Here is a 55924-nt window from a genome sequence, read left to right on the forward strand (position 1 = left end):
TAAACGACGCATTGCGTAACGCAGAATCGAAAGAGTCATATTTCACATTCACCAGACGGCGAACTTTGGGCAGTGGGGTGATATCCAGACGCGCTTCGGTGATGAAGGCAAGCGTTCCTTCAGAGCCGGTCAGGACGCGCGTTAAATCAAACTCCGTCATCTCATCATTAAAGACATGACGTAAATCGTAGCCCGTTAAAAAACGGTTCAGCTTCGGGAATTTATCGATAATCAACTGACGGTTTTCACGGCAGCGCTGATAGACCGTATGGTAAATACGCCCTATCGTCGTATTGTTTTTACCTAACGCCTCAGCAAGCTCGACGGGAAGCGCCTGAGTGTCGAGAATATCGCCCCCCAGTAGCACCGCCCGCACGCCAAGGACATGGTCAGAGGTTTTGCCATACACCAGCGATCCCTGGCCGGACGCATCGGTATTAATCATCCCCCCCAATGTCGCCCGGTTACTGGTCGACAACTCCGGAGCAAAGAAATAGCCATACGGTTTCAGATACTGGTTCAGTTGATCTTTGATCACACCGGCTTCTACCCGTACCCACCCTTCTTCCGGGTTAATCTCAATGATACGGCTCATGTAGCGCGACATATCAACGATAATGCCCTGATTCAGCGCCTGACCGTTGGTGCCGGTGCCGCCGCCGCGGGGAGTAAAGACAAGAGAGGTGAATCGAGGTTCTGCCGCCAGACGGGCGATCAGCGCCACATCTGCCGTTGAACGGGGGAAAAGGACAGCATCCGGCAGAAGTTGATAGATACTGTTATCTGTCGACATTGTGAGGCGATCGGCGTAGCTGGTCGCCGTATCCCCCGTAAACCCTTGCTGTTCCAGTGCCTGCAAAAAGTTGAGCACCAGCTGAACGACGCCAGGTGCCTGAGAAATTTGTGGAATCATTATTGACCCTTTCCTGCGGTCTGTGTTGTGGACTCTGGGCCTGTCCCGGTAATGGCTATTTTACAGCCAGTGAGAGACTGTTCAGCTTCACAACGGTAAATAAAATAGCCTTACAGGGCGGCACCTAATCGTTTGCGTGTTGCACTATTTGTTGTATCACATTTTTTTCATATGCGCTCAGCAGAATTACAGGCAGAATCACCCTGTCAAAAACCGCTGAAATTGCTCATTATTGTATACGAGTGATTCGCGTGTTCAGATCGCGTCAACGTTCTGACGTACAGAAAAGGTGAAAAGTATTTATGGAAAACATTCGTCAGCCCAAGGATATTGCGCAAGTGCTGCTATCGGTGCTGTTTTTAGCCATCATGATTGTGGCATGTCTATGGATTGTACAACCCTTTATCCTTGGCTTTGCCTGGGCAGGCACCGTGGTGATTGCGACCTGGCCTGTTTTACTTCTGCTGCAAAAACTGCTCTGGGGCCGCCGTTCTCTCGCCGTTCTGGTGATGACGCTCCTGTTGGTATTGCTGTTTGTGATCCCCATTGCGCTGTTGGTGAACAGCATCGTCGACGGCAGCGGTCCGCTGATCCACGCCATGAGCGCTGGCGACATGACGTTACCCGAGCTTGCCTGGCTGAACAGCATTCCGCTGATCGGGAGCAAATTGTATGCCGCCTGGCACAATCTGTTGGATATGGGCGGCACGGCGATTATGGCCAAAATCCGGCCCTATATCGGCACCACAACCACCTGGTTTGTCGGTCAGGCAGCACATATTGGCCGTTTTATGATGCATTGTGGCCTGATGCTGCTGTTTAGCGCCCTGCTGTTCTGGCGGGGGGAGCAGGTTGCTTTAGGGGTTCGCCATTTCGCAAGCCGACTGGCGGCGAAACGTGGAGATGCGGCCGTTGTGCTGGCAGCGCAAGCGATTCGCGCTGTAGCGCTTGGCGTCGTTGTCACCGCGCTGGTGCAGGCGGTTCTCGGTGGCGTTGGTCTGGCGATCTCCGGCGTGCCTTATGCCACGCTGCTGAGCGTGCTGATGATCCTCTCCTGCCTGGTGCAATTGGGGCCTCTGCCGGTACTGATTCCATCCATCATCTGGCTCTACTGGACAGGCGACAACACCTGGGGCACCGTGCTGCTGGTGTGGAGCTGTGTGGTCGGTACGCTGGATAACGTGATTCGCCCAATGCTCATTCGCATGGGGGCTGATTTGCCGTTGATTCTGATCCTTTCCGGGGTTATCGGTGGATTAATTGCGTTTGGCATGATCGGTCTGTTTATTGGTCCGGTGCTGCTGGCCGTCTCCTGGCGTTTGTTCTCCGCGTGGGTGAATGAAGCTCCGCTTCCCGATGATACGTCAGACAGTGTTCTGGAAGCGCTGGCTGAACCTACAGAACCCCGCAAGTAGATCGTAAAAGTGTGGTGTTGCCGAAGCTTTTTTTCTGGTAACGCCATACGGCAGAACTGCCCGTTTAATCACGCGCCGACGGGCAGTTCAGATATTCCAAAACGCCAAACACTTTAGATTTATTAATCATTTAACCCCCTCATTAGCCAATATTGTTGCTGAACCTTTCTGATTCCCCTTCTTTGTGTCGCAAATTCTTTACAGCTTTTAAACTATTGAGACGAATCTGATCGACGCAAAAAATCCCCATGCCTACTATTAGCTCACGGTTATAGATCAACACATTGATTTATAAGCATGGACATCCCCTGAGTGAAACAACGAATTGCTGTGTGTAGTCTTTGCCCATCTCCCACGATGGGCTTTTTTTTATTCCCCTGAAGATGAACACCGGGTCTCTTTATTTCTCGATTGTGCTGAAAATTCCCTGGGCTATGGTTGCAAAATAATGCCGTGTTGCGGCATGTTGTAACGCAGACCAGGTATGTGAAGGGTAATAATGAATACGTTAACAATAAAAAATCTCGTCATTGGCGAAGGCATGCCGAAAGTGATTGTCTCTCTGATGGGCAAGGACATCGCCACCATAAAGACCGAAGCACAAGCCTATCTCGATGCTGATTTCGACATTCTGGAATGGCGTGCCGACCATTATAGGGATGTGGGTTCTGCGCAATCAGTGCTGGACGCACTGGGTCATCTTCGCCAGATAATGGGCGATGTCCCCTTACTGTTTACCTTCCGTAGCGCTCAGGAAGGAGGAGAACACGCGCTTTCCGTTGAAGAGTACACCGCGCTCAATCTGGCGGTAATAGACAGCGGGCTTGCTGACATCATCGATATTGAACTGTACACCGGTGATACACACGTCAAAAACCTCGTTGCCAGGGCGCATGAAAAAGGTGTTTATGTCGTCATGTCTAACCATGATTTTCACCAGACGCCAGCAGCAGACGAAATCGTCAATCGGCTACGCAAAATGCAGGCTTTGGGGGCGGATATCCCCAAAATTGCCGTCATGCCTCAGTCAAAGCGCGATGTATTGACACTGCTAACTGCCACGCTGGATATGCATGAAAAATATGCGGATCGTCCAATCATCACCATGTCGATGGCTAAAACAGGGGTCATTTCTCGCCTTGCGGGTGAGGTGTTTGGATCTGCCGCCACCTTTGGTGCGGTAAAAAAAGCGTCAGCTCCGGGACAAATTTCTGTGAATGACTTGCGCGCTATCCTGGCCCTCCTGCACTAACAAAGCATAAAAAAACGGCTCCTTTTTACGGGAGCCGTTATCGATTTAGTGACGTAATTTATCTTACTTCTTCAGTTCCGCCAGGCTCAGCCAGGTTTGCACGACGGTGTCCGGGTTCAACGAAAGACTGTCGATCCCCTCTTCCATCAGCCACGCGGCAAAGTCTTCGTGGTCGGACGGACCCTGACCGCAAATGCCTACGTATTTCCCTTGTTTCTTCGCTGCACGAATCGCCATCGACAGCAGTGCTTTGACCGCATCGTTACGTTCATCGAACAGCGCTGAAACCACACCGGAATCACGATCCAGACCCAGCGTCAGCTGCGTCATGTCGTTGGAGCCGATTGAGAAGCCGTCAAAGTACTCGAGGAACTGCTCCGCCAGCAAGGCGTTGGACGGGATCTCACACATCATGATGAGCTTCAGTCCGTTTTCACCACGTTTCAGCCCCTGACGTTCCAGCTCTTCTACCACCGCTTTCGCCTGATCAACCGTACGTACAAACGGGATCATGATTTCAACGTTGGTCAGCCCCATGTCATTGCGCACGCGTTTAACCGCTTCACACTCGAGCGCAAAACAGTCACGGAAGCTATCCGAAACATAGCGGCCAGCGCCACGGAAGCCCAGCATCGGGTTCTCTTCTTCTGGCTCATAACGTTCGCCGCCCACCAGGTTGGCGTATTCGTTCGATTTAAAATCAGAGAGACGGACGATGACGCGTTTCGGGAAAAATGCGGCGCCCAGCGTCGCGATGCCTTCCGTCAAACGACCAACGTAGAACTCGCGCGGCGAATCGAAACCTTTCATCATTCCGCGGATTTCGTTTTGCAGTTTCACGTCCTGGTCATCAAACTCCAGCAGCGCACGAGGGTGCACGCCGATCATACGGTTGATGATAAATTCGAGACGCGCCAGGCCAACACCTTCGTTCGGCAAACAGGCAAAGTCAAACGCGCGATCCGGGTTGCCGACGTTCATCATGATCTTCAACGGCAGGTCCGGCATGGTGTCAACGCTGGAACTTTTCACGCTAAAGTCGAGCAAATCGGCATACACGTAACCGGTATCGCCTTCAGCGCAGGAGACGGTCACTTTATCGTCATCCTTCATGCGTTCGGTCGCATCGCCACAGCCAACCACTGCCGGGATCCCCAGCTCACGCGCGATGATCGCCGCATGACAGGTACGACCGCCACGGTTAGTCACAATTGCTGCAGCTTTTTTCATGATCGGTTCCCAGTCCGGGTCGGTCATGTCAGTCACCAGCACGTCGCCGGGTTCAATACGGTTCATCTCGCTAATGTCATGAATGACCTTCACGGAGCCCGCGCCGATACGGTGGCCAATAGCACGACCTTCCGCCACAATTTTGCCCTGCGCATGCAGCGTGTAACGCTCCATCACCTGACCGCGTGAGCGGACGGTTTCCGGGCGAGCCTGGACAATGAACAATTTACCGGTGTGACCGTCTTTGGCCCATTCGATGTCCATCGGGCGACCATAATGTTTCTCGATCTGCACCGCTTGTTTCGCCAGCTCCTGAACTTCCTCGTTGGTCAGCGAGAAAATGTCGCGTTGTTCCTGCGGCACATCTTCAATTTTGACCTGTTTTCCGTGCTCCTGGGTCGGCGCATAGACCATACGGATTTTTTTCGAACCCATGGTGCGACGAACAATGGAAGGACGGTTTGCCGCCAACGTCGGTTTGTGCACGTAGAACTCATCCGGATTCACCGCGCCCTGCACCACCATCTCGCCCAGACCCCAGGCTGAAGTAATGAACACGACCTGGTCGAAACCCGACTCAGTATCAATGGAGAACATCACGCCGGACGAGGCGAGATCTGAACGCACCATACGCTGAACGCCCGCAGAGAGCGCAACGCCACGGTGGTCATAGCCCTGATGCACACGGTAAGAGATCGCACGATCGTTAAACAACGACGCGAAGACATGTTTCACCGCCACCAGCACAGCATCAAACCCCTGCACGTTGAGGAAAGTCTCTTGCTGGCCCGCAAATGAAGCGTCTGGCATATCTTCTGCCGTTGCGGAAGAACGCACCGCAAACGAGGCATGAGCATCATCCGCAGAAAGCTGCGCGTACGCATCGCGGATGGCATTTTCCAGCTCAGGCTGGAAAGGAGTGTCGATAATCCACTGGCGGATCTGCGCACCGGCTTTCGCCAGCGCAGTGACATCGTCAATATCCGTTTCATCCAGCAGTTCATAAATGCGCTGGTTTACGCCGCTTTGGTCCAGAAACTGGTTAAACGCATCGGCGCTTGTCGCAAACCCATTCGGTACTGAAACACCCATACCGGAAAGGTTAGTAATCATTTCACCCAGGGAGGCATTTTTGCCCCCAACTCTGTCTACATCATTCATGCCGAGTTGGTTATACCAAAGCACCAGCGGTGACGAGCCATTGTTGGACATCGAACAATCCTTTTGTGATAAATGAACGAGTTTAGGAAACACATTATTGCGTATTTATCTTTGCATATTTAACCCGCCGAAAAAAACGGTGAATCGTTCAAGCAAATATATTTTTTCTTTTTTCAGATTGTTTACGCATTTGCGCAAAGCCACGGACTGCGGGCGATCCCCCTAAAAACAGTCGGTATAAACATCGGTTCCAAAAAATGAAATGTACTTTTCATTAAATATAAAAATAGTGTTTCACTTTATAAAATAAGCAGTGAGTTATACGCTTCTGTCTTTTTTTAATTTATGCTTTCAGAGAATTATGTGTGCCCTTCAGGATGAACAAAATGGATAATGTTGTTGATCGTCATGTTTTTTATATTTCTGATGGTACGGCCATCACTGCCGAAGTGCTGGGACATGCCGTCATGTCGCAGTTTCCCGTGACGATCAGTAGCATCACGCTGCCGTTTGTCGAAAATGAGAGCCGCGCCAGGGCTGTCAAAGACCAGATCGACGCCATATACCAGCAAACTGGCGTGCGCCCGCTGGTGTTCTACTCCATTGTGCTGCCTGAAATCCGCGCGATCATTTTGCAAAGCGAAGGTTTCTGTCAGGACATTGTGCAGGCGCTGGTCGCGCCGCTGCAGCAAGAAATGAAGCTTGACCCAACCCCGATTGCGCATCGCACGCACGGCCTAAATCCCGGCAATCTCAATAAGTATGATGCGCGCATCGCCGCCATTGACTACACCCTCGCGCATGATGACGGCATTTCGTTGCGCAACCTCGATCAGGCACAGGTGATCCTGTTGGGCGTCTCACGTTGTGGAAAAACGCCGACCAGCCTTTATCTGGCAATGCAGTTTGGCATCCGGGCGGCAAACTACCCTTTTATTGCTGATGATATGGATAATCTGGTGTTACCCGCGTCTCTGAAGCCACTCCAGCACAAGCTTTTTGGTCTGACGATTGAGGCGGAACGTCTGGCGGCCATTCGCGAAGAACGCCGTGAAAACAGCCGTTATGCCTCCCTGCGTCAGTGCCGGATGGAAGTGGCGGAAGTTGAAGCGCTGTATCGTAAAAACCAGATCCCATGGTTGAACAGCACCAATTATTCAGTAGAAGAAATTGCGACTAAAATTCTCGACATTATGGGATTGAATCGCCGAATGTACTAACACACTAGTGCAATGATTTAATTTTCGTTATCATCTCTGATAGCTTGCGAGGTGTGACACGCCTCGCACTTGAAATCAGCAGGGATTGGTTTATCGTGATGCCCATCACTTCCCGGTAGTCCTGCCGTTGAAGCAACAAATTTCTGAGAGATGTAATGAACAGAACCGACGAACTCCGTACCGCGCGGATAGACAGTCTTGTCACCCCCGCCGAATTGGCGCTACGACACCCCGTATCGTCCGCTGTTGCAAGCCACGTTACCGACTCGCGACGCCGGATTGAAAAAATATTGAATGGTGAAGATCCCCGCCTGCTGGTGATCATCGGCCCTTGCTCGATTCACGATCTTGACGCGGCGATGGATTACGCCAGTCGTTTACAAACGCTACGTGCAAAACATCAGGCGCGCCTGGAAATCGTCATGCGCACCTATTTTGAAAAGCCGCGTACCGTCGTTGGCTGGAAAGGCTTCATCTCCGATCCTGATTTAAACGGCAGTTATCGTGTCAATCACGGCATTGAGCTGGCGCGCAAATTATTACTGAAAGTCAATGAATTAGGCGTGCCTACGGCGACTGAATTTCTCGATATGGTGACGGGTCAGTTTATCGCCGATCTGATCAGCTGGGGAGCCATTGGCGCGCGGACCACAGAAAGCCAAATCCACCGTGAAATGGCTTCCGCGCTCTCCTGCCCGGTCGGATTTAAAAACGGTACCGATGGCAACACCCGCATTGCCGTCGATGCAATTCGCGCCTCTCGCGCCAGTCATATGTTCCTTTCACCGGATAAATCCGGGCAGATGACCATTTATCAGACCAGCGGCAACCCCTATGGGCATATCATTATGCGTGGCGGTAAAAAGCCCAATTACCACGCTGAAGATATTGCCGCTGCCTGCGATACCTTGCACGAGTTTGATCTCCCGGAACATCTGGTGGTGGACTTTAGTCACGGCAACTGCCAGAAGCAGCACCGCCGCCAGCTGGACGTGTGTGATGACGTTTGCCAGCAAATTCGTAACGGTTCCACCGCGATTGCCGGGATCATGGCCGAAAGTTTCTTGCGTGAAGGCACGCAGAAAATCGTTAGCGGTCAGCCGCTGGTGTACGGCCAGTCAATTACCGACCCCTGCCTGAACTGGGAAGACACCGAACTGTTGCTGGAAAAATTAGCCTCCGCCGTGGAGTGCCGTTTTTGATGTATGGCCCATTCCTTCGGGGATGGGCGCTTCCTTTCTCATCTCGCTCATCGTCATCTTCGTTCTGCATCAACACGCAACGACCCCATTTAACACTTGCCGTTACTGTCCATATTATTGATAATAATAATCATTGTTAAATTGATTATTATTAATGAACGCTATGTCACGTATGGATCGCACAGAATCACCTCATTCTAAGGAACAGAGCAGCGTCCCTCCCTCCAACGATACCGAACGGCGGATCAGCAGTCAGACGTTATTAGGCCAACAAGGAAAAGTGATCATTGATCATGATGGTCAGGAGTACCTGCTGCGTAAAACCAACGCCGGTAAGCTTCTCCTGACCAAATAAACCGTTCTAGCTTGAGCAACTGACTTCCAGCCGTTTTCCCCAGTCGGGAGGACGGCTGACGTAGTCATCATCTCTGTCGGCAAACGGTGTGCGCAGTACCTGATGCAGTCGGTGCAATTCGCGCGTGTCCCCCCGTTCCGCATCCTCGATAGCACGCTGGGCCAACCAGTTACGCAGTACCACCGCAGGGTTGGCGCGCTGCATGTGTTGCTGACGCAATGCATCATCAACCTGTTCCAGTTGCAAGCGAGCACGATACTGTGTGAACCATTCGTCAAAGGCGGCGAGGTCGATAAACTCATCCCGTAGCGGAGATGCAGAGCTTTGCTGCTCTGTCTGGCTCAACATTCTGAATGTTCGGGTATAGTCGCTTCCCTCACGCGCCATCAGGCTGAACAAAGCATTGAGTAACGCATTGTCGTCTTTCTGTTCGCTAAAGAATCCCAGCTTTTGCCGCATCCGTTGGCCGTAACGTGTCAACAGGGCCAGTTGATAGCCATCCAGCGCATCATTGAGCGTCTCAACCGACATAAAAGGAGAAAGCGTCTGTGCCAGTCGTTGTAAATTCCAGAGCCCCACAGCGGGTTGGTTATCAAAGCTGTAGCGCCCCTGATGGTCGGAATGATTGCAAATCAGCCCTGGCTGATAATCATCAAGAAAACCAAACGGTCCATAATCTATCGTTAAGCCCAGGATAGACATGTTATCGGTATTCATCACGCCGTGGGCAAATCCCACGGTTTGCCAGTCAGCAATCAGCGTAGCCGTGCGTGAGACCACATCCCGAAACCAGAGCGTGTATTTATCTTCTTCATCCTGTAAATGAGGCCAATAGTGACGAATCGCAAAGTCGGCCAACTGACGCACTTTTTCGGGCTCACGGCGATAATAGAAGTGTTCAAAATGGCCGAAACGCATGTGGCTTTGCGCCAGGCGCATCAACATTGCACCGGTTTCCGGCGTTTCCCGGTAAACCGGAGAATCGCTGGTCACAATCGACAGCGCCCGGGTCGTTGGGATCCTCAGATAATGCATCGCCTCACTGGCCAGGCTCTCTCTGATTGTCGAGCGCAATACCGCTCGCCCATCGCCCATACGCGAATACGGGGTTAACCCCGCACCTTTCAGATGCCAGTCAAGTGTCGTGCCATCAGGCAGGAGTTGTTCTCCCAACAGAATGCCGCGTCCGTCGCCAAGCTGTCCCGCCCAGACACCAAACTGATGTCCGCTGTAGACCTGGGCCAGAGGCGACATACCGGGAAGTAAAGATTCACCACCCCAGACACCCGATCCACTTTCAACATTAAAAAGCGTAGCTGGAATATCAAGCTGTTGTGCCAAAACATCATTGTGCCAAATCACACGGGCATTGCTCAGGGGAGTTGGGGAAAGAGCGGTATACGTTGCCGGCAACTCATCGCGCCAGCGGGCGGTAAAAGACAGGGTCATAGGGCCTCCTGTTTGTAGTGTAGTCGGTTACTACCGTCTTAAACACCAGCAAATAGGAGGGTTATCCCTGTACCAGGGACGTTAGCTGACCCACCGCTACGGCTGGCCACAAACATCCCTGCAATGCGCTGAAACCTAATGAGGTTACGCGGGTTCTCATCTCTTCAGTATCGATACCCGCAATCATCACTGAATCACAGCAGGATGATATTTGTGAAACAATAGCCTGCATAAACGGTTCAAATGAAACGCTCATTGCTCTGTGCTGAACAAAACTTTTATCCAGCACGACGCGTTTGAAAAGACCGTCAAAAATGGCTTTCATTGAAGAATCACCGGCACCAAAATTAGCCAGTATGAGTGGAAACTGCGCCGCTAATTTCGCCAGTTGTGGATTTTCTTTTCCACGATTTAATTCAGGGTAATTTTCATTAATCATTAACTCAATAAATGAAAATCGCTTAACACGAGAGGTAAACTCGTCGTCATAAAATAATGCTTCAACCACTGCCGGCGTTAATTTAATCCAGGCGTTCAATTTTTGTTGAATAAAAAAATGTTGGCACGCTTCAATAAGTGAGAGTTTTTCTTCGAATAAACGGCACTGCTCTTCTGGCGACAGTCGGGGTATGACCAGCTCTGTCGGCATGCGTACAGAGCCATCGTCACTGACAAAGTTTGCAATGATCTCTACACCAACAAGGTCCCCTTTCTCACTCCGCGCGGGCAGAAACCAGAGATCGGAATGATAAGGATTATCCAGTGAAACAATCATTTTGCCAGCCCCGCAGTTTGGGTGTAATCCGGCATCCTGTAACAAAGGATGGAAAACGGCATCATTTCAGAGACTAATGGGGGTGCTTTCATTTTTTCCTTTTTATCCGGTAAACCGGGTCCTTTATTTAGCTTATCCTGATTATAAACCAATATCCAGTTTTGCACTTTTTCATGAGGTACGCGCGAATTTACGCTAACCACATTACTTTCATGAATAGTATGGTTATCAGGAAGCCCTCCTTATGTCGTTAACCGCAAAAATCCATTTTTAAATACGGATGACAAGGTAGGTAAACCTTGTCATCCGCATGATTAAATTCTTCGGGCCTGCCAAAAATTTTTACGCCAGTAGACATTGTCGAGAGACGAACGCATCACCCCTCTACTGGTCGACGCGTGGATAAATTGATTATTGGTGTCATAAATGCCGACATGCAGACCACTCTCCCCTGAACCGGTTTTAAAAAAGACCAGATCGCCGGGCAGGAGGTCATCTTTGTCGATTTCCGTACCAATTTTGGACTGTTGTCGGGTGTCTCGTGGCAGTTGCAGAGAGAACTGATCACGCATCGTCATCAGAACAAACCCTGAACAATCCACGCCGCTACGGCTCATTCCGCCATAACGGTACGGTGTTCCGCGCCAGTTCTGTAGCTGATCATTGAGACCCGCGATAACCGTAATGGAATCCGAAAGTCTGGCATTTGGCGCAGGAGCGCGATGGCTACTACACCCAGCTAACACCAGTGCTGCGATAAGAAGGAACCAAAAACGCATTCAGGACGAATCCTCTTTTTTATTTTTATATCTATATAGCGTGGAAAGCGCCTTATTTTCAAGAAGCCATTTAACTTAAGTGGTTGATATGAGCATTCTGTGGCCTTCCACATCAAGCCGACGGAAGTTTAACCCATACGCACGGGCTAAATTGGGCGGTGTCAGCACTTCCTCACGCGGACCACAGGCGAGCAACGCCCCACGTTTCAACAGCCACGCCTGATGCGCGTGGCGTAGCGTGTGGTTAAGATCATGGCTACTCATCACGACAGCAATTCCCTGCTGGCAAAGCCGACTGAGCAATCGGTCCAGTGCGTTTTGTTGCGCAACATCCAGACTGTTCATCGGTTCGTCCAGAAGCAACAGTTGCCCGTGAGGATTAGAATCCGGCGAAATTTGCAGCATCACCGCCGCAAGACGAACACGTTGCCACTCGCCGCCGGAGAGTTGATTCGTGCCCCGCTCCAGTTTATCGCCCAATCCGAGCGCGTCTGCCACTTCTTTCAGCAGATCGGTTCGTGTTTTATCGGGCTGATGAAGCGTCAGGTAATGCCAGACAGGCATGGCAAAAGGGGGATTTTGCTGTTGCGCAAGGTAAGCGCGATGTTGGGCAAGCTTTGCGGCAGGCCAGGATTCCAGAGCAGTACCGTCAAATACAATCGTTCCGTCACCGCTGGTCAAGCCCGCCATCCGCGCCAGAAGTGTGCTTTTCCCCGCCCCGTTAGGCCCGACAAGGTGCAAGATTTCCCCGGCTCTGATCGAACCTGAAAGTGGACCAAGCCGGGTGCTTTCAGCCACGTCCTGTAACTGCATCAACGGAGACATTATTTCTCCAACGCCAGTTTGATACTTTCCATGACAATGGGATCGTCAGGCGTCATATCGGGTGAAAAACGCTGCACGACGTGTCCATCCCGGCCCACTAAAAACTTCTCAAAGTTCCACAAAATATCGTCAGGATACAGCGGCGCACGACCTTTGCTTGCCATCCGCGCGTAAAAACCACTTGCCTGTGGGGCAACGGCCGCAGGCGCGGCAGCGATCAATTTTTGGTACAACGGGTGGCGCGCATCGCCATTGACATCAATTTTGCTGAACATCGGGAACGTCACGCCCCAGGTCGTGGCGCAGTACGTTTTAATCTCATCTTCGCTGCCCGGCTCTTGTCCAAGGAACTGGTTGCACGGAAAACCCAACACGGCAAATCCGCGCTCGCCCCAGGTTTTTTGCAGGTTTTCCAGTTGTTCATACTGCGGCGTTAAACCACATTTTGACGCAACGTTAACGATCAGCAGTACATTTCCGGCATATTTCTCCAGCGAGATGTCCTCGCCGTCGATGTTTGTCACTTGAGTGTTGAGAATGGTCTTTTGCATAGCGTCTCCCGGGTCACAGACGAATGAGTATTGAACAACATCAGTTTCTAATCATAGACCGAACAGCGATGATCTTTGTATTTAACGTCCTGCTTTTAATAGCAACCAGATGAAGACAGGCGCCCCCAATGTGGCCGTTACCACACCGATGGGAAGTTCTGCGGAGGCGAGCGCCAGTCGGGCAACCACGTCCGCCGTCAACAGCGCAATCGCGCCCGCCAGCGCACAAGCAGGCAATAAGACACGATGGTCGGTTAACCCGCATAAACGCAATATATGGGGAATAACTAAACCGATAAAGCCGATTGCCCCGGCCAACGCCACGCTCACGCCAACCATCCATCCTGTCGCCACCACCAGAAGATTACGCCAGAACCATAAAGGCAACCCAAGCTGGCGGGCTGAGGTTTCGCCCAATGCCAGCATATTCATAGGCTGCGACTGGCAGCAAATCCAGAGCAGAACCGGAATCAATGCGATCATCAACCAGCTCTGTTGCCAGTCAACGCCGCCGAACCCGCCCATCATCCAGTACATCAACTGGCGCAGGTCAAAAGAGGTGGAAAAATAGATCGCCCACGTCATCAGTGCACTACAAATAATGCCTAACGCCACACCGGCAAGCAGTAAGCGACTGGTCGAAAGATGACGACGGGCGAAACGCAGAAGAATTAGCGTGATAATGAGCGCACCTGCAATCGCGCACAGTCCTAACGCCCAACCCGGAAGCTTACCCTGCCCTAACAGCACGGCCGCAATAAGCCCCACGCCAGCGCCGTTGGAGACGCCAAGCAGTCCCGGCTCTGCAAGTGGGTTTTCAAACAGTGCCTGCATCACCGCACCGGAGAGCGCCAGCGCGGCCCCGACCAGCAAAACAGCCAGCGTCCGTGGCAGTCGAATTTGCCAGACAAACAGGTCCCCACGGGTACCAAACCACTCACCTGGACCTATCCACTGTTCTCCAGCACATAAGCTTACAACGGCTGCCAGCAGCGTTAGCGCCGTCAGACTCAGTATCCAGCGCACATGACGTCGCTGTTGTTGGCGGGCAAAAGTCAGCATATTTTCCATTCTGCTGAAAAGGGATGATATTGATTTTACGGTGCTTATACGGCAGTGAAAAGAAAAAAGGCCGCAAAAGCGGCCTTTTTAGTTAGTTAAAATTACTCTTCTTTGGGCGTTGCGTTTTCGACCCGACTTTTTAACTTCTGTCCGGGTCTGAAGGTCACCACGCGCCGTGCTGTAATGGGAATATCTTCGCCCGTTTTCGGGTTACGTCCCGGACGTTGATTCTTATCACGCAGATCGAAGTTACCAAAACCAGAGAGTTTTACCTGCTCACCGTTTTCCAGAGCACGACGGATCTCTTCGAAAAACAGCTCGACCAGTTCTTTGGCATCCCGCTTGCTAAGCCCAAGCTTATCAAACAGATATTCTGACATTTCAGCTTTTGTAAGCGCCATAGGTTCAATCCCTCAATGATGCCTGGAATCGCTCTTTTAATGCCTCTACACATTTGGCGACGGTAGCGGCAATCTCCTCTTCTTCAAGTGTACGGCTGGTATCCTGAAGGATCAGGCTGATAGCGAGGCTCTTATACCCCTCCGCAACACCCTTACCGCGGTACACGTCAAATAAGTTTACGCCAACTACCTGATTTACGCCAACTTTCTTACACTCGGTTAAAATATCCGCTGCAGGAACGTTTTCTGCGACCACCACCGCGATATCGCGACGGTTCGCCGGGAAGCGAGAAATCTCACCCGCCTGAGGCACCACGCGGTCTGCGAGCTTATTCCACTCCAGTTCAAACACCAGAGTGCGACCGTTGAGATCCAGTTTACGTTCCAGCTCAGGATGAACAACCCCAATAAAACCAATACGTTCACCTTTCAGATAAATCGCTGCGGACTGTCCAGGATGCAGTGCCGGGTTGGCTTCTGCTTTGAACTGAACGTCAGCAAGTTTACCGGTCAGGTCCAGCACAGATTCCAGATCGCCCTTCAGATCATAGAAATCAACGGTCTCTTTTGCCAGGTTCCAGTGTTCATCGTGACGGTTACCGCAAATCACCCCTGCCAGCATCAGATCCTGACGAATGCCCAGGTTCGCCTGAGTATCAGGAACAAAACGCAGGCCGCTTTCGAAAATACGCACGCGGTTCTGCTGACGGTTCTGGTTATAGACAACGGTCGCCAGTAAGCCAGTCCACAGAGACAAGCGCATTGCTGACATCTCAACAGAGATTGGGCTTGGCAGCAGCAGCGCTTCAACACCCGGGTGAATCAATTGCTGTACTTTTGGATCGACAAAGCTATAGGTGATCACTTCCTGATAGCCTTTGTCATTCAGCATCGTTTTAACGCGCTTCAGTGACAGATTGGCTTCACGGTGCGTCCCCATGATCAGACCCGCCTGAACGGGTTCATCAGGGATATTGTTATAGCCGTATACACGCGCCACTTCTTCGACCAGATCTTCTTCAATCTCCATATCGAAGCGCCAGCTCGGTGCAACCGCTTTCCACTCGTCCTGACCTTCCGTCACTTCGCAACCCAGACGGCGCAGAATATCGCTCACTTGCTCATCCGCGACATGATGACCGATCAGGCGATCCAGTTTGCTGCGACGCAGGGTGATGGTCGCGCGCTTCGGCAACGTCGCTTCATGGGTGACGTCAATGACCGGACCGGCTTCACCACCACAAATGTCGATCAGCAGACGGGTCGCACGTTCCATCGCTTTGTGCTGCAGAGCCGGATCCACACCACGTTCATAGCGGTGAGATGCGTCAGTGTGCAGGCCATGACGACGTGCGCGACCCGTAATGGAGAGCGGGCTGAAGAATGCGCATTCCAGCAGCACATTTTGCGTTTCGTCGTTCACACCGGAGTGTTCACCACCGAAGATACCGCCCATTGCCAGCGCTTTATGATGGTCGGCAATGACCAGCGTGTCAGCGCTCAGTTTGGCTTCAGTGCCATCCAGCAGCACCAGAGATTCACCCTCTTTCGCCATACGCACGACAATCCCGCCTTCGATGCGGTCTTTGTCAAACGCGTGCATTGGCTGACCCAGTTCGAGCAGCACGTAGTTGGTAACGTCAACCACAGCATCAATTGAACGGATACCACAACGGCGCAGTTTCTCTTTCATCCACAGCGGCGTTGGCGCTTTAACGTTGATACCTTTGACCACACGACCCAGGTAGCGCGGACAGGCTTCTGGCGCGTCTACTGCGATAGGCAGCGTATCATTGACCGTCGCAGCAACGGGCGCGATTTCCGGCTCGACCAGCGGCGCTTTGTTCAGCACAGCGACGTCACGCGCAACACCGATGATACCTAAACAGTCGGCACGGTTTGGCGTCACGCTGATCTCGATGGTGTTATCATCAAGTTTCAGGTATTCACGGATGTCGGTCCCGATCGGCGCATCACCAGGCAATTCGATAATGCCATTATGATCGTCGGAAATGCCCAGTTCAGAGAAGGAGCACAGCATCCCTTCCGACGGCTCACCGCGCAGCTTAGCCGCTTTAATTTTAAAATCGCCCGGCAGTACGGCTCCGACTGTCGCCACCGCGACACGCAGCCCCTGGCGGCAGTTCGGCGCTCCACAGACGATATCCAGCAGGCGTTCACCACCCACATTGACTTTCGTTACGCGCAATTTGTCGGCGTTAGGATGCTGACTGCATTCCACCACTTCGCCCACCACTACACCGTTAAACTCGCCGGCAACCGGATCAACACCATCAACTTCCAGACCCGCCATGGTGATTTGGTTCGACAGCGCATCGCTATCGATAGCCGGGTTTACCCATTCGCGTAACCACAGTTCACTGAATTTCATTATTTATTCCTGCCTTTATTTAAACTGTTTGAGGAAACGCAGATCGTTTTCGAAGAATGAACGCAGGTCAGTCACGCCATAACGCAGCATCGTCAGACGTTCCATACCCATACCAAAGGCGAAGCCAGAATAAATTTCCGGATCGATGCCGACATTACGCAGTACGTTCGGATGCACCATGCCGCAACCCAGTACTTCCAGCCATTTGCCATTTTTACCCATCACATCCACTTCTGCAGACGGCTCAGTAAACGGGAAGTAAGAAGGACGGAAACGGATCTGCAGATCTTCTTCAAAGAAGTTACGCAGGAAGTCGTGCAGCGTGCCTTTCAGGTTGGTAAAGCTGATGTTGGTGTCAACAATCAACCCTTCCATCTGATGGAACATCGGGGTGTGGGTCTGATCGTAATCGTTACGATATACGCGGCCCGGCGCGATGATACGAATCGGCGGCTGCTTTTCTTTCATGGTACGGATCTGAACGCCAGAGGTCTGCGTACGCAGCAGGCGGGTCGCATCAAACCAGAATGTATCGTGATCCGCACGCGCCGGGTGATGACCTGGAATGTTCAGCGCATCGAAGTTGTGATAGTCGTCTTCGATTTCCGGGCCAGTTGCCACGGTAAAGCCAAGCTCGCCAAAGAAACTTTCGATACGATCGATGGTACGAGTCACCGGATGCAGACCGCCGTTTTCGATACGACGACCTGGCAGAGAAACGTCAATCGTTTCTGCGGACAGACGCGCGTTCAGTGCAGCATTTTCTAAATCTGCCTTACGTGCGTTCAGCGCTTGCTGTACCTGTTCTTTCGCTTCGTTGATAACCGCACCAGCGGCCGGACGCTCTTCTTGCGGCAGTTCACGCAGGGTCGTCATCTGAAGGGTTAAGTGCCCTTTCTTGCCCAAATATTCGACGCGTACATTGTCTAACGCGGCAACATCTGACGCCTGGTTAATGGCTGCCTTTGCACTGGCAACCAGCTCTGCGAGATGTGACATGGTTTTCCTCATTGTGTCGGTGAAGACACCGTTTGTGGTCATTATTTTTGCTCTAACTATTTCGAGTTGCAGTCTGTACGCCTGCTACTTGAAATAGATCGCGCAATTTTAGATACAAAAAAAGCCTCCACTGGGGAGGCTTTCTGGCGCTGTTTTCCGTTTCATTTCTCACGCGCTAGCCTCCTGAAGTCAGGTGCTAAAGTAAAAAAAGAAACGGAAAATAGCAGCATTCATGCTTGCGTTACCTTGTAGGGTAAAAACCGAAAGACCTTTATTGAAAAGGGTTACGGATAAATTGTCAACTGATTGATTGAACTACAAATAAAAGAGAGGGAGCCAAGCTCCCTCTTTTCACTGGCTTACGCCAGAGCTGCTTTCGCTTTTTCGACCAGAGCGGTGAACGCTAATTTGTCGAATACTGCGATGTCAGCCAGGATCTTACGGTCAATTTCAACAGAGGCTTTTTTCAGGCCGTTGATGAATTTGCTGTAAGAAATACCGTTCTGACGTGCTGCTGCGTTGATACGCGCAATCCACAGTTGACGGAACTGACGCTTACGTTGACGACGGTCACGGTAAGCGTATTGACCAGCTTTGATAACAGCCTGGAAGGCAACGCGGTACACGCGTGAACGCGCACCGTAGTAACCTTTAGCTTGTTTCAAAATTTTCTTGTGACGTGCACGTGCCATTACACCACGTTTTACGCGAGCCATATGTGCTCTCCTGTATCTATATTCTTAGTAAAAAAAGTTAAACGTTAACGGCTTATGCGTACGGCAGGCACGCGATTACCAGACCCAGATCGCCTTTAGAAACAAGGCCTTTTGGACGCAAGTGACGTTTACGCTTAGTCGATTTTTTGGTCAGAATATGACGCAGGTTTGCGTGCTTACGCTTAAATCCACCACCACCGGTTTTTTTGAAGCGCTTAGCAGCACCGCGTACGGTCTTAATTTTTGGCATTTTAATAACTTCCACTTCGCATTGTTAATAAACGAAACATAGGCGAACAACGGCTGTGGAACCCGCAGGCTCCACAGACATTGCTACTTGAAGGCCTTACTGTTTCTTCTTAGGAGCGAGCACCATGATCATCTGGCGGCCTTCGATCTTCGTAGGGAAGGATTCGACTACTGCCAGTTCACTCAGATCGTCACGGACGCGCGTAAGCACTTCCATACCGATCTGTTGGTGGGCCATCTCACGACCGCGGAAACGCAGTGTGATCTTGGCCTTATCGCCCTCTTCCAGAAAGCGAATCAGGCTGCGGAGTTTTACCTGATAATCGCCATCGTCGGTACCAGGACGGAATTTAATTTCCTTAACCTGGATAACTTTTTGCTTCTTCTTCTGTTCCTTAGAAGACTTACTCTTTTCATAAAGGAACTTGCCGTAGTCCATAATACGACAAACTGGCGGTTCGGCGTTAGGGCTGATTTCAACTAAATCTACTCCAGCTTCTTCAGCTTTTTCGATAGCTTCTCTCAGACTCACAATACCCAAAGCTTCGCCTTCCAGACCTGTTAAGCGAACTTCCAGGGCGCGAATCTCGCCATTGATACGATTCGGACGTGCCGTTTGAACTCGTTTTCCGCCTTTAATACCTTATTCCTCCAGTTGTTGAAGACTGCGGCTGCGAATCTCTTGTTGCAGCTTCTCGATAACTTCATTTACGTCCAGGCTGCCCAAGTCTTTGCCACGACGGGTACGCACGGCAACTTTGCCTGCTTCTACCTCTTTGTCGCCACAGACCAACATGTAAGGGACACGACGTAAAGTGTGCTCGCGGATTTTAAAGCCTATCTTCTCATTTCTCAAGTCTGCTTTTACACGAATACCCGCATTTTGTAGTTTCTGCGTTAATTCGTTAACGTATTCAGACTGAGAATCGGTAATGTTCATGACCACAACCTGAACCGGCGCAAGCCAGGTCGGGAAGAAGCCTGCGAATTCTTCTGTCAGGATACCAATGAAACGTTCCATAGACCCAAGAATTGCGCGGTGAATCATAACCGGCACCTGACGTTCGTTGTTCTCGCCCACATAGGAGGCGCTCAAACGAGACGGCAGAGAGAAGTCCAGCTGTACAGTACCGCACTGCCACGCACGATCGAGGCAGTCATACAGGGTAAACTCAATTTTCGGACCGTAGAATGCACCCTCACCCAGTTGATATTCAAACGGGATATTGTTTTCTTCCAGTGCAACCGCTAAGTCCGCCTCAGCACGATCCCACATTTCGTCGCTGCCGATACGTTTTTCGGGGCGAGTGGAAAGTTTGACGACGATCTTCTCGAAGCCAAAGGTGCTGTACATATCGTAGACCATACGGATACATGCGTTGACTTCATCACGGATCTGCTCTTCAGTACAGAAGATATGCGCATCATCCTGAGTAAAGCCACGTACACGCATCAGGCCATGCAACGCACCAGACGGTTCGTTACGGTGGCAACTACCGAACTCCGCCATACGCAGCGGCAGATCGCGGTAGGATTTCAGACCCTGATTGAAGATCTGAACGTGACCCGGACAGTTCATCGGTTTGATACAGTATTCACGGTTCTCGGAAGAAGTGGTGAACATCGCATCTTTATAGTTGTCCCAGTGCCCTGTTTTTTCCCACAGTACACGGTCCATCATGAACGGGCCTTTCACTTCCTGATACTGGTACTCTTTCAGTTTTGAACGAACAAAAACTTCCAGTTCACGGAAAATGGTCCAGCCGTCATTGTGCCAGAACACCATACCCGGCGCTTCTTCCTGCATATGGTACAGGTCAAGCTGCTTACCGATTTTACGGTGATCGCGTTTGGCCGCTTCTTCCAGACGTTGCAGGTAGGCACTCAGGGCTTTCTTATCGGCCCATGCAGTACCATAAATACGCTGCAGCATCTTATTGTTGCTGTCGCCGCGCCAGTATGCGCCTGCGGTTTTCATCAGTTTGAAGTGATGGCAGAAACGCATGTTCGGCACGTGCGGACCGCGGCACATATCGACATATTCTTCATGATGATACAAGCCAGGCTTATCATCATGAGCAATGTTTTCATCAAGAATAGAGATTTTATACGTCTCGCCACGCTTCACGAAGGTTTCACGCGCTTCGTGCCAGCTGACTTTTTTCTTAATGACGTCGTAGTTTTTCTCAGCGAGCTCGTGCATCCGCTTCTCGAGCGCGTCGACATCTTCCTGGGTTAACGTACGGTCAAGATCAATGTCATAGTAAAAACCGTTGTCGACAACCGGACCGATAGCCATTTTGGTATTCGGCCAAAGTTGTTTGATCGCGTGCCCTAACAGGTGCGCACAGGAGTGACGAATGATCTCAAGACCTTCTTCATCCTTCGCGGTGATGATGGAGAGCTTCGCATCATGTTCGATGAGATCGGAAGCATCAACCAGCTCACCATTTACACGGCCAGCAATGGTGGCTTTCGCCAGTCCTGGACCGATGTCCAGCGCAACATCCATGGGGCTTACAGCGTGGTCGTAATGGCGTTGGCTGCCATCAGGAAGAGTAATAACAGGCATGTTATATCCTTATTTGCAGTGGTGACCCACACGAAAGATCACATACAAAGTTTCAATGTTAAATTTATCAAAAAGTTATGGACTGATTCCCGCTTCACTCTGCGAAATATGTCACGTACCACCCGCGTGGCGACATCGTAACCTACATCCGCTTTTTGATAACACCGTCTGACAGTGTACACGGCATTGCCTGTCGTTCAAAGCCGCAATCACACTGATCTCTATGATGTAAATCAACTCACTGACTTGCCGCGACTTTGTTACACTAAGAAAATCAGTTTGAATTTAACAGGAAAAGGATAATGCCGACGAACCGCTTTGCGAAAAAACACTGGAAGATGGTGGTCGTGTTGATTGCCATCTGTGGTGCGATGCTTCTGCTACGCTGGGCGGCGATGATCTGGGGTTAACCTTCAGAATAATGGCGGAGCGTTAAACGCTGTTTATTCCCTGCGCAACAATAAAACGCCAATGCGCGTTAATATTCACTTGCCCGTGATGACGGGAATAAATCGCTTAAAAAAACAACGTCGCATTTTAAAACGGCCGGATCGCCTGTAAACGACCCGGCGCACATTTACATCTTATAACCCAATGATACTGTCGTACGGCGATCAGTATGCTCTGGCGCCGTTTCCGGCGGCTCAGAGTTCCAGGTCACATTATAGGCAACCTTCAAGCCGAAATGTTCATTGATGGCGACATCCAGAGCCGTCTCCGAGTTAAGGGTGGTATCATCCGCCCCAAACACTGACACGCCCTGCGTGAATTTAGTGGTATCCGTCATCTGCCAGGCGTAAGCGCCCGAAGCGTAACCGAGCGGCTGAGTTTCCGTCGTATCATCCGTGTGTTCGTCATAACGAACGCCGGGACCGAATTCAAAGCGGAAACTGTGTACCGGACCATTGAGAAACTGACGACCATAACCTGCCGTCGCAATATCACGCTCGCGGTAGCCGTTGTAGCGGTCGGTAAGCCAACTCGCCTGACCAAAAAGATAATCATAATCAGTGGTGTTAAAACGACTACGACCACCCACGGCATATTTTTCCGAAGAACGCTCATCATTCGAAGAGGTGTTGCTGGCATTCCCCCACAGTGACCATGCGGTGGTTTGACCGTACCAGGTCATGGTGGTATCCGCCGTTAAGGAAGAGCTTTGGGTATTGCCTGACTGAGCAAGGTATCCCGCATTCAGGTTACCTTCAAAGGGTTTCTTCGCGGTGGTGGGATCATCCATGACAGTAAAAACGGAATCATCGGCGGCGGCATGCATTGACGCAACAACGCCACCCGCCAGCATTAATGCAGCGGGTACTGTCTTCAAAAGCTTCATTTATAAAGAGTCCGTACAACAAAAAAAGAGACCATGACGGTCCCGGAGACTTTCTTAGGGATCAAAGACAAACGATCGCTGGAAAGGTAACAAATTATAAAAAGGCGTGAATAACATAGCAATGAATTCTTATTTCATTTTTTGAATAAGGGCGTTCCTAAATCAAAAAAATATTTATATCTACACATAATACAAATTTTGAATAAATAGCCAATAAATCATATCGTTAATTGCTTCACTTTCCAGACGTTCGGTGCCAGACTGAATTCAGCCTAACAGGAGGTAATGATGGTACGTATCTATACGTTAACACTTGCGCCCTCTCTCGATAGCGCAACACTCACGCCGCAAATCTACCCCGAAGGGAAACTCCGCTGCACGTCACCGGTTTTTGAGCCCGGCGGCGGCGGCATCAACGTCGCCCGCGCAATTTCACATCTTGGCGGTACCGCCACAGCGATTTTCCCCGCCGGCGGCGCCACTGGCGAGCACCTGGTAGCCCTATTGGCCGATGAACATGTCCCCGTCGCGACAGTGGAAGCCAAAGACTGGACCCGCCAGAATCTGCATGTCCACGTCGAATCCAACGGCGAACAATATCGCTTTGTCATGCCCGGCGCATCGCTTAGCGACAAAGAATTTCAACTGCTTGAAGAACAGGTTCTCGAAATTGAATCCGGGGCGTTACTCGTCATCAGCGGCAGTTTGCCGCCCGGCGTCAAACTGGAAAAGCTCACGCAGCTCATCTCGGCCGCGCAGAAACAAGGCATCCGCTGCATTGTTGACAGTTCAGGCGAAGCCCTCCGCGCAGCCTTAGATATTGGCAATATTGAACTGGTTAAACCCAACCAAAAAGAACTGAGCGCGCTGGTCAACCGTGAACTCACCCAACCTGATGACGTGCGTAACGCGGCCCAGGAGATTGTGAAAAGCGGTAAAGCGCATCGGGTTGTTGTTTCTCTGGGCCCACAAGGGGCGCTGGCGGTCGACGCCGACCGTTGCGTCCAGGTGGTCCCGCCTCCGGTGAAAAGTCAAAGCACCGTGGGTGCGGGTGACAGCATGGTTGGCGCCATGACGCTTAAACTGGCTGAGGATGCGTCTCTGGAAGATATGGTGCGGTTCGGTGTTGCTGCGGGGAGCGCGGCGACCCTCAATCAGGGGACGCGTTTGTGCTCTTCTGAGGATACCCAAAAGATTTATGCTTATCTGACGCAGTCATAACGCTTTCCCCTCCTTTATTGTGAGGGGATTCGCCGACAAACCTGTCAGCATGGTGATTCTCCGTCTATGCTGAAAAGTCATGTGATTACAAAGAGGTGAATTATGGCCAGTGGTGATATCACCCGTTATGTCATAACCGTAACGTTTCATGAGCACTCCTTAACGGAAATTAATGAGCTTAATAATCATCTTACACGCGGTGGTTTCTTGTTGACCCTGACGGATGAAGACGGAAACGTACATGAACTTGGCACAAACACCTTTGGCCTTATTAGCGCACTGAATAAAGACGAGGTGACGGCACTCACCGCAGGGCTGGCTGAAAGTGCGTTAGGCAATAAACCCGGAATTTCCGTTGCGACATGGGAGGAGTGGCGCAAAAACAAACAATAAGTGCCATTACAGCGACGACGCGTCTCAGGTGTGCGTCAGTTCGTGTTTTTTTACCGCATTTATGCGCTAACCTTATGATCTGGCAGACAACATGGGGAGAGACATCATGTGGCAGGCTATCAGTCGTCTTTTAAGCGAGCAATTAGGTGAAGGCGAAATCGAACTGCGTAATGAACTGCCCGGCGGAGAGATCCATGCCGCATGGCATTTACGCTATGCGGAACGTGATTTTTTCGTTAAGTGTGATGAAAGAGAACTCCTTCCGGGCTTTACGGCCGAAGCTGACCAACTGGAATTGCTCTCTCGCAGTAAAACCGTTGCGGTGCCAAAAGTGTGGGCCGTAGGTTCAGACAGAGACTACAGTTTCCTGGTGATGGATTATCTCCCACCCCGTCAGCTGGATGCCCATAATGCGTTTATTCTGGGTCAACAACTCGCCCATTTACATGCCTGGAGCGAGCAGCCGCAATTCGGTCTTGATTTCGATAACGCACTCTCTACCACGCCACAACCCAACGCCTGGCAGCGACGCTGGTCGACCTTTTTCGCAGAACAACGTATCGGTTGGCAGCTAGAGTTGGCTGCAGAAAAAGGAATAGCGTTCGGTAATATCGACGCTATTGTTGAGCATATCCAACAGCGACTCTCCTCGCATCAACCGCAGCCCTCGCTTTTGCATGGCGATCTGTGGTCGGCGAACTGTGCGCTGGGTCCGAATGGGCCTTATATCTTTGACCCTGCCTGCTACTGGGGTGACCGCGAATGTGATCTGGCGATGCTGCCACTGCATACCGATCAACCCCCACAGATCTATGATGGCTACCAGTCGGTTTCCCCGTTACCGTTAGATTTTCTGGATCGCCAACCCGTCTATCAGCTGTATACGTTGCTAAACCGGGCGATTCTGTTTGGCGGCCAGCACCTGGTGATTGCGCAAAAAGCAATGGACAGACTGTTGGCAGCGTAGTGCATGTGCCCGATGGCGCGACGCTTTTCGGGCCTGCAACAGCGACGAACTGCAGGCCGGATAAGGCGTTATCCGCCATCCGGCATTATTTTTATCCGACAAATCCGAGCAGAGAAAAGAAGACGTAGCCGAGCACGATAATAATCACCGGCAGAATATAAAGCGGGAAAAACTGCAGAAAGATGGTGTGGTGCGGCACGACGATACGCGACTCGATCTCCTCACGCGAGATCCCCTCGGCGCCTTTGGCTTTCTCCAGAATCAACTGATCCTCAACGCCTTCACGAAGAAAACGCGCCTGACGGCTCATTCTGGCTCCAGAGTCCTGCAGCGCAAGACCAATAAAGATCAAGACGAAAATCACCCAGAACATCACATTGAGACTGTTTTGAAAATCCGGCGTCGGCGAGTTGTACCAGAACAGGTTCAAAAACGGAGTATTAACACGCATCATGTCGATCATCACGTGGGCAAAATCGAGCATCACCGCATTAATCCCCTCCTGCTTCTCGCTGTGGGCGTACATAAATTTCAGTACCGACACCAGCGTAGAAATCAGCGCAGGGATGAAAATCACCCATCCCAGGATCCTTTTTAAGATAGCAATGCGTCCAGCTTGTTGATACGTCATGAGTTCCCCTTGATAAAGACGCGTCGTTTTGGCCTAAGTCTACCTGCTGATAACTGTTTTCGCCCGATCTTTAAAGACGGTATGATACGGTAGTAGCCATAATGAACGCTCAATACCCTACGTTTTAATCTCAACAGGAGAGGTTGTGATGTCAACCCCGCGTCAAATTCTTGCTGCAATTTTTGATATGGATGGATTACTGATCGATTCCGAGCCGCTATGGGATCAAGCTGAACTGGATGTGATGGCAAGTTTAGGCGTAGATATCGCTCGCCGCCATGAACTCCCGGACACCCTGGGTTTACGTATCGATATGGTCGTCGACCTGTGGTACGCACAACAGCCCTGGAAAGGACCTGACCGTCAGGAAGTCACTGACCGGGTAATCGCGCGGGCTATCTCACTGGTAGAGGAAACGCGTCCACTGCTCCCTGGCGTGCGTGAGGCCATTGCGCTGTGCAAATCTCAGGGATTGTTGGTCGGACTGGCGTCAGCCTCCCCGCTGCATATGCTGGAAAAAGTCCTGACCATGTTTGGTCTTCGCGACAGCTTCGACGCCCTCGCCTCGGCGGAAAAACTCCCCTACAGCAAGCCGCACCCACAGGTTTACATCGACTGCGCAACCAAACTGGGCGTGGACCCGTTAACCTGCGTCGCGCTGGAGGACTCCGTCAACGGCATGGTGGCGTCGAAAGCCGCCCGTATGCGTTCGATCGTCGTTCCTGCTGAAGAGGGTCAACACGATGCACGTTTTGCCCTCGCCGACGTGAAACTGACCTCATTATCCGATCTTACGGCCGCCCATTTGCGTGGCTAACCGTCAGGGGCAATCGCGCATTGCCCCTTCCTCACATTTTTAAAACAGCGTTTCATTTTTAGTTGTATTCCCCCGCAACCTCTTTTATTCTTCTTTCATTCGTTATCGCTGATAAAAATGGGTAGCCGAGGTAAGTATGATTTTGGATGCGTTTAGTCTGGCGGGTAAAACGGCAATCGTCACCGGTTGCGATACCGGGCTTGGCCAGGGTATGGCTGTCGCGCTTGCCGAGGCAGGCTGCAACATCGTTGGTGTGAACCGGAAGATCCCCCAGGAGACGGCAGCGAAAGTTGCGGCGCTGGGCAGGCAATTTATGACGATTCAGGCCGACCTGAGCCAGCAAAGCGCTATCGCTGATATCGTGAGCCAGACGGTCGCCAAATTCGGTCGGGTGGACATTCTGGTGAATAACGCCGGGACGATTCGCCGCGACGATGCGCTGTCATTCAGCGAAAAAGACTGGGATGACGTGATGAACCTGAATCTCAAGTCTGTTTTCTTTCTTTCACAGGCCGTGGCGCGCCAGTTTTTACAGCAAGGCCATGGTGGAAAGATCATCAATATTGCCTCCATGCTCTCTTTCCAGGGCGGGATCCGTGTTCCCTCTTATACCGCCTCCAAAAGCGGCGTGCTGGGTCTTACCCGTCTGTTGGCCAATGAATGGGCGCCGCACCAGATCAACGTCAATGCCATCGCCCCGGGTTATATGGCCACAAACAATACGCAGCAGCTGCGTGATGATGCCGGGCGCAGCAAAGAGATCGTCGATCGCATTCCGGCCGGACACTGGGGTACGCCTGACGACCTGAAAGGCCCGGTGGTTTTTCTCGCATCAGACGCTTCTGCCTACATCAACGGCTATACCATTGCCGTTGACGGCGGCTGGCTGGCACGCTAATCACCACTTTTGTGACATAGGGTTACAACGTCACCTCTTCCGCCTACTGTACAAAAACCCTATACTGTATGAATTGACAGTTTATTGGGTTCTATCATGACGGCGGAAGGCCACCTCCTTTTTTCAATTGCCTGTGCGGTATTTGCCAAAAATGCCGAGCTCACGCCCGTTCTTGCGCAGGGCGACTGGTGGCATATTGTCCCTTCAGCAATTCTGACCTGCCTGTTGCCTGACATTGATCATCCAAAGTCATTGCTCGGCCAGCGGTTAAAATGGATCTCCAAACCAATTGCCAGGGCTTTTGGTCATCGCGGATTTACCCACAGTCTGTTGGCGGTATTCGCGCTGCTGACCACGTTTTATCTGAAAGTCCCGGAGAGTTGGATAATCCCGGCCGACGCCTTGCAGGGCATGGTGCTGGGCTACTTAAGCCATATTCTGGCAGACATGCTGACCCCGGCAGGCGTTCCGCTGCTCTGGCCGTGTCGCTGGCGCTTTCGTCTGCCCATACTTGTCCCGCAAAAAGGCAATCAACTGGAGCGTTTTCTCTGCATGGCGCTGTTTGCCTGGGCCGTATGGATGCCGCAGACAATCCCCGAAAACAGTGCAGTACGCTGGTCATCACATATGATCAATACGCTGCAATTTCAGTTCAACCGTTTTATAAATCACCAAATCGATTAGTAAATCGGCGCAACTGTCATTTTTGGCATAAACAATTCCATTTGAATATAAGAGGCAACTCACAGTTCTGCTAATCTTGCGGCAACAGAATCGTGGTAACGACGCGATACAAATAAAAAGATCAGGAGAACGGGGATGAATTTTCCATTAATTGCGAACATCGTAGTGTTCGTTGTGCTGCTGTTTGTGCTGGCGCAAGCCCGTCACAAACAGTGGAGTCTGGCAAAGAAAGTACTGGTGGGTCTGGTCATGGGCGTGGTCTTTGGCCTTGCCCTGCATACGATTTACGGGTCTGACAGCCAGGTCTTAAAAGATTCAGTTCAGTGGTTCAACATTGTCGGTAACGGCTATGTGCAATTGCTGCAAATGATTGTTATGCCGCTGGTCTTCGCCTCTATCCTGAGTGCGGTGGCGCGCCTGCATAACGCCTCTCAGCTGGGGAAAATCAGTTTTCTGACCATCGGCACCTTACTGTTCACCACGCTGATTGCCGCACTGGTGGGGGTACTGGTGACCAACTTGTTTGGTCTGACCGCTGAAGGTCTGGTGCAGGGTGGCGCAGAAACCGCGCGCCTGACCGCCATTGAAACCAACTATGTCGGCAAAGTGGCCGACCTCAGCGTACCGCAGCTGGTGTTGTCATTCATCCCGAAAAACCCGTTTGCCGACCTGACCGGCGCGAACCCGACCTCTATCATCAGCGTGGTCATTTTCGCTGCGTTCCTCGGCGTTGCGGCGCTGAAACTGCTGAAAGATGACGCGCCGAAAGGCGAGCGCGTGTTAACCGCCATCGATACCCTGCAAAGCTGGGTGATGAAGCTGGTACGTCTGGTTATGCAGTTAACGCCTTATGGCGTGCTGGCGCTGATGACCAAAGTCGTGGCCGGTTCTAACCTGCAGGACATCATCAAGCTGGGAAGCTTTGTCGTGGCGTCATACCTCGGCCTGGCCATCATGTTTGTCGTACACGGCGTTCTGCTTGGCGTCAACGGCATCAGCCCGCTGAAATATTTCCGCAAAGTATGGCCGGTCCTGACCTTTGCCTTTACCAGCCGTTCCAGCGCCGCGTCGATTCCGTTGAACGTTGAAGCGCAAACGCGTCGTCTGGGCGTACCGGAATCTATCGCCAGCTTTGCGGCTTCTTTTGGCGCGACAATTGGTCAGAACGGTTGTGCGGGTCTGTACCCGGCAATGCTGGCCGTCATGGTGGCACCTACCGTTGGCATTAACCCGCTGGATCCCGTATGGATTGCCACGCTGGTCGGTATTGTCACGGTAAGCTCTGCGGGTGTTGCCGGTGTGGGTGGCGGTGCGACGTTTGCCGCGTTGATCGTTCTGCCCGCCATGGGGCTGCCGGTCACGCTGGTTGCACTGTTGATTTCCGTCGAACCGCTGATCGATATGGGGCGTACTGCGCTGAACGTCAGTGGCTCAATGACGGCCGGTACTCTGACCAGTCAATGGCTGAAGCAAACGGATAAAACCATTCTGGACAGCGAGGATGATGCCGAACTGGCTCATCACTAATCCATTCTGACGATGTGAAAAAACCGCCTGTATGCCCTACAGGCGGTTTTTTTATATCCCACTATTCCGCCAGCTCATTTTCCTGGCGGATCTGATTTGCCCAGCGCTGCGCCGACTCCGGAACGGTAAACGCAGGCGATCGCTGAAACGACTCCCCCATTAAGACAAACGCGACGTATTTTCCACGCATGATCCACACGTCACGAAATGCGTCCATTTTCATCGCGTGGTCCGGCGGCGCAGGCTCCACGCGTGGAACATAGCTGATAACTGGGCGATTTTGTTGGCGAAGAGGTTTCATCATCAGTTGTTTCACTAAAGGCAAATTCAAAAAATCATAAAAACACTATCTTAGCCGATTTTGCCCCCCGGCGTCCCGTCCTGCGTGTGCGGTTACACGCATCGTGGCGATCGCGGGTGGGAAAGTTGAAGGGGAAAGTGCGAACAGCAAACATAAAAGGTGGGTGAAATAAAAAAATGCGGCGCCCTATCGCGCCGCAAACTCAGGCTCTACACATCAAGAAAACTGCCGAGACGATACCCACGTTCCGCAATGGCATTTTTCAATGACGGAGACGTAAGCACATCAAGCTCAGTCAAGCGGGGGTAACAATAGGCGCTCTGACGAAGAGTATTATCGACAAAGGCCGGATGACACATGACTTCAAGCGATGCCTCGCCTTTTTCTGCAGAAGCGTCAAGCACCTGCAAAAAGAGCGATTCTGAAATCGCCTCACCATAAAACTCGCTGCTAAACCCTTGCGAGCTTCGCAGCGCCATCGGCAAATCGGTATCTTTAAATACCGTCTGGCGATCGATTCGCAATGCAACGCCTTGTTGTGCAGCAAAATGCGCCACCAGCGGGAAAATCTGCGGGAACATATGGACATGGTGATGACTGTCCAGATGCGTTGGCGCTTTACCAAACAGTTCTATAAAACGCTGATACTGACATTCCAGTTCATGCGAAATTTCGTCCAGCGGCAATTCGTCTTCTTCCGCCATCTGCCAGATCCATTTCCCCAGACGGCCATCACGGGTCAGCCCAGGCATCTGCGTTAACGGTTTCCCCAGCGTCAGAACAAAATGCATCCCTACCGCAAGCTCAGGGACTTCACGGCTAAGTTGAACGGCATGATCGATAGCGTCACCATTGACCAGCGCGGTCGTGGAAGTGACCACACCATGACGAAAGCTGTCCACAATGCCGTAGTTTTGGCCTTTGCTCAGGCCAAAATCATCCGCATTCACAATCAATAAGCGTTCCATAGCCAACCTCTGTTAGTGTTCTTTGAGCTTTTCAATGCAGTCCGCAAAATGAGGCAGCCACTTTTCATGCGCCAGAATCAATTCACGCGCCAGGCTTTCCGCATCACGGTCAGAATGCACCAGCGGGCTCAGGTTAAGCGCCAGCAAGACATCATTAAATTCACCGCTCAGCGCCGCCTTACTTGCCGCGACTTCAAACCCTTTAATGGTATAGATAAGACCCAGCACTTTCTCGTCAAAATGCGTAATACGTGGATGTGGCGTTGCGCCGTTGCGTCCTAACGTACAGGTCATTTCCACCGCCCAGTCAGCCGGAATATTATCGACATGACCGTGATGTGGGATGTTGACATAATGTTCAGTCTGTTTGTCGTTATAGATTGCGTTAATCACTTCACACGCGGCGTCGGAGTAATATGCCCCGCCGCGCAGCTCAAGCTCTTTCGGCTTCACGTTCAGTTCTGGGTTCTTATAAAGGTCAAAAAGTTGTTTCTCAACTTTCTGCACCACCTGAGCGCGAGCGCCGCCTTTATAATATTCCCCTAATTCAATGGCCAGCATCTCTTTCTGTTTGAAGTAATACAGCAGGTAAGAGCACGGCAGCAGATTCAGAGAACGAATTAATCCTTCGCTAAACGGCAGGTCAAAAATATTCTTCACCGTTGATGCTTTCAACTCACCGGAAGCGACACCGTCCAGAAGTTCGGCAAAGCGTGATTCACCATTCACCAGCACGTCTTTAATAAAGACCATATGGTTCAGACCAAACAGGTCAATAGACAGATCGTCGCTTTCCGATAATTTCAGCACGTCATTAATAAACATCTTCATGCCAACCGGAATATTACACACGCCAATAAATTTCTTGAACCTGGTGTGTCGATAAACCGCTTCAGTCACCATTCCTGCCGGGTTGGTAAAGTTAATCACCCACGCATTCGGACAGAGTTCTTCCACATCGTTAATGATGTCGAAAATCACCGGAATGGTTCGCAGCCCTTTGAACAAACCACCAGCGCCGTTGGTCTCCTGACCAAGATACCCCTGACTGAGAGGAATACGCTCATCCAGTTCGCGGGCTTTCAGTTGGCCCACGCGCAGCTGGGTGGTGACAAAATCTGCCCCTTTCAACGCTTCACGGCGGTCGAGGGTCTTAAACAACTTCATCGGTACGCCGGCTTTGTCGATCATTCGCTGGCAAAGATCAAAAATAATGTCCAGTTTCTCTTTACCGCCTTCCACATCGACTAACCATAATTCGGAAACCGGTAATTCGTGATAGCGCTTAATAAAGCCTTCAAGTAATTCAGGGGTGTAGCTACTCCCGCCACCAATGGTGACGATCTTTAATTTCTGGCTCATAATATCTCCCTTCAGTGTAAAAACACTGGCGTGTATTATGCTTCGCCCAACGCTGGACAGTCGCACGGCGTCCCAGCATTATTTTTGGGCAAGCTTTAAAATAATTGAGTCGAACAAATAAATCGTTATTGATTTATTTCAGTCAGTCTTTTCCGGTAGCTATTCGGTGTAAATGACGTCAGTTTTTTAAAGGTCTTAATGAACAGGCTTGGGCTACTGTATCCCGCTTCATAAGCGATATCTGTCACCGAATAGTTGGTCATTTCCAGCTGTTTTTTCGCAAAATTGATACGGATTTCATTAATAATCTGCATCGGCGTTTTGCTGTAATAACGCTGGGTGGCGCGGGTCAGATACTCCTGGGATTTTGCAGACAGGTGTACCATATTTTCCAGCGCGCTTTCGCCAAACTGCGTTTTGTCGTGCATCCCCTCCACGGTGACTTTAAGCCATTGTGGAATATCGCCAATCACCTGCTCTTCCCGGTGGTGCCGTAACCGATTAATGATATAGAAGGTGACCACTTCTATAAATTCATCCAGCTCGTTGTCCCGAAAGTTGAGCGACGCAATCACTGTCTCGATATAGGTGAGAAAGGCGCTGTTAGCCCGATACACCTGCGATGCCACAAAGCAAAACGGTAATAAAGGGTGATAGTGCTGTTCAAAAAACCGTTTACTGATGCCGACATTCAGAATACGCGTGGCGCCAAATTCGTAAAAACTTTGATGGTGCGATCCCAGAGGGATAAAAACAAAGTCTCCACGCTCCAGCAACACCCGCTTGCCGTTGATTTCCTGATAGTAGCGACCGGTTAATACGAGGGTAAACTCATAGTAATCGTGCTGGTGCAGCCCACTGATACTCTCAGTTTTGTTGTAGATAAACACATGGAAATTTTTGCCGTTAAAAAGCTGCTGCTCAAAAGCGGTCGCAATTTCCGGTGCGTTAACCTGTAGCTGCATCATATTACCCCTCGCTATTTCAACTTCTCGTGAAGCTCTATCAACTCTGCGACCAGTTCACGCGCCAGCATTGATGTCATCAGATGGTCCTGCGCATGCACCAGAACCAGGCTGACTTTCATTTTACCTTCACCCTGATCGCCTTCAATCAGTTTAGTCTGCACAAGATGCGCTTCATTGAGCGCCATGCGTGACTGCTCCATCATGGCTTTCGCAGCTTCAAAATCACCCTGCTTGGCCTGCTTAAGCGCGGCGTATGCCAGGCTGCGAGCCTGACCCGAATTGATGATAAGCCCCATCACCACTTCTTCAAGTTCTTCCGCTTCTGACTGCGTATCCACGATATTTTCGAGATCGATCATAATCCGTCCTCTGGTGTGTCCCGGCATGGCGCGCCATGCCGGACTCAATTTAGAATTTCAGTGCGTTGGCAATATCTTCTTCGCTTTCTTCTTCCTCAATAACGTTTTGCGCTTTATTGGAAATGATCACGAATGGCAGATAAACCAGCGTCGATATACCTAAGTTAAACAGCGCCAGCAGTAAGGCGGCAACGTTGCCATTGGTGTTAAAGAAGGCGCCCAAACCGGTTGGCATCGTCCAGGGGGCAATGTTGGTCACCGGCGGGATAATCCCCATGTAATATGCCGTAACCGTGACCGCCGCCAGTATTGGTTGAACCAAAACAAAGGGAATAAACATCACCGGGTTCAGGATAATCGGCAAACCAAACAAAATCGGTTCGTTAATCTGGAAGATACCCGCTGGCAGCGCCAGTTTCGCAACCTGACGATGGTCAGCGCGGCGAGACGCGATAAAAATGGCGATAATCAGACCTAACGTCGCACCCGATCCGCCCAGCAGAACAAACGAGTCCAGCATCGGCTTCGCCCACAGATGGAAAGTGTGTCCTGCAGCGATCGCGGCATCGACGGAACCGTATTGTTGGTACAGAGAGACGTTTTCCAGCGCCCACGGCGTCATGATCCCGCCTTCAAGAGCAGAAAGCGCCAGCGAGCCGTGGATACCAAAGAACCATAACAGCGTATTAAAGACGACATACGCCCAGCCCACGACGCTGCCCAGCGAAGCCAACGGGGTGGAGATGGTGTCCAGAATCATCTGGTGGAAGTTGGTTCCCCAGTGCGTCAATGCCCAGGAGATAATGCCCATGATGGACAGAATGATAAAACCAGGGATCAATGCGGAGAAAGAGCGTGATACGGAACCCGGCACGCTATCGGGCAAACGGATAACCCAGTTACGGCGAACAATAAAGGTGAACATCTCAGCGACAACGATACCGATAATAATACCGGAAATAACGTTAGCGCCGCCCAGCCAGTTCGCGCCGACCGCATAGGCTTCGCCTACGCTATAAGGCGTTACCGTCATAAAAGAAGCAACAGCCAGCAATCCCGCGGCCATTGGGTCAACTTTACGTTCTTCACCCAGCGCCATACCAATAAAAAACGGTGCCACCAGCGACATTATTCCCAGCGTACCGTTGTAAACGCTACCGCCGATGGATTTAAAACCATTTAATGTTTCAATGGTTGATGGGTCCAGTCGCACTCCCATCGAGTAAAAGAAAGAGCCTTCGCCAAAACTTAAAAATACGTTATTAATGAGAACGAACATTGCCCCTGCGAGGGTCAACGGCATAATTTTAATAAAACCGTTTTTGATCGCATTAATATGCGGTTGTTTTCCTATTTTAACTGCAAAGGGAAGGAGTACCTTTTCAAGCGATGCAATGGCTATACTCATAGAAAAATACCCTTAAAGGCCGCAAATATTTACGGCACATATGTGTATGTATGAAATTACTCTTTGACGGGAAAATTTAAAATTAATTTGCAGCGGCTTTTTTAATTGCTGCAACAGCAGCCTTAAGCACGCCTAAACCATCGACTTTGCCATACAGCAGCGAGTCAATTACTTCTACCGGTTTGTCAGGTAACAAACGCTGAATTTCGGGCAACATATAAGCGATTTGCGGACCTAATAAAACAACATCTGCAACAGGTCCCTTTTCTCCGGCCAGCGTTTCCGGAAATGCTTCAATCACGACCGGAACTTCGTATTTCTCAGCCTGAGCACGCATTTTCGATACCAGTAACGATGTCGACATGCCGGCAGAACAAAACAGATAAATGTGTTTCTTTTCCATAAAAACGTTCCTCATGTGCGATTATCTGTCAGCCAGACATTGCGCAAGCCTTAACCTGCATCCATGCTCTGGGCAACTTGCGTAACCGAAATTACTTTTTTAGGTGGCTGAAATGAGTATACGGTATCGAACCCGGGGATGGTATTTCCTTGACCAAGCAAATTGTCTCTCATTGACCTTGCGTTATGACTGCCCTCACATTTTGGGCAAATAATTCGCGATAATAAATAAGATTATCACCGTCATAAAAAAACCGGCGCGATGGCCGGTTCTCTCAGATGCTCTGGCACCAGACAGGGGTGACTACTTGGCGGTCTGCGGGTCGGTGTCATACTCTGCACAGGTCTGGTAACCCGAGTTAACGACATGCCCGGTGTCGTCCAGCGCGACAAAATAGGTTTCCGTTTTACCATCCCGTTGACCCAAAATGTATGTCTGGCAACTACCGCGAGCGTGGGTCATGCTCACCTCGGAAGAAGGTTTCCCGGCAATTTGTGCAACCTGCGCCCGGCTCATGCCTTTCTTCACATCTTTGACGACGGGCTGCACAAATTGGTCTTTGGTACGATCATACGCCGTACACCCTGCCAACATCGTCATTACAGCCGCTGCGCTTAGAATTCCTGCCATTTTCATGTTCATTTTCCGTCCTCTTGTTTATCAGCGTGTTATATAAGCCTGGAATACATCAAACCATTTTTCAAGCTTACTATTCCTACGATACGTGTTTCGGAAAATTCTCTTTAAACAAAATGTTCTCTTTTTACGCCGTAAATTGCGCCACTCGCGCCAGTGAGCCTTGTCGTTTGCACAGCAAAGCGTTAGCTTTAACGCATCGTGATTATTTTGATCGTTTCGGAGGGGTTGAATGACTCTGCAGCAAAAGATTATCCAGGCGCTTGGCGCAAAACCGCACATTAATGCCGAAGAAGAAATTCGCCGCAGCGTGGATTTTCTAAAATCCTATCTGAGCACCTACCCCTTTTTGAAGTCGCTGGTGCTGGGGATCAGCGGCGGTCAGGACTCAACGTTAACCGGCAAATTATGCCAGATGGCGATAACGGAGCTGCGGGAAGAAACGGGTAATGTAAGTCTGCAATTTATTGCCGTGCGTCTGCCTTATGGCGTACAGGCTGATGAACAAGACTGCCAGGATGCCATCACCTTTATTCAACCTGACCGCGTATTGACCGTCAATATCAAAGGCGCCGTGCTGGCCAGCGAGCAGGCGTTGCGCGAAGCGGGGATTGAGTTAAGCGACTTTGTCCGCGGCAACGAGAAAGCCCGTGAACGGATGAAAGCCCAGTACAGCATCGCCGGGATGACCAGCGGCGTGGTGGTGGGGACCGATCATGCGGCAGAAGCGCTGACCGGGTTCTTCACCAAGTACGGTGACGGCGGAACCGATATCAACCCTATTTTTCGCCTGAATAAGCGTCAGGGGAAACAGCTGCTTGCCGCCCTCGGGTGTCCGGAGCATTTATATAAGAAAGCGCCCACCGCCGATCTCGAAGACGATCGCCCTTCGCTTCCTGACGAAGCCGCGTTAGGCGTCACCTATGACAATATTGATGACTATCTGGAAGGAAAAACGCTGGCGGCCGAGACGGCAAAAATTATTGAAGGCTGGTATTTGAAGACGGAACACAAGCGCCGTACGCCGATTACCGTCTTTGATGATTTCTGGAAAAAAAGCGAGATCTGACCGTTACGTCAGGCCGGATAGCACGTCCTCTATTCGGCCTGCCACCGCATGAATTATTGCACCGACGCTGGCGCATGACCCGCCAGCCAGGTGATCTCGCTAAACAGCAGTTTCCCCTCAGATTTCAACAACCGCAGCGTATGCCGCCCATCATCCCAGCAAGCCCCTTGATCGGCAGTCAGTAATTTTTCACCCAACTGCCAGGCTCCGCTAATGACAAACACCACGCCGCCGCGTGAGCCAAATGTCGTAAAGGAGCGGTCGGCGACTCTGACGTTCGCCTGGCAACAATCACGGCGGGTCATAATATTGAAATCCATCGACATTTTCCCCTCCGTCAGTTTCGCTTTCACCGCATGCTCGCCCGCAAAGGTAAACGGCTGATGCTGTTTGAGGGTATGGGTAAAGGTATTGCCGCCGTCCAGCGTGACCTCGCCCCCTTCCAACAGCGTAATCACGCGTTCCACCCCGGGGAAAAGTGCAAACTCACCGTTTCCGGCAATGGAGGCGATGCTCGCGCGCCAGTGAAAGTCACGCGTCGCCGGTGGAAAACAGCAAATTTCTCGCGTTTCACCCGCCCCATTACGCCAGAGGTTTACCGGCATTTTACGGATATCAAAGTATTCCATCGTCACTCCTGAAAGATGCGGTGCGCCATAATCATGCACGGTATCGTTATCGGCAGCAGTGAGGATTTACCTTAGAGAGAAATAAAGAAAAACCGCCGACCCTGTCCACCTCGTAAAGACGTGTTGTGAACAGGGCCGGCGGTCTTGAATGTTGACTGCGAAATTACTCGGCAGATGCAGGCATTTTACCTTCCTGCGCCGGACGTTCTGTCAGACGCTTCTCAAAATTAGCATTAAACTGTTTTTTCTGTTCCGGGGTCAGAATGTTGTAGATCTTGTTCTGGGTTTCCATGTGCGCCAGCATGTTCGCCTGACGCTGCTCTTCCATCTTCGCAATCTGCGCCTGCGCTTTGGCTTTATCGAAGGTGTCGCTGGCAATGATGTCATGCATCGCGCGGCGTTCTTCTACTGGCGGACGTTTCATCTGGTCACGCTGGCCTTTCATAATTTCGCGAACCTGCTGTTTCTGCGCATCGGTCAGGTTCAGGTCTTTAAACATCATATCGTGATGCGGACCGAATTGACCTTTATGGTGCATCATCGGTTTTGCGTCCGTCGTGGCCGCGCTGGAAGTGTCAGCAGCGTGAGCCAGGTTTGCAGCGCCCAGCGCCAGTCCAGAGGCAACTAACAGTGCAGTTAATTTACGCATAATCTTTATCCTTCCTTTCAGTTATTTTTACGGCATTCCTGATGAGGCTGTGCCGTGTTGACGAGATTAACTTTACTGGCTTATTCGTCAATAAGTCAGAGCAACGGTAAAACAATGAAAGTGTAAAAAACAGTTTTTCGCCAATTATGAAGAAAAAAAGAATAAATCGTGGAGAGTTGAAATAAATAATTACAATACGCTGATTTTGAAGGGATTATGAAAAACTATACCGGAACACTGGTGATTAATAAAGCAGTTATCCAGGAATAATCCGTAATCATGCAACCGGCGGTCTGATGCGTATAATTCCCTCAGGTGAACACCTGAGGGGAAATATCGCTAACGCAGTTTTTCCAGCATCAGTCCGGCACGTAAACCGTAAGCCACATTGGGATTGGGAAAGAGAACATATTCAATGTCATGGGTGACGATCACCTGTTCTTCGCCATCCTGTGCCAATAACGTCCCTTCTTTAAAGGGCGTAAAGTTCAGCGTCTGGTTATCCATATGCAGGACAAACGCGTCGCTGCGACGGGTAATTTGCGACACCACGCGGTAGCGTACTGGAGAGAAGTCCCCCGCGATGACGAGATTGCCGGCAAGCAACGACGCTAACGCCTGTGCGGTGGGCGCAAACAACGTGAGATCATTGTGACCAAACGGCAGCGCCTTACCGAGCTCCAGCGTGCAGGACAGCGCGCCGAAATGCTCACAACTAAAATGCGTAAACGTGCCTCCCGGTGCCTGATGGAACACCAGCGCCTCCAGACCCGCCGCACCCAGCCAGTGGAGAAACGTCTCCTCCCAGGGAGTAGATCGCTGGGGCAATACCCCAAACCGGACGTGATAAGAGCCGCGAATCGCGGTGTGCAGATCGAGATGCCAGCGTAACCGTTCACTGCCACCGGCGAAAAAATTCTCCAGACACTGCTCCAGCTCGCGGGTACGCTCCGTTTCTTCACTCTCAGGAAATACCTGCCATCGACCGCCAAACATCCGGTTCATGTCGCTGTGGCAATACCGTTTCCCCACCGAGAGCGCCTGCGGATTTCCCAGCACCACCAGCAGTCGCCAGCGCAGCGTCTGTCGCCCCTGAAAGAGCGCCGAAAGCAGCGCATCCAGCATCTCCACCGGCGCCGTTTCGTTGCCATGGATCCCCGCAGAAAGCACCAGAGCTCGGTCCACGGGCGTTTCAGGCGTGAGCTCCAGTAATCCCTGACCTAACCACCGCCAGCGAAAACCGGGGGCTTCCCCCTCCCGGATATCCGGCGGTTTTCCCGCCAGTGTCAGCGCAAGAAAGTTATCCATTCGTTGCTCCTGATTGCTGGAAAGGATAGACCGACCCCAGGTTAAGCAACTGCGTCAGCGCATCCAGCGCTTCCCGGCCCTCACGCAGCAACAGCGGATCGGCGAGATCGGCGGCGGTCAGGCGGTCGCGATAGTAGCGATCCACCCACTGATTCAGCGCCGTAAAGAGCGTATCGTTCATCATCACCGACGGATTCACCGCCCGTTGTTCCTCTGGCGTTAATACCACGCGCAAACGTAAACAGGCTGGTCCCCCGCCATTCGACATACTTTCACGTAAATCAAAGACCCGCAGGTCGCTTATCGGGTTGTCAGCGTCAAGCAGTCCGTTCAGGTAGCGCCATACCCCCGCATGGTCACGACATTCCTGCGGCAAAATCAGCATCATGGTGCCGTCTTCACGACTTAACAGCTGGCTGTTGAACAGATAGGTAGCAACCGCATCCTGTACCGTGACGTCAGACGACGCGACCTCTATCGGTGTAAAGTCGGCCACGCATGAGCGCAGCCGGTTCATTAGCTCGCCCTGATTCACGAACGCCTGCTGATGGCAAAACAGTACCTGCCGGTTAGATACCGCAATCACATCGTTATGGAACACGCCAAGATCGATCACCTCCGGATTCTGCTGGGCGAAAATAGCCTGGCGGGGATTCACCTGATTCAGCCGCGCCACAGCGTCGCTGGCCTCACGCGTTTGCCGTGCCGGATAGCGCGTTGGCCGTAAGGTATTCCCCTCTTCACATCCGTAAACAAACAGTTGCACACCAGGCTCGCCGTAATCCCCCCCCAGACGATTATGGTTCGCAGCACCTTCATCGCCCAACAGCGCCACCTGAGGCAGCGCGTTGTGGACGGAAAAAAACTGCTTATCGCGAAATATCGCCCGTAATAATGATGCGGTGGTCGACGCTTCCAGAGAGCGATGGAATTTGTTGTTCAGATTGGCGACGGTGAAATGCACTTTGCCATCCAGCGCATCTGCCGAAGGGCATACTGTCGCCGCATTAGCCACCCACATCGGTGAAGCTGAACTGGCGCGGGAGAGCCATTGCGGGGCCTGGCGCGCTACTTTTTCAAGCACCTGCTCGTCACTGCCGGTGAACCCTAACTGACGGAGCACGGGAAGATACGGACGCTCATGCGGCGGGATCACCGCCTGCACAAATCCGGCGTCCGCCAGCGCCTTCATCTTTAATAGCCCCTGCTTCGCCGCCAGCCGTGGATTTGACACCTGAAAACGATGACGGGTCGACGCCTCATTGCCGAATGACAGCCCGGCATAATGGTGCGTCAGCCCGACCAGGCCGTCGAAATTGACTTCATGCGCTTTCATACCGGCTCCTCATCAGAAAAATCGAGTCCGGGGCTGAGCGACGTGGGTAAGGTTAATGCCGGCGATTCAAGACTCGCCATCGGCCAGGCACAATAATCTGCCGCGTACCAGGCGCTCGCCCGGTGGTTGCCCGATGCACCAACGCCGCCAAACGGTGCGGTACTGGCAGCCCCGGTCAACGGCTTATTCCAGTTGACGATCCCGGCGCGCGCCTCGAGCAACAGTTGCTCAAACTGTTCACGGTCCGGCGAGACCAGACCGCACGACAATCCAAAGCGGGTGTTATTCGCCAGCCGAATCGCCTCATCAAAATCGTCATAGCGCCAGACCCCAAGCAGCGGGCCAAACACCTCTTCATCCGGCACGTTCGCCACGCCGGTCATCTCGATAATGCCTGGTGAGAGCAACGATGCGCCCTCTTTCAACACGCGCGGCGCCAGCAGCGTATTCCCGCCCAGCGATTCAAGTTTTTGCCACGCGTCATACACGTGACGCGCCGCCTGACTGGAGATCAATCCCCCCATGAAGGGCTGGGGTTCGTCGTCCCAGCCCCCTGGCGTCAGCCGTTGGCTGACCTCTACCAGACGCGCCAGAAACGCATCGCCCAATTCCCCTTTTTTCACCAACAGGCGACGCGCGCAGGTACAGCGCTGCCCGGCAGTGACAAACGCCGACTGAATGGTCAGATGCACTGCCGCATCAATATCCAAAGGTTCTTCAACGATCAGCGGATTGTTGCCGCCCATTTCCAGCGCGAGGATTTTTTCCGGCTGGCCGGACAACTGGCGGTGCAGTTGATAACCGGTGTTCGCGCTACCGGTGAAAAGCAGTCCATCAATATCGTCCAGCGCGCTCAGCGCCTGCCCGGTTTCGCGCCCCCCCTGCAGCATATTCAGCACACCCGGCGGCAAACCGGCCTGTTCCCACAGGCGCATGACGGCTTCGCCCGTCCACGGCGTTAACTCACTGGGTTTAAAAATCAGCGTATTCCCCGCCAGCAGCGCCGGAACGATATGGCCGTTCGGCAAATGCCCGGGAAAGTTGTACGGGCCAAACACCGCCAGGACGCCATGCGGACGATGGCGCAACGTCGCCGCGCCATCCGGCAGTTCACTGCGCTGTTCTCCGGTGCGGGTGTGGTAGGCCTTCACTGAAATGGCAATTTTGTTGATCATTGCCGTCACTTCCGTCACCGCCTCCCAGCGGGGCTTACCGGTCTCGCGGGCAATAATGGTCGTGAGCTCCGCTTTATTGCTCTCCAGTAACGCCGCAAATTTCTCCACCACCGCCTGCCGCTCATTAAACGCGCGTTTCGCCCAGCCGGGGAACGCCGCCCGTGCCGCGCGGTTCGCCTGTAAAACCTGCGTCGCATCGGCATCATTGCCCTGCCAGAGGACATCCCCGGTCACCGGGTTGCTTTTAATGCGATGTTCTCCCTGACCGGTTATCCAGTCGCCGTTAATCCATAGCGTCATACTTTTTTCTCCTCAGCGCACAGGCGCACCAGACGAACCTTATCTCCCGCGTGGCATTTCAGCGCATCTAATTGCGCTGCGGTCAGCACCAGACGCTGTGTGTCCGGATCGGTACGTATCAACGTGGCGCGAAAATGGTGGTAGTTTTCATTGGCGACCAGGCAGGCAGGAAACTCACCCTGCGCAGGCTGCCCTTCAACAACCTCCACCAGTCGGCTTTTGCGGATCGCGCGTACACGATCAATATCGCATTCAAGCGTCGGGCCACCGTCAAAAATATCGATATAGTTCCGGTAGCGGAAACCTTCTTTCTCGAGCACCGCGCGAGCGGGCGCGGTCTGCGGATGCACCTCGCCGATCACCGCCTGCGCCTCGTCCGAAAGAAAGTGCGTATAAATAGGATGCTTGGGCATCAGTTCGGCAATAAACGCTTTCTGCCCCGTTCCACACAGAAAATCGGCCCGGCTAAACTCCATCGAGAAAAAGCGTTTCCCAAGGCTCTGCCAGAACGGAGAATAGCCATGCTCGTCGATCACACCGCGCATTTCAGCGACCACTTTCTCGTTGAACTTGTCGCGAAATGCCGCCATGAACATAAATCGCGATTTCGAGAGCAGATACCCGTTCCCCTCTTTGCGCCAGTCCGGGTCGAGAAATAGCGTACACAGTTCGCTGCTGCCGGTATGGTCATTGCTGAGAAAAAGCGTCGGCAATGCGTTGTAAACATTCAACTCTTTCGACGCATGTACCAGCGTCCCGACCCGGTAGTTATACCAGGGGTCATTCAGCCCCACCGCCACTTCAATGGCGCAAATGCCCGCCACCGCGCCGGTTTCACTCTCTTCCAGCACAAATACGTAGCCCTGCTCGCTTTTTGGCAATTCACCCTGCCAGGTCTTTAATGCGCGATCGATACGCGCAATCAGCGTCTCTTCATTCGCCGGTAACGAGGTCAGCCCGCCGCCGGTTTTCGCGGCAAGCTTCATCAGCGCGGTAATATCCGCGCGTTCGATGGGACGGATCACCATCATGATGAACCCCCTGCTTTAATACGTTCGCAGGCCAGCGAGAAGCGATCCAACCCGGTAGACACTTCTTCTGCGCTGACGTTAAGCGCAGGGGCGAAACGCACCACGTTGCCACCCGCAATCAGCACCATGACACCGGCTTGTGCCGCTTCCTGTGCGATCAGTTTAGCTTTTCCGGCATATTCGGCCGTCAGCACACAACCAATCAGCAACCCCAGACCACGGATTTCGCTGAACAACCCAAAACGGGCGTTGATGGCATTCAGCCTTTCAACAAACCAGTCGTGACGCTGTTTGACGCCATTGAGCATCTCAGGAGTATTAACGATATCCAGTAATTTTCCGGCCACCGCCGACGCCAGCGGATTACCGCCGTAGGTCGTGCCGTGGGTACCCACCGTCATCACGCTGGCACACCGTTTTGTGGTCAATAGCGCGCCAATGGGGAAACCACCGCCAAGCGCTTTCGCGGTGGTCAGCAGATCCGGCGTCACGCCGTAATGCATATAGGCATAGAGTTCGCCCGTACGCCCCACGCCGGTTTGCACTTCATCAAAAATCAACAATGCATTGTGGCGCTCGCACAGTTCGCGAAGCCCCTGCAAAAATTCTTTCGTCGCAGGCAGCACACCGCCTTCACCCTGCATCGGCTCCACAATCACGGCGCAGGTGGTGTCGTCGATCAGTTCACTGGCCGAATTGAGGTCGTTATACACGGCGTGACGAATGTCCGGCGGCAGCGGTGCAAAATCCTGCGAATAGGCCGGTTGTCCACCTGCGCTGACAGTGAACAGCGTCCGCCCGTGGAACGCATTCTTGAACGCGACGATCCCACTTTTGTGGCTGCCAAAATGGTCATGAGCGTACTTGCGCGCCAGTTTTAACGCCGCTTCGTTCGCTTCTGCCCCTGAGTTACAGAAGAAGACACGTTCGGCAAAGGTGGCATCAATCAGCTGCTTTGCCAGTCTCAGCACGGGTTCATTGGTGTAACCATTACCGACATGCCAGAATTTTGCCGCCTGTTCATTCAATGCCTCACGCAATGCCGGATGCGCATGCCCCAGCGCGTTAACGGCGATCCCCCCCGCGAAGTCGATATACTCTTTACCCTGCTGATCCCACAAGCGCGAGCCCTCCCCACGAACCGGAATAAAAGGTGCGGGTGCGTATACGGGCATCATCCATTCATCAAAGTTTTCACGCGTAACTGACAGAGACATAGCGACCTCTTGGGTAAATTAAAAGTTATTTTTATGTTAATAAATATGAGTGTTTGCGCTGTAAATGTAGATTGCAGAGTTCGTGCCAGCCAGTGCTAAAAATGCATAAACGGGAGATGAGAACGGAAAATCAAACGGTTACGACCCAGCGATATTCACTTTAATTGCATAAAAAGTGAATATGTTTGCGTATCCGGTGAGTATGGAGAGGAAAAAACGCAATATTATTCAGTTGCCAAATATAATTCTGGAATTGTGATCGTATACGAAATTTATCGGAAATGACTGCCTCATTCTGACGCAGTGCGCCCTAAAACAGTGCATTTTTTGCGCCATTGTTAATGCCATTCGCACCCATCGCCGTAATCTCACGACAAGTGGCAGTCAGTTAGCCTAATTTCTGCTAACATCCTTGCACTATTCACCTTACAAAGTGGCAGCAACTATGAAATTTGTCTCTTTTAATATCAACGGCCTGCGAGCCCGCCCTCATCAACTGGCAGCCATTGTCGAAAAACACCAACCGGATGTTATTGGCTTACAGGAGACAAAAGTTCACGACGACATGTTCCCTCTCGAAGAGGTGGCAAAACTGGGCTACAACGTCTTCTATCATGGGCAAAAGGGCCATTACGGCGTAGCGCTGCTGACCAAAGAGACGCCGATTTCCGTGCGCCGTGGCTTCCCGCAAGACGACGAAGAAGCACAACGCCGGATTATCATGGCGGAAATCCCCTCTCCACTGGGAAATATCACCGTCATTAACGGCTATTTCCCTCAGGGCGAAAGCCGCGACCACCCGTTGAAATTCCCGGCAAAAGCGCAGTTTTACCAGAACCTGCAAAACTATCTGGAAACTGAGCTAAAACAAGAGAATCCCGTGCTGATCATGGGCGATATGAATATCAGCCCGTCCGATCTGGACATCGGTATTGGTGAAGAGAACCGCAAACGCTGGCTGCGCACCGGTAAGTGTTCCTTCCTGCCGGAAGAGCGCGAATGGATGGCAAGGCTGATGAACTGGGGTCTGGTTGACACCTTCCGCCAGGCAAATCCAGAAACCGTCGACAAATTCTCGTGGTTTGATTACCGCTCGAAAGGATTTGACGATAACCGTGGCCTGCGCATAGATCTTCTGTTAGCGAGTAATCCGCTGGCAGAACGCTGCGTAGAAACGGGCATTGACTATGAAATCCGTAGCATGGAAAAACCCTCCGACCATGCGCCAATCTGGGCCACCTTTCGCGGATAAATCATGCTGACGTCCTGGCGGCTACGCGGGCGAGGACGTGAAATATATTGAGTAAAATCAACAAAACGGCAGTAAGAATTTGTGACTTACTGCCGTTTATTATACTGTCACAATCGTTTTTTGTTTCCCGACAAACTCTCTATTATCAAGTCTTGATATAGGAAATCGCTGCGATGAAAGCCGAGTGTAAATTACCGATCGCCTGTCTGTTATTTGGCATTGTGGTTTACGCTATTCATTCATGCGGATTCTTTGATTTAGTCGTTAATTTACCCCATCTGCAAGAAATCGTTCGCCAAAGCGGCACGCCTGGTTACATCCTGTATATTCTGTTATTTATTATTGCCACGCTCTGTCTGATGCCCGGTAGCGTACTGGTCATTGTTGGCGGTGTGGTATTTGGTCCCCTTTGGGGAACGCTGCTCTCCCTGGTGGCGGCAACCCTGGCCTCCGCACTGTCTTTTCTGCTTGCCCGCTGGCTGGGCAGAGATCTGCTGCTGAAATACGTCGGCCACACGCCCGTATTTCAGGCGATTGAAAAAGGGATCGCCCACAGCGGTACTGATTTTTTAATCCTTACGCGTTTGATTCCATTATTTCCCTATAATATTCAAAATTATGCTTACGGCCTGACGGCTATCTCATTCTGGCCTTTTACGTTTATTTCCGCCATCACCACCTTACCCGGACTGTTGATATATACCCTGATGGCCAGTGAACTCGCCAGCGAAGGGGTCTCGACGGTCTTTATTGTGAAACTCTGTCTGGCAGGTCTGTCATTATTTATTTTAATTCAGCTTGCCAAAATATATGCCCGACATAAACGGGTTGATCTGCATGCTTCCGATACACCGAACAGCCCACCAACCTACTCATCGAATAATACGAAAGGATAGAGAGATGCAACATCATACAACGACATGGAAAAAAGGATTCACGGCGCTGTGCTTTTTGGCCGTAGCAGGAGTCAGCGGTTGCGATCAAAAAACAGATGCGGCGACAACGGCGCAAAAGACAGAATATGATGGTCTTTCAGAGAGTAAGCCGCTGCGCATCGATTCACAGGCGCACACTGTCACCCTGCTGGTGCAAATTAACGGGCGCTTCCTGACCGACGATACCCGCCACGGCATTGTGTATAAAGGCGGCTCCAACGGTCATAAATCACTGTTTATCGGCTATGCCGATCCCAAAGCACTGTATGACGCGTTGAAACAAGCCGGTGCCACTCCGGGTGATAATATGACGATGGAGAATAAAGAGACCACCCATGTCGCCGGGAGTAAACTGGATATGTCGGTCAACTGGGAAGGCGCGGCTAAATCATATTCCTTCAATGACGTTATCAATGACAGTAATGGCAAAAAACTGGATATGCGCTTTGGCGGTAATTTGCAGGCAGCACAAGAGATGAAAACCGGTTGCCTGGTGTGTCTGGATAGCTGTCCTGTCGGCATTGTCAGCAACGCCACCTATACCTATGGTGCGGTCGAAAAACGCGGCGAAGTGAAATTTAAAGGTGACGCCTCGATATTACCGCCAGACGGCACGCTGGCTACCGTGACATTCAACGTCGCTGAATAAGTTAACAGGTAAAGGATGATGGATAATAAAACGCGTATTCTCTGGTACTACCGAAGCGGAATCATCATCCTGTTGGCAGCCTTACTGTTAGCATGGGCGCTGCTTCCCGGCGTTCATGCGTTTATTAATCACAGTATTGCGGCCTTTGCCGCCGTGGACCAACAGGGCATTGAACGTTTTATTCAATCGTACGGCGCCCAGGCGGCGGTAGTCTCTTTCATTTTGATGATCTTGCAGGCCATTGCCGCCCCGCTTCCGGCGTTTCTGATCACCTTTGCCAATGCGTCGCTGTTCGGTGCCTTCTGGGGCGGTCTGCTCTCCTGGACAAGCGCAATGGCAGGCGCTGCCCTCTGTTTTTTCATCGCCAGGGTGATGGGGCGTCGCGTTGTTGAGAAATTAACCGGCAAAGCCGTACTGGAAAGCATGGACGGTTTTTTTGCGCGTTACGGCAAACATACTATTCTGATCTGTCGTCTGCTGCCTTTTGTCCCATTCGATCCAATAAGTTACGCCGCCGGTCTGACGTCGATCCGTTTTCGTCATTTTTTCATCGCGACGGGTCTGGGTCAGCTACCGGCAACCATTGTCTATTCGTGGGCAGGAAGCCTGTTAACCGGCGGGACATTCTGGTTCGTGACCGGACTGTTTATTCTGTTCGCGCTGACGGTGGTGGTCTTTGCTGCCCGAAAATTCTATAGCGAACGTCAAAAGAGGAGTTCCTGATGGGGTTGCCGCCTCTGAACAAAATCCCGTTGATTTTACGTCCCCAGGCGTGGCTGCATCGCCGCCATTACGGCGAAGTGCTCAGCCCGATCCGCTGGTGGGGGCGTATTCCCTTTATCTTCTATCTGGTTTCTATGTTTGTGGGTTATCTGGAGCGCAAACGCTCACCGCTGGATCCGGTGTTACGCGCGTTGGTCAGCGCCCGAATAGCACAAATGTGCCTGTGCGAATTTTGTGTCGATATCACCAACATGAAAATCGCGGAACGCACAGGCAGTACGGACAAACTGTTTGCCGTCAGTGACTGGCGGCAAAGTCCGCTGTTTAGTGAGTCTGAACGTCTGGCGCTCGAGTATGCTGAAGCCGCCAGCATGACCCCCCCTCGCGTCGATGACGCCCTGCGCAGCACGCTGACCGCCCACTTTGACGCGCAGGCGCTGACGGAACTGACCGCACTGATCGGCTTACAAAATTTATCGGCGCGTTTTAACTCGTCAATGGACATTCCCGCTCAGGGCCTGTGTCGCCTCCCGGGCGGGCCGTCATCAGACGCGAAATCAGAATAATAAGGGGAAAATATGCGCCATTGTGTATGGTTATTGGGGATCCTGTCGCTCTTTTCCCAGCCAACGTATGCCCTCGACTGGCAGCAGATCAAAGATGAGGCGAAAGGCCAAACCGTCTGGTTCAATGCCTGGGGCGGCGATAATGCCGTCAATCAGTATCTCGACTGGGTGAGCGGCGAAATGAAAACCCATTACGCAATCAACCTCAAAATTGTCCGTCTGGCCGATGCCGCCGATGCCGTCAAACGCATCCAGACGGAGTCTGCCGCCGGACGTAAAGCAGGCGGCTCGGTGGATTTGCTGTGGGTGAATGGCGAAAACTTTCGGACGCTGAAAGAGGCCGGATTGCTGCAAACCGGATGGGCGCAAACGCTGCCAAACTGGCGATTCGTGGATACACAACAACCGGTTAACGAGGACTTCGCCATTCCCACTGAAGGCGCAGAATCGCCCTGGGGCGGCGCGCAGCTCACCTTCATTGCAAACCGCGCGACCACGCCCGAACCACCCAAAACCCCACAGGCGTTGCTGGAATTTGCCAAAACGCATCCAGGGACCGTGACCTATCCGCGCCCACCTGACTTTACCGGTACCGCCTTTCTGGAACAGCTTCTTATTACGCTGACGACCCAGCCTGATGCTCTGAAAATCGCCCCCGATAACGCCACGTTTGCTGAGGTTACCGCGCCACTCTGGCACTATCTCGACGCACTGCATCCCTGGTTGTGGCGAAAAGGCGCTGATTTTCCGCCATCGCCTGCCCGTCTGGACGCCCTGCTCAATGCCGGTGTGCTGCGCCTCTCCATGACCTTTAATCCTGCCCATGCGCAGCAAAAAATCGCCAGCGGCGAACTCCCCGCCGCCAGTTACAGTTTTGGTTTTTCTCAGGGCATGATAGGTAACGTGCATTTCGTCACGATCCCGGCGAATGCCCGCGCCAGCGCAGGCGCGAAGGTGGTCGCCAATTTTCTGCTCTCCCCTGAGGCGCAGTTACGCAAAGCCGACCCCGCATTCTGGGGCGACCCTTCGGTGCTGGATCCGAAAAAGCTCCCGGATGCGCAACGTAACGTTCTGCAGTCGCGGATCCCGGAAGGATTACCCGCCGTACTGCCTGAACCCCATGCTGCATGGGTAAACGCGCTGGAACGAGAATGGCTACGCCGTTACGGTACGCATTAATTTCGCTGCTCTGGTGCACTATAGCGGCGATCTATTCGCCGCTGGTCCCCGCCGCGTTCGCGCTCATCATTCCCGCGCTGTCCGTTAAACACTGGCTGGCGCTGTTTGCCGACCCGCAGCTATCACAGGCGCTGCTGGCAACGCTGACCTCGGTGACCATTGCCACGGTTGGCGCGCTGGCGATTGCCCTGACGGTGATTGTCGCCCTCTGGCCGGGTGCGAAGTGGCTGCGTCTGTGCGCACGTCTGCCGTGGCTGCTGGCGATTCCGCACGTGGCCTTTGCCACCAGCGCGCTGCTGTTGTTTGCAGAGGGCGGGTGGCTGTATCGGACATTCCCTTTTTTCTCGCCGCTATTGGATCGCTATGGTATCGGGCTTGGCGTGACCCTGGCGGTGAAGGAGAGCGCCTTTATCCTGTGGATCCTGGCGGCACTGCTGAGCGAAAAACACCTTTCCCAACAGGTTATCGTGCTGGATACGCTGGGTTACAGCCGTCTGCAGTGTCTGAACTGGCTGCTGCTGCCTTCTGTAGCGCCCGCGCTGGGGGCGGTAATGCTGGCGGTTGTCGCCTGGTCTCTCTCGGTTGTTGACGTGGCGATCATTCTCGGGCCAGGCAATCCTCCTACGCTGGCGGTATTAAGCTGGCAATGGTTAAGTCAGGGAGATAGCGAGCAACAGATCAAAGGCGCGCTGGCCAGTTTGCTGCTGGTGGGACTGCTCGTTGCCTTCGCGCTGACAGGTTATCTGCTCTGGCGCTACTGGCAACGCACCCTCCCCGCGATCAGCGGCGTGCGTCACCGCCGTTCATCGACACGACCAGGCAAAACGCTTTCGGTGATGCTGCCGTTAACGGGCGTGCTGTGCGCCCTGCTGCTGGCGCTTATCGCTCACCCTGCGTCCGTCAACCATGAGGCGTTAATCAACAGTCTGTACCTGGGCCTGGCCGCCAGCGCCATCGGACTTATCGTGATTCTTTTATGGCTGGAGTGGGGACCCGCACGTGGCCATCGCTGGCTCTGGTTGCCGATCATTCTACCGGCGCTACCGCTGGTGACCGGGCAATATACCCTCGCGCTGCGACTGGAACTGGACGGCCAGTACGCCACCGTTATCTGGGGGCATCTGCTGTGGACTCTCCCGTGGATGCTGTTTGCGCTACGTCCGGCCTGGCAACGCATCGACCCACGCCTGATACTGGTGGCGCAAACGCTGGGCTGGACAAAAGGTAAGATATTCTGCTGCGTTAAATGTCCGTTGGTGGTACGTCCGGCGCTGCTGGCCTTTTCGGTAGGGTTCTCCGTCAGCATCGCCCAATATATGCCAGGACTTTGGCTGGGCGCCGGTCGCTATCCTACACTGACCACCGAAGCGGTCGCGCTCAGTAGCGGCGGCAGCAACGCAATCCTGGCGGCCCAGGCGTTATGGCAGCTATTGCTCCCGTTGCTGGTTTTCGCGCTGACCGCGCTCATTTCAAGGTGGATTGGCTATTCACGACAAGGACTCCGCTAATGCTCGCTGTTCGCCATCTCTCGCTGCATGTGGGACAGGTGCCACTGCTTAAACAGATGAATTTCGCTGTCGACAAAGGTGACATTGTCACTTTAATGGGGCCGTCAGGCTGTGGTAAATCGACCCTGCTCTCCTGGATGGTGGGGGCAATATCTTCGCATTTTCAGGCCAGTGGCGAACTGTGGCTTGATACACGGCGCATCGATGGTTTACCCACCGCAGAGCGACAAATCGGCATTCTGTTTCAGGATGCTTTGTTGTTCGATCACTTCAGCGTCGGGCAAAACCTGCTGCTGGCGATCCCTGCCAGGTTGAAAGGTTCAACGCGGCGAGACGCCGTTCAGCAAGCCCTTGAACGTGCCGGGCTGGAGGGTTTTTATCACCGTGACCCGGCCTCGTTGTCCGGCGGTCAGCGGGCGCGCGTTGCCCTGCTGCGTGCGCTGCTGGCGCAACCTCAGGCGCTATTGCTGGATGAGCCGTTCAGCCGCCTGGACACGGAACTTCGCGAAGCCTTTCGCCAGTGGGTATTTGCTGAAATACGCCAGCAGGGAATTCCCGTGGTGCAGGTCAGCCATGATGTACAGGATATTCCCCCGGGCGGTGTGGTGTTGCAAATGGCTGACTGGGCGTGAATTTGCGCACAAACTGCGTTAACGCAAAGTTTTTGCCTCACGGCAGGCAGAGAATAGCGCCCTCTTATTTCAATGTCGGGCTATTCGATGAAACGTGTTTCTCAAATGACCGCGCTGGCACTGGCTTTAGGGCTCGCTTGCGCTTCTTCGCAGGCTGCTGAAATGTCGCAGGCGCTCACCCTCCACCAGTTGCAACAAAAACAGGGCGCTGCCATTGATACGCGTCAAAGCGCTTTCTACAACGGCTGGCCACAGTCGCTCAATGGCCCCTCAGGGCACGAACCCTCCGCGCTGAATCTCTCCGCGAACTGGCTCGATAAAATGAACGATGAGCAGCTCACCGCCTGGCTACAGACGCATCAGTTAAACGCCGATACCCCGGTGGCGCTTTACGGTAATGAAACCGACATGCAGGCCGTCAAATCGCGTTTGCAAAAAGCCGGTTTACACCAGATTTCCACCCTCAGCGATGCATTGCAACAGCCTTCCCGCCTCCAGCGACTACCGCATTTTGAGCAACTGGTTTTCCCGCAGTGGCTGCACGATCTTCAGCAACAGAAGTCCGTGACGGCAAAACCGGCCGGTGACTGGAAAGTCCTCGAAGCAGGCTGGGGCGCGCCGAAGTTCTACCTGATGAGCCACATTCCTGGCGCCGGTTACATTGATACCAATGAAGTGGAAAGCGAACCGCTGTGGAACAAAGTGTCCGATGCTCAGCTTAAAGCGATGCTGGCGAAGCATGGCATCCGCCACGATACGACGGTTGTCCTGTATGGTCGCGACGTTTACGCGGCAGCGCGTGTCGCGCAGATCATGCTCTATGCCGGTGTGAAGGATGTTCGCCTGCTCGATGGCGGCTGGCAAAGCTGGTCCGATGCGGGCCTGCCGGTAGAACGCGGCACACCGCCGAAAGTGAAAGCGGAACCTGATTTTGGTGTCACCATTCCGGCGCAACCGCAGCTGATGCTGAATATGGAACAGGCTCGCGCCCTGCTGCATCGCCAGGATGCTTCGCTGGTCAGCATTCGCTCGTGGCCTGAGTTTATTGGTACCACCAGCGGGTACAATTACATCAAACCGAAAGGCGAGATTGCCGGTGCGCGTTGGGGCCACGCTGGCAGCGACTCTACGCACATGGAAGACTTCCACAATCCGGATGGCACCATGCGTAGCGCAGACGATATCGCCGCCATGTGGAAGCAGTGGAATATCCTGCCGGATCAGCAGGTTTCCTTCTACTGCGGCACCGGTTGGCGCGCCTCAGAAACGTTTATCTATGCCCGCGCGATGGGCTGGAAAAACGTCTCCGTCTATGACGGCGGCTGGTACGAGTGGAGCAGCGATCCGAAAAACCCGGTCGCCACCGGCGAGCGGGGTCCGGACAGCAGCAACTAAATCGTGAATGCCTGATGGCGCTACGTTGTGTAGGCCGGATAAGCGTAGCGCCATCCGGCAACACGTCTTATCCGGCACGCTGAAGCGATTTCAGCGTCAGGTAGCCACTCCAAATCCGCGTCAACGTCGTCATCCAGCACAACACGCCGAATACCCACGCAAGCCACGAAAAATAGGCTGGGAATAAACAACTCAACACAAACAGCAGAATCGTCTCCGTCCCTTCCGTCAACCCGCCGAGATAGTAAAACGATTTGTGCGCATAGCCGGGATTATCAATCTGATGTTTCGCCGCCAGCGCGGCAAAGGCCAAAAAGCTGCTGCCCGTGCCGATAAACGCAAACAGCAGCCAGCCACCGGCCAGCGCATTTTGCTCCGGAGCGGCGAGAATAAAGCCAAACGGAACCAGTGCGTAAAAGAGAAAATCGAGCGAGATGTCGAGAAATCCGCCCGCATCCGTCAGCCCCCGGCGTCTGGCTAATGCGCCGTCCAGGCCATCCAGAAAACGGTTCAACACAATAGCGACCAGCGCGGCCAGATACCAGCCCAGTGCCAGAAACGGCAAGGCCAGGACACCGATAGCAAAACCGAGCAGCGTCAGTCCGTCTGGCGTAATCGCCGGTTTATCCAGGAGGCTGGCGCACCGATGCAGGAGGGGTTTAATTCCAGGGTGAAGATAGCGATCAAGCACAAATGCTCCCGTAAGTGTAAAGGTCTTCAGATTAGATAAAACTGCGGATATTATGGCATTTTCTCTCGTCAGACAGTGTTGAATATAATGAAATCTCTCGACGTCGTTGCCGCCATCATTGAACGTGATGGCAAAATTTTACTGGCTCAGCGCCCGGAACACGCCGACCAGCCCGGAATGTGGGAATTTGCCGGTGGAAAAGTCGAGTCCGGTGAAAGCCAGCCACAGGCACTGGCGCGCGAACTCAGGGAGGAGCTGGGGATCGACGCGGTGGTTGGGCAGTATATTGCCAGTCATCAGCGCGAAGTGTCTGGTCGGTTAATTCATTTGCATGCCTGGCATGTGCCGGACTTTAACGGTACGTTGCGCGCGCATGAACACCAGCGCCTGCTCTGGTGTTCGCCTGAAGATGCGCTTAATTATCCTCTCGCCCCGGCAGACATTCCGCTATTAGAGGCATTCAGGGTTTTACGCGGCACCAGACCAGCGGATTCGTACTGAGGGTTTTCTCGTCACGCTGGCACTGCAACAACACGCCGTCGGCTTTGATGACGGCCCCTTCTGAATAGTTTTGGTCCTGGTAGATACAGCACAAATTGCAGGGCTGCGGGCGCTGTCCGCTGGAGCTGAAGACCTCCGGCGGCACGTTGACGTCGACATCCGGGCGATAACGGTCATTCGCCTGTACAGCGAAAGGCATAAGCACCACTGCAACAGCGGCCATCAATAAACGGCGCATAGTCATTCCTTTTAAATTGAACTCGTCTTCCATTATAACGGTCGTCAATGGCAGAAACTTTAGCCCTCTGATCATCGCTTTTGGTAATGACGCCCGTCTCGTTATTAATTTGCTTAGCACGATGATTTTTTTCTTGCTTAGCGTCACATTGCTGATGTTATATTCAAAATCTGCAAACACCTATTCACATAAAACACAATTACAACCACATTAAAATATAAGAGGTTTTTAAATCTATGGATCAGACATGTTCTCTGGAGTCGTTTCTCAACCATGTTCAAAAGCGCGACCCGAATCAAACCGAGTTCGCGCAGGCCGTTCGTGAAGTCATGACCACCCTGTGGCCCTTCCTTGAGCAGAATCCCCGTTATCGCCAAATGTCATTGCTGGAACGTCTGGTTGAGCCGGAACGTGTGATCCAGTTTCGCGTTGTCTGGCTGGACGACCGCAATCAGGTTCAGGTCAACCGGGCCTGGCGCGTACAGTTTAACGCAGCGATCGGTCCTTATAAGGGCGGGATGCGTTTCCACCCTTCGGTTAACCT

60 protein-coding genes, 1 other RNA gene and 1 other annotated feature (2 of these 62 only partly in view) are annotated in these 55924 nt (G+C 52.4%); of the genes, 26 read left to right on the forward strand and 35 right to left on the reverse strand.

Annotation, left to right across the window (positions count from 1 at the left end):
- Positions 1 to 913 carry the beginning of a D-2-hydroxyglutarate dehydrogenase YdiJ gene (gene ydiJ / locus P2W74_RS13075; RefSeq protein ID WP_276291926.1) on the reverse strand. Its footprint begins 2144 nt before the window's first position, so only the first 913 of its 3057 coding nucleotides appear in the window; it begins with the start codon at positions 911 to 913; the stop codon falls past the left edge of the window.
- A gap of 302 nt (positions 914 to 1215) precedes the next feature.
- Between ydiJ and ydiK the strand changes: the two genes are divergently transcribed.
- From ydiK to aroD, 3 genes are all read left to right on the forward strand, one after another.
- Positions 1216 to 2328: an AI-2E family transporter YdiK gene (gene ydiK / locus P2W74_RS13080; protein ID WP_276291927.1), complete on the forward strand. Its 1113-nt coding sequence runs from the start codon at positions 1216 to 1218 to the stop codon at positions 2326 to 2328.
- Between the two features lie 265 nt (positions 2329 to 2593).
- Positions 2594 to 2701: antisense sRNA RprA (gene rprA, locus P2W74_RS13085), an RNA gene on the forward strand.
- Between the two features lie 126 nt (positions 2702 to 2827).
- A complete protein-coding gene (gene aroD, locus P2W74_RS13090) occupies positions 2828 to 3580 on the forward strand; it encodes a type I 3-dehydroquinate dehydratase (RefSeq protein WP_276291928.1) in 753 nt (250 codons plus the stop codon).
- Between the two features lie 63 nt (positions 3581 to 3643).
- On the opposite strand, the gene ppsA is transcribed toward aroD, so the two are convergent.
- Positions 3644 to 6022, reverse strand: a complete 2379-nt coding sequence (gene ppsA, locus P2W74_RS13095; RefSeq protein ID WP_276291929.1) for a phosphoenolpyruvate synthase — start codon at positions 6020 to 6022, stop codon at positions 3644 to 3646.
- A gap of 335 nt (positions 6023 to 6357) precedes the next feature.
- Here ppsA and ppsR point away from each other — a divergent pair, with 335 nt between their 5' ends.
- The 3 genes from ppsR (at position 6358) to hemP (ending at position 8748) form a co-directional block, all read left to right on the forward strand.
- Positions 6358 to 7191, forward strand: coding sequence for a posphoenolpyruvate synthetase regulatory kinase/phosphorylase PpsR (gene ppsR / locus P2W74_RS13100; RefSeq protein WP_203357996.1), 834 nt, complete (start codon positions 6358 to 6360; stop codon positions 7189 to 7191).
- Positions 7192 to 7346: 155 nt separating this feature from the next.
- A complete protein-coding gene (aroH, locus tag P2W74_RS13105) occupies positions 7347 to 8393 on the forward strand; it encodes a 3-deoxy-7-phosphoheptulonate synthase AroH (protein WP_276291930.1) in 1047 nt (348 codons plus the stop codon).
- 163 nt (positions 8394 to 8556) lie between these two features.
- Entirely contained in the window at positions 8557 to 8748 is a 192-nt protein-coding gene (gene hemP / locus P2W74_RS13110; protein ID WP_276291931.1) for a hemin uptake protein HemP, read from the forward strand.
- Positions 8749 to 8754: 6 nt separating this feature from the next.
- Here hemP and selO read toward each other — a convergent pair whose 3' ends face one another.
- The 14 genes from selO to thrS all read right to left on the reverse strand — a co-directional run bounded on the left by selO (position 8755) and on the right by thrS (position 21518).
- Positions 8755 to 10197 carry a protein adenylyltransferase SelO gene (gene selO / locus P2W74_RS13115; protein ID WP_276291932.1) on the reverse strand — a complete coding sequence of 481 codons (1443 nt, stop codon included), beginning with the start codon at positions 10195 to 10197 and terminating at the stop codon, positions 8755 to 8757.
- Positions 10198 to 10258: 61 nt separating this feature from the next.
- On the reverse strand, positions 10259 to 10972 hold the full coding sequence (locus P2W74_RS13120; RefSeq protein ID WP_276291933.1) for an EAL domain-containing protein: 714 nt from the start codon (positions 10970 to 10972) through the stop codon (positions 10259 to 10261).
- Positions 10973 to 11286: 314 nt separating this feature from the next.
- Positions 11287 to 11751, reverse strand: coding sequence for an NlpC/P60 family protein (locus P2W74_RS13125; protein ID WP_203358001.1), 465 nt, complete (start codon positions 11749 to 11751; stop codon positions 11287 to 11289).
- A gap of 75 nt (positions 11752 to 11826) precedes the next feature.
- A complete protein-coding gene (btuD, locus tag P2W74_RS13130) occupies positions 11827 to 12576 on the reverse strand; it encodes a vitamin B12 ABC transporter ATP-binding protein BtuD (RefSeq protein ID WP_276291934.1) in 750 nt (249 codons plus the stop codon).
- Positions 12576 to 13127: a glutathione peroxidase gene (locus tag P2W74_RS13135; protein ID WP_276291935.1), complete on the reverse strand. Its 552-nt coding sequence runs from the start codon at positions 13125 to 13127 to the stop codon at positions 12576 to 12578. The genes btuD and P2W74_RS13135 overlap by 1 nt, the downstream gene beginning before the upstream one ends.
- Before the next feature lie 81 nt (positions 13128 to 13208).
- Positions 13209 to 14189, reverse strand: coding sequence for a vitamin B12 ABC transporter permease BtuC (gene btuC / locus P2W74_RS13140; protein WP_276291936.1), 981 nt, complete (start codon positions 14187 to 14189; stop codon positions 13209 to 13211).
- Between the two features lie 101 nt (positions 14190 to 14290).
- A complete protein-coding gene (ihfA, locus tag P2W74_RS13145; protein ID WP_003030571.1) occupies positions 14291 to 14590 on the reverse strand; it encodes an integration host factor subunit alpha in 300 nt (99 codons plus the stop codon).
- Between the two features lie 4 nt (positions 14591 to 14594).
- On the reverse strand, positions 14595 to 16982 hold the full coding sequence (gene pheT / locus P2W74_RS13150; protein ID WP_276291937.1) for a phenylalanine--tRNA ligase subunit beta: 2388 nt from the start codon (positions 16980 to 16982) through the stop codon (positions 14595 to 14597).
- A 15-nt stretch (positions 16983 to 16997) separates the two neighbouring features.
- On the reverse strand, positions 16998 to 17981 hold the full coding sequence (pheS, locus tag P2W74_RS13155) for a phenylalanine--tRNA ligase subunit alpha (protein ID WP_276291938.1): 984 nt from the start codon (positions 17979 to 17981) through the stop codon (positions 16998 to 17000).
- A 114-nt stretch (positions 17982 to 18095) separates the two neighbouring features.
- Positions 18096 to 18220 (reverse strand) — a sequence feature (Phe leader region).
- Positions 18171 to 18215, reverse strand: a complete 45-nt coding sequence (pheM, locus tag P2W74_RS13160) for a pheST operon leader peptide PheM (RefSeq protein ID WP_001386830.1) — start codon at positions 18213 to 18215, stop codon at positions 18171 to 18173. It overlaps the preceding feature by 45 nt.
- Positions 18221 to 18340: 120 nt before the next feature.
- The gene (gene rplT, locus P2W74_RS13165; protein WP_276291939.1) at positions 18341 to 18697 is read right to left on the reverse strand and encodes a 50S ribosomal protein L20; all 357 of its coding nucleotides are present in this window, start codon (positions 18695 to 18697) and stop codon (positions 18341 to 18343) included.
- Between the two features lie 52 nt (positions 18698 to 18749).
- On the reverse strand, positions 18750 to 18947 hold the full coding sequence (rpmI, locus tag P2W74_RS13170; protein ID WP_003030583.1) for a 50S ribosomal protein L35: 198 nt from the start codon (positions 18945 to 18947) through the stop codon (positions 18750 to 18752).
- 96 nt (positions 18948 to 19043) lie between these two features.
- A complete protein-coding gene (gene infC, locus P2W74_RS13175) occupies positions 19044 to 19586 on the reverse strand; it encodes a translation initiation factor IF-3 (protein WP_110275723.1) in 543 nt (180 codons plus the stop codon).
- A gap of 3 nt (positions 19587 to 19589) precedes the next feature.
- Positions 19590 to 21518: a threonine--tRNA ligase gene (gene thrS, locus P2W74_RS13180; protein ID WP_276291940.1), complete on the reverse strand. Its 1929-nt coding sequence runs from the start codon at positions 21516 to 21518 to the stop codon at positions 19590 to 19592.
- 302 nt (positions 21519 to 21820) lie between these two features.
- On the opposite strand from thrS, the gene yniD reads away from it, so the two are divergent.
- Positions 21821 to 21928, forward strand: coding sequence for a small membrane protein YniD (gene yniD, locus P2W74_RS13185; protein ID WP_162379854.1), 108 nt, complete (start codon positions 21821 to 21823; stop codon positions 21926 to 21928).
- Between the two features lie 167 nt (positions 21929 to 22095).
- On the opposite strand, the gene P2W74_RS13190 is transcribed toward yniD, so the two are convergent.
- Entirely contained in the window at positions 22096 to 22854 is a 759-nt protein-coding gene (locus P2W74_RS13190; protein ID WP_276291941.1) for a DUF481 domain-containing protein, read from the reverse strand.
- A gap of 288 nt (positions 22855 to 23142) precedes the next feature.
- Between P2W74_RS13190 and pfkB the strand changes: the two genes are divergently transcribed.
- The 3 genes from pfkB (at position 23143) to P2W74_RS13205 (ending at position 25435) form a co-directional block, all read left to right on the forward strand.
- Complete coding sequence (gene pfkB, locus P2W74_RS13195; protein WP_276295191.1) at positions 23143 to 24075, forward strand: 6-phosphofructokinase II; 933 nt, start codon at positions 23143 to 23145, stop codon at positions 24073 to 24075.
- A 102-nt stretch (positions 24076 to 24177) separates the two neighbouring features.
- On the forward strand, positions 24178 to 24468 hold the full coding sequence (gene ghoS / locus P2W74_RS13200; protein WP_276291942.1) for a type V toxin-antitoxin system endoribonuclease antitoxin GhoS: 291 nt from the start codon (positions 24178 to 24180) through the stop codon (positions 24466 to 24468).
- 106 nt (positions 24469 to 24574) lie between these two features.
- Positions 24575 to 25435, forward strand: a complete 861-nt coding sequence (locus tag P2W74_RS13205) for a fructosamine kinase family protein (protein ID WP_276291943.1) — start codon at positions 24575 to 24577, stop codon at positions 25433 to 25435.
- A gap of 91 nt (positions 25436 to 25526) precedes the next feature.
- Here P2W74_RS13205 and P2W74_RS13210 read toward each other — a convergent pair whose 3' ends face one another.
- A complete protein-coding gene (locus tag P2W74_RS13210; protein WP_276291944.1) occupies positions 25527 to 26066 on the reverse strand; it encodes a YniB family protein in 540 nt (179 codons plus the stop codon).
- A 148-nt stretch (positions 26067 to 26214) separates the two neighbouring features.
- On the opposite strand from P2W74_RS13210, the gene hxpB reads away from it, so the two are divergent.
- The 4 genes from hxpB (at position 26215) to tcyP (ending at position 29992) form a co-directional block, all read left to right on the forward strand.
- Entirely contained in the window at positions 26215 to 26883 is a 669-nt protein-coding gene (gene hxpB, locus P2W74_RS13215; RefSeq protein WP_276291945.1) for a hexitol phosphatase HxpB, read from the forward strand.
- 136 nt (positions 26884 to 27019) lie between these two features.
- Entirely contained in the window at positions 27020 to 27781 is a 762-nt protein-coding gene (gene kduD / locus P2W74_RS13220; RefSeq protein WP_276291946.1) for a 2-dehydro-3-deoxy-D-gluconate 5-dehydrogenase KduD, read from the forward strand.
- 96 nt (positions 27782 to 27877) lie between these two features.
- On the forward strand, positions 27878 to 28465 hold the full coding sequence (locus P2W74_RS13225; protein ID WP_203358013.1) for a metal-dependent hydrolase: 588 nt from the start codon (positions 27878 to 27880) through the stop codon (positions 28463 to 28465).
- 135 nt (positions 28466 to 28600) lie between these two features.
- Positions 28601 to 29992, forward strand: a complete 1392-nt coding sequence (tcyP, locus tag P2W74_RS13230; protein ID WP_276291947.1) for a cystine/sulfocysteine:cation symporter — start codon at positions 28601 to 28603, stop codon at positions 29990 to 29992.
- A gap of 61 nt (positions 29993 to 30053) precedes the next feature.
- On the opposite strand, the gene cedA is transcribed toward tcyP, so the two are convergent.
- From cedA to osmE, 8 genes are all read right to left on the reverse strand, one after another.
- Positions 30054 to 30296: a cell division activator CedA gene (gene cedA / locus P2W74_RS13235; protein WP_276291948.1), complete on the reverse strand. Its 243-nt coding sequence runs from the start codon at positions 30294 to 30296 to the stop codon at positions 30054 to 30056.
- 206 nt (positions 30297 to 30502) lie between these two features.
- A complete protein-coding gene (gene chbG, locus P2W74_RS13240) occupies positions 30503 to 31261 on the reverse strand; it encodes a chitin disaccharide deacetylase (protein WP_276291949.1) in 759 nt (252 codons plus the stop codon).
- A gap of 12 nt (positions 31262 to 31273) precedes the next feature.
- Positions 31274 to 32623, reverse strand: a complete 1350-nt coding sequence (locus P2W74_RS13245; protein WP_276291950.1) for a 6-phospho-beta-glucosidase — start codon at positions 32621 to 32623, stop codon at positions 31274 to 31276.
- A 125-nt stretch (positions 32624 to 32748) separates the two neighbouring features.
- Positions 32749 to 33591, reverse strand: a complete 843-nt coding sequence (chbR, locus tag P2W74_RS13250; RefSeq protein ID WP_276291951.1) for a transcriptional regulator ChbR — start codon at positions 33589 to 33591, stop codon at positions 32749 to 32751.
- Positions 33592 to 33602: 11 nt separating this feature from the next.
- Positions 33603 to 33950 carry a PTS N,N'-diacetylchitobiose transporter subunit IIA gene (chbA, locus tag P2W74_RS13255; protein WP_276291952.1) on the reverse strand — a complete coding sequence of 116 codons (348 nt, stop codon included), beginning with the start codon at positions 33948 to 33950 and terminating at the stop codon, positions 33603 to 33605.
- A 49-nt stretch (positions 33951 to 33999) separates the two neighbouring features.
- Positions 34000 to 35358, reverse strand: a complete 1359-nt coding sequence (gene chbC / locus P2W74_RS13260) for a PTS N,N'-diacetylchitobiose transporter subunit IIC (RefSeq protein ID WP_276291953.1) — start codon at positions 35356 to 35358, stop codon at positions 34000 to 34002.
- 82 nt (positions 35359 to 35440) lie between these two features.
- Complete coding sequence (gene chbB / locus P2W74_RS13265; RefSeq protein ID WP_276291954.1) at positions 35441 to 35761, reverse strand: PTS N,N'-diacetylchitobiose transporter subunit IIB; 321 nt, start codon at positions 35759 to 35761, stop codon at positions 35441 to 35443.
- A gap of 303 nt (positions 35762 to 36064) precedes the next feature.
- Positions 36065 to 36403 (reverse strand): osmotically-inducible lipoprotein OsmE, encoded by a 339-nt coding sequence (gene osmE / locus P2W74_RS13270; protein WP_276291955.1) that lies wholly within the window; start codon positions 36401 to 36403, stop codon positions 36065 to 36067.
- 226 nt (positions 36404 to 36629) lie between these two features.
- Between osmE and nadE the strand changes: the two genes are divergently transcribed.
- Positions 36630 to 37466 carry an ammonia-dependent NAD(+) synthetase gene (gene nadE / locus P2W74_RS13275; RefSeq protein ID WP_276291956.1) on the forward strand — a complete coding sequence of 279 codons (837 nt, stop codon included), beginning with the start codon at positions 36630 to 36632 and terminating at the stop codon, positions 37464 to 37466.
- A gap of 53 nt (positions 37467 to 37519) precedes the next feature.
- On the opposite strand, the gene ves is transcribed toward nadE, so the two are convergent.
- From ves to astC, 7 genes are all read right to left on the reverse strand, one after another.
- Positions 37520 to 38095: an environmental stress-induced protein Ves gene (ves, locus tag P2W74_RS13280; protein ID WP_276291957.1), complete on the reverse strand. Its 576-nt coding sequence runs from the start codon at positions 38093 to 38095 to the stop codon at positions 37520 to 37522.
- A 163-nt stretch (positions 38096 to 38258) separates the two neighbouring features.
- Entirely contained in the window at positions 38259 to 38744 is a 486-nt protein-coding gene (spy, locus tag P2W74_RS13285; protein ID WP_276291958.1) for an ATP-independent periplasmic protein-refolding chaperone Spy, read from the reverse strand.
- Positions 38745 to 39083: 339 nt separating this feature from the next.
- Positions 39084 to 40052 carry a succinylglutamate desuccinylase gene (gene astE, locus P2W74_RS13290; RefSeq protein ID WP_276291959.1) on the reverse strand — a complete coding sequence of 323 codons (969 nt, stop codon included), beginning with the start codon at positions 40050 to 40052 and terminating at the stop codon, positions 39084 to 39086.
- The gene (gene astB / locus P2W74_RS13295) at positions 40045 to 41388 is read right to left on the reverse strand and encodes an N-succinylarginine dihydrolase (RefSeq protein ID WP_276291960.1); all 1344 of its coding nucleotides are present in this window, start codon (positions 41386 to 41388) and stop codon (positions 40045 to 40047) included. The genes astE and astB overlap by 8 nt, the downstream gene beginning before the upstream one ends.
- Positions 41385 to 42863 carry a succinylglutamate-semialdehyde dehydrogenase gene (astD, locus tag P2W74_RS13300; RefSeq protein ID WP_276291961.1) on the reverse strand — a complete coding sequence of 493 codons (1479 nt, stop codon included), beginning with the start codon at positions 42861 to 42863 and terminating at the stop codon, positions 41385 to 41387. The genes astB and astD overlap by 4 nt, the downstream gene beginning before the upstream one ends.
- Complete coding sequence (gene astA / locus P2W74_RS13305) at positions 42860 to 43894, reverse strand: arginine N-succinyltransferase (protein ID WP_276291962.1); 1035 nt, start codon at positions 43892 to 43894, stop codon at positions 42860 to 42862. The genes astD and astA overlap by 4 nt, the downstream gene beginning before the upstream one ends.
- A complete protein-coding gene (gene astC, locus P2W74_RS13310; RefSeq protein ID WP_276291963.1) occupies positions 43891 to 45111 on the reverse strand; it encodes a succinylornithine/acetylornithine transaminase in 1221 nt (406 codons plus the stop codon). The genes astA and astC overlap by 4 nt, the downstream gene beginning before the upstream one ends.
- Before the next feature lie 445 nt (positions 45112 to 45556).
- Between astC and xthA the strand changes: the two genes are divergently transcribed.
- The 9 genes from xthA (at position 45557) to P2W74_RS13355 (ending at position 53950) form a co-directional block, all read left to right on the forward strand.
- On the forward strand, positions 45557 to 46363 hold the full coding sequence (xthA, locus tag P2W74_RS13315; RefSeq protein ID WP_276291964.1) for an exodeoxyribonuclease III: 807 nt from the start codon (positions 45557 to 45559) through the stop codon (positions 46361 to 46363).
- A 173-nt stretch (positions 46364 to 46536) separates the two neighbouring features.
- Complete coding sequence (locus P2W74_RS13320; protein WP_276291965.1) at positions 46537 to 47259, forward strand: TVP38/TMEM64 family protein; 723 nt, start codon at positions 46537 to 46539, stop codon at positions 47257 to 47259.
- A 4-nt stretch (positions 47260 to 47263) separates the two neighbouring features.
- The gene (locus P2W74_RS13325) at positions 47264 to 47947 is read left to right on the forward strand and encodes a YdjY domain-containing protein (RefSeq protein ID WP_276291966.1); all 684 of its coding nucleotides are present in this window, start codon (positions 47264 to 47266) and stop codon (positions 47945 to 47947) included.
- A 15-nt stretch (positions 47948 to 47962) separates the two neighbouring features.
- Positions 47963 to 48670 (forward strand): TVP38/TMEM64 family protein, encoded by a 708-nt coding sequence (locus tag P2W74_RS13330; protein ID WP_276291967.1) that lies wholly within the window; start codon positions 47963 to 47965, stop codon positions 48668 to 48670.
- Complete coding sequence (locus P2W74_RS13335; RefSeq protein ID WP_276291968.1) at positions 48670 to 49236, forward strand: carboxymuconolactone decarboxylase family protein; 567 nt, start codon at positions 48670 to 48672, stop codon at positions 49234 to 49236. The genes P2W74_RS13330 and P2W74_RS13335 overlap by 1 nt, the downstream gene beginning before the upstream one ends.
- Positions 49237 to 49248: 12 nt before the next feature.
- Positions 49249 to 50415: an ABC transporter substrate-binding protein gene (locus P2W74_RS13340; RefSeq protein ID WP_276291969.1), complete on the forward strand. Its 1167-nt coding sequence runs from the start codon at positions 49249 to 49251 to the stop codon at positions 50413 to 50415.
- Positions 50388 to 51923, forward strand: a complete 1536-nt coding sequence (locus P2W74_RS13345) for an ABC transporter permease family protein (protein WP_276291970.1) — start codon at positions 50388 to 50390, stop codon at positions 51921 to 51923. The genes P2W74_RS13340 and P2W74_RS13345 overlap by 28 nt, the downstream gene beginning before the upstream one ends.
- Positions 51923 to 52555 (forward strand): ATP-binding cassette domain-containing protein, encoded by a 633-nt coding sequence (locus P2W74_RS13350; RefSeq protein WP_276291971.1) that lies wholly within the window; start codon positions 51923 to 51925, stop codon positions 52553 to 52555. Before P2W74_RS13345 ends, P2W74_RS13350 begins: the two co-directional genes overlap by 1 nt.
- An 87-nt stretch (positions 52556 to 52642) precedes the next feature.
- On the forward strand, positions 52643 to 53950 hold the full coding sequence (locus P2W74_RS13355; RefSeq protein WP_276291972.1) for a rhodanese-like domain-containing protein: 1308 nt from the start codon (positions 52643 to 52645) through the stop codon (positions 53948 to 53950).
- 67 nt (positions 53951 to 54017) lie between these two features.
- On the opposite strand, the gene P2W74_RS13360 is transcribed toward P2W74_RS13355, so the two are convergent.
- Positions 54018 to 54641 (reverse strand): CDP-alcohol phosphatidyltransferase family protein, encoded by a 624-nt coding sequence (locus P2W74_RS13360; RefSeq protein WP_276291973.1) that lies wholly within the window; start codon positions 54639 to 54641, stop codon positions 54018 to 54020.
- An 87-nt stretch (positions 54642 to 54728) separates the two neighbouring features.
- On the opposite strand from P2W74_RS13360, the gene P2W74_RS13365 reads away from it, so the two are divergent.
- Positions 54729 to 55142: a pyrimidine (deoxy)nucleoside triphosphate diphosphatase gene (locus P2W74_RS13365; protein WP_276291974.1), complete on the forward strand. Its 414-nt coding sequence runs from the start codon at positions 54729 to 54731 to the stop codon at positions 55140 to 55142.
- On the opposite strand, the gene P2W74_RS13370 is transcribed toward P2W74_RS13365, so the two are convergent.
- Positions 55102 to 55380, reverse strand: coding sequence for a YnjH family protein (locus P2W74_RS13370; protein ID WP_412767191.1), 279 nt, complete (start codon positions 55378 to 55380; stop codon positions 55102 to 55104). The genes P2W74_RS13365 and P2W74_RS13370 overlap by 41 nt on opposite strands.
- A 236-nt stretch (positions 55381 to 55616) precedes the next feature.
- Here P2W74_RS13370 and gdhA point away from each other — a divergent pair, with 236 nt between their 5' ends.
- A protein-coding gene (gdhA, locus tag P2W74_RS13375) for an NADP-specific glutamate dehydrogenase (protein WP_276291975.1) crosses the window boundary here: on the forward strand, positions 55617 to 55924 show its beginning. The gene runs 1036 nt beyond the window's last position; 308 of the gene's 1344 nt are visible here — the first part of the coding sequence; the start codon lies at positions 55617 to 55619; the stop codon falls past the right edge of the window.

It is taken from the genome of Citrobacter enshiensis (assembly GCF_029338175.1).
Taxonomy (GTDB): Bacteria; Pseudomonadota; Gammaproteobacteria; order Enterobacterales; family Enterobacteriaceae; genus Citrobacter_D; species Citrobacter_D enshiensis.

Excerpts from the sequence above, each read along its gene's own strand:
- ydiK (WP_276291927.1), top strand. The coding sequence starts at position 1,216 with ATGGAAAACATTCGTCAGCCCAAGGATATTGCGCAAGTGCTGCTATCG.
- aroD (WP_276291928.1), top strand. The coding sequence starts at position 2,828 with ATGAATACGTTAACAATAAAAAATCTCGTCATTGGCGAAGGCATGCCG.
- ppsA (WP_276291929.1), bottom strand. The coding sequence starts at position 6,022 with ATGTCCAACAATGGCTCGTCACCGCTGGTGCTTTGGTATAACCAACTC.
- ppsR (WP_203357996.1), top strand. The coding sequence starts at position 6,358 with ATGGATAATGTTGTTGATCGTCATGTTTTTTATATTTCTGATGGTACG.
- aroH (WP_276291930.1), top strand. The coding sequence starts at position 7,347 with ATGAACAGAACCGACGAACTCCGTACCGCGCGGATAGACAGTCTTGTC.
- hemP (WP_276291931.1), top strand. The coding sequence starts at position 8,557 with ATGTCACGTATGGATCGCACAGAATCACCTCATTCTAAGGAACAGAGC.
- selO (WP_276291932.1), bottom strand. The coding sequence starts at position 10,197 with ATGACCCTGTCTTTTACCGCCCGCTGGCGCGATGAGTTGCCGGCAACG.
- P2W74_RS13120 (WP_276291933.1), bottom strand. The coding sequence starts at position 10,972 with ATGATTGTTTCACTGGATAATCCTTATCATTCCGATCTCTGGTTTCTG.
- P2W74_RS13125 (WP_203358001.1), bottom strand. The coding sequence starts at position 11,751 with ATGCGTTTTTGGTTCCTTCTTATCGCAGCACTGGTGTTAGCTGGGTGT.
- btuD (WP_276291934.1), bottom strand. The coding sequence starts at position 12,576 with ATGTCTCCGTTGATGCAGTTACAGGACGTGGCTGAAAGCACCCGGCTT.
- P2W74_RS13135 (WP_276291935.1), bottom strand. The coding sequence starts at position 13,127 with ATGCAAAAGACCATTCTCAACACTCAAGTGACAAACATCGACGGCGAG.
- btuC (WP_276291936.1), bottom strand. The coding sequence starts at position 14,189 with ATGCTGACTTTTGCCCGCCAACAACAGCGACGTCATGTGCGCTGGATA.
- ihfA (WP_003030571.1), bottom strand. The coding sequence starts at position 14,590 with ATGGCGCTTACAAAAGCTGAAATGTCAGAATATCTGTTTGATAAGCTT.
- pheT (WP_276291937.1), bottom strand. The coding sequence starts at position 16,982 with ATGAAATTCAGTGAACTGTGGTTACGCGAATGGGTAAACCCGGCTATC.
- pheS (WP_276291938.1), bottom strand. The coding sequence starts at position 17,981 with ATGTCACATCTCGCAGAGCTGGTTGCCAGTGCAAAGGCAGCCATTAAC.
- rplT (WP_276291939.1), bottom strand. The coding sequence starts at position 18,697 with ATGGCTCGCGTAAAACGTGGTGTAATGGCACGTGCACGTCACAAGAAA.
- rpmI (WP_003030583.1), bottom strand. The coding sequence starts at position 18,947 with ATGCCAAAAATTAAGACCGTACGCGGTGCTGCTAAGCGCTTCAAAAAA.
- thrS (WP_276291940.1), bottom strand. The coding sequence starts at position 21,518 with ATGCCTGTTATTACTCTTCCTGATGGCAGCCAACGCCATTACGACCAC.
- yniD (WP_162379854.1), top strand. The coding sequence starts at position 21,821 with ATGCCGACGAACCGCTTTGCGAAAAAACACTGGAAGATGGTGGTCGTG.
- P2W74_RS13190 (WP_276291941.1), bottom strand. The coding sequence starts at position 22,854 with ATGAAGCTTTTGAAGACAGTACCCGCTGCATTAATGCTGGCGGGTGGC.
- pfkB (WP_276295191.1), top strand. The coding sequence starts at position 23,143 with ATGGTACGTATCTATACGTTAACACTTGCGCCCTCTCTCGATAGCGCA.
- ghoS (WP_276291942.1), top strand. The coding sequence starts at position 24,178 with ATGGCCAGTGGTGATATCACCCGTTATGTCATAACCGTAACGTTTCAT.
- P2W74_RS13205 (WP_276291943.1), top strand. The coding sequence starts at position 24,575 with ATGTGGCAGGCTATCAGTCGTCTTTTAAGCGAGCAATTAGGTGAAGGC.
- P2W74_RS13210 (WP_276291944.1), bottom strand. The coding sequence starts at position 26,066 with ATGACGTATCAACAAGCTGGACGCATTGCTATCTTAAAAAGGATCCTG.
- hxpB (WP_276291945.1), top strand. The coding sequence starts at position 26,215 with ATGTCAACCCCGCGTCAAATTCTTGCTGCAATTTTTGATATGGATGGA.
- kduD (WP_276291946.1), top strand. The coding sequence starts at position 27,020 with ATGATTTTGGATGCGTTTAGTCTGGCGGGTAAAACGGCAATCGTCACC.
- P2W74_RS13225 (WP_203358013.1), top strand. The coding sequence starts at position 27,878 with ATGACGGCGGAAGGCCACCTCCTTTTTTCAATTGCCTGTGCGGTATTT.
- tcyP (WP_276291947.1), top strand. The coding sequence starts at position 28,601 with ATGAATTTTCCATTAATTGCGAACATCGTAGTGTTCGTTGTGCTGCTG.
- cedA (WP_276291948.1), bottom strand. The coding sequence starts at position 30,296 with ATGATGAAACCTCTTCGCCAACAAAATCGCCCAGTTATCAGCTATGTT.
- chbG (WP_276291949.1), bottom strand. The coding sequence starts at position 31,261 with ATGGAACGCTTATTGATTGTGAATGCGGATGATTTTGGCCTGAGCAAA.
- P2W74_RS13245 (WP_276291950.1), bottom strand. The coding sequence starts at position 32,623 with ATGAGCCAGAAATTAAAGATCGTCACCATTGGTGGCGGGAGTAGCTAC.
- chbR (WP_276291951.1), bottom strand. The coding sequence starts at position 33,591 with ATGATGCAGCTACAGGTTAACGCACCGGAAATTGCGACCGCTTTTGAG.
- chbA (WP_276291952.1), bottom strand. The coding sequence starts at position 33,950 with ATGATCGATCTCGAAAATATCGTGGATACGCAGTCAGAAGCGGAAGAA.
- chbC (WP_276291953.1), bottom strand. The coding sequence starts at position 35,358 with ATGAGTATAGCCATTGCATCGCTTGAAAAGGTACTCCTTCCCTTTGCA.
- chbB (WP_276291954.1), bottom strand. The coding sequence starts at position 35,761 with ATGGAAAAGAAACACATTTATCTGTTTTGTTCTGCCGGCATGTCGACA.
- osmE (WP_276291955.1), bottom strand. The coding sequence starts at position 36,403 with ATGAACATGAAAATGGCAGGAATTCTAAGCGCAGCGGCTGTAATGACG.
- nadE (WP_276291956.1), top strand. The coding sequence starts at position 36,630 with ATGACTCTGCAGCAAAAGATTATCCAGGCGCTTGGCGCAAAACCGCAC.
- ves (WP_276291957.1), bottom strand. The coding sequence starts at position 38,095 with ATGGAATACTTTGATATCCGTAAAATGCCGGTAAACCTCTGGCGTAAT.
- spy (WP_276291958.1), bottom strand. The coding sequence starts at position 38,744 with ATGCGTAAATTAACTGCACTGTTAGTTGCCTCTGGACTGGCGCTGGGC.
- astE (WP_276291959.1), bottom strand. The coding sequence starts at position 40,052 with ATGGATAACTTTCTTGCGCTGACACTGGCGGGAAAACCGCCGGATATC.
- astB (WP_276291960.1), bottom strand. The coding sequence starts at position 41,388 with ATGAAAGCGCATGAAGTCAATTTCGACGGCCTGGTCGGGCTGACGCAC.
- astD (WP_276291961.1), bottom strand. The coding sequence starts at position 42,863 with ATGACGCTATGGATTAACGGCGACTGGATAACCGGTCAGGGAGAACAT.
- astA (WP_276291962.1), bottom strand. The coding sequence starts at position 43,894 with ATGATGGTGATCCGTCCCATCGAACGCGCGGATATTACCGCGCTGATG.
- astC (WP_276291963.1), bottom strand. The coding sequence starts at position 45,111 with ATGTCTCTGTCAGTTACGCGTGAAAACTTTGATGAATGGATGATGCCC.
- xthA (WP_276291964.1), top strand. The coding sequence starts at position 45,557 with ATGAAATTTGTCTCTTTTAATATCAACGGCCTGCGAGCCCGCCCTCAT.
- P2W74_RS13320 (WP_276291965.1), top strand. The coding sequence starts at position 46,537 with ATGAAAGCCGAGTGTAAATTACCGATCGCCTGTCTGTTATTTGGCATT.
- P2W74_RS13325 (WP_276291966.1), top strand. The coding sequence starts at position 47,264 with ATGCAACATCATACAACGACATGGAAAAAAGGATTCACGGCGCTGTGC.
- P2W74_RS13330 (WP_276291967.1), top strand. The coding sequence starts at position 47,963 with ATGATGGATAATAAAACGCGTATTCTCTGGTACTACCGAAGCGGAATC.
- P2W74_RS13335 (WP_276291968.1), top strand. The coding sequence starts at position 48,670 with ATGGGGTTGCCGCCTCTGAACAAAATCCCGTTGATTTTACGTCCCCAG.
- P2W74_RS13340 (WP_276291969.1), top strand. The coding sequence starts at position 49,249 with ATGCGCCATTGTGTATGGTTATTGGGGATCCTGTCGCTCTTTTCCCAG.
- P2W74_RS13345 (WP_276291970.1), top strand. The coding sequence starts at position 50,388 with ATGGCTACGCCGTTACGGTACGCATTAATTTCGCTGCTCTGGTGCACT.
- P2W74_RS13350 (WP_276291971.1), top strand. The coding sequence starts at position 51,923 with ATGCTCGCTGTTCGCCATCTCTCGCTGCATGTGGGACAGGTGCCACTG.
- P2W74_RS13355 (WP_276291972.1), top strand. The coding sequence starts at position 52,643 with ATGAAACGTGTTTCTCAAATGACCGCGCTGGCACTGGCTTTAGGGCTC.
- P2W74_RS13365 (WP_276291974.1), top strand. The coding sequence starts at position 54,729 with ATGAAATCTCTCGACGTCGTTGCCGCCATCATTGAACGTGATGGCAAA.
- P2W74_RS13370 (WP_412767191.1), bottom strand. The coding sequence starts at position 55,380 with ATGCGCCGTTTATTGATGGCCGCTGTTGCAGTGGTGCTTATGCCTTTC.